The following is a 57,671-nucleotide window of genomic DNA, read 5'->3' as shown; positions in this document are numbered from 1 at the left end:
AGCTCGCCGCGTGGCGCGCCGTCGCGGAGTCGACGGACTTTCCGAAGTGAAGCGAGGTTGATGCCCCCGGAGGCGCGATCGCGCAGGGAGCGACGGGGGCACGCGCCCGCCGCCTCCGGGTCGGTCGTTCGCCATGGGCGCCACCCCGGGCGCCGGGCGCTTCGCTGTACCGGTCGCGCGACTGACACAGTGCCTTCGCGCGGCGCGGCCCCTGTGCCTTCACCGGCGAACACCGCCTCCTTACGCTCCGGTCCATCCCCGACCGGAGCGATCTGCGATGACCGAGCTGCTGCCCCTGCTGACCTATTGCTTCGTGATGTCGAGCACCCCTGGGCCGAACAACGTGATGCTCACCGCCTCGGGCGCCAACTTCGGCTACCGCGGATCGCTGCCGCATCTCCTGGGCATCGGCGTGGGCGGCGCGGTCCAGACCTTCGTCGCCTGCCTGGGCCTGGGCGCGCTCTTCGCCGCCTACCCGGCGCTGCACGCCGTGCTGCGCGTGACCGGCGCGCTGTACCTGCTGGTGCTGGCGTGGAAGCTGACCGGCGGCGCCGCGGTCAAGGGCGCCGAGGTGCCGCGGCCGCTGTCGTTCGCGCAGGGGGCGCTGTTCCAGGCCGTCAACCCGAAGAGCTGGGTCAAGGCGATCACGGTGGCCTCGGTGTTCATGCCGGCGGGCATGGGCGTGGCGAGCGGCGCCCTGCTCGTGTCCGTCGTCGGCCTCGCCATCACCTTTCCGTGCACCTCGGCGTGGGCGCTGTTCGGCGTGGCGATCCGGCGATTTCTGACCGATCCGCGACGGCACCGGCTGTTCAATGGCATCATGGCCGGCGCGCTGGCGGTGCTGGCCCTCCTGCTCCTGCGTTGATCCATGTTCTCGCTCGACCGCGACTCCGCCGTTCCCCTGGCCGACCAGATCGAGGCGCGGCTGCGCGCGCTGATCGAGGGCGCGCGGCTGCCGCCCGGGGCGCGGCTGACGTCGATCCGCCAGCTCTCGGGCCAGCTGGGGGTGAGCCCCAACACCGTGGTTGTGGCCTACGATCGGCTGGCGGCGGCCGGGCTGGTCGAGTCGCGCGGCACGGCCGGGTTCTTCGTGTGCGAGGCGGCCTCGGCCATACCGAGCGAGGCGTGGCTCGAGGCCGGCGAGGAGCAGGAGCCTGTGTGGCTGGCGCAGCAGTCGAACGACCAGCGCGCCGGCGTGCTGCTGGCGAGCAGCGGCGCGCTGCCGGCGAGCTGGCTGAGCGACGCCATCCCGGCGACCGTGCTCCAGCGGGCGCTCGCCAGGAGCGACGCCGGCATGGCGGCGCGCTGCCCGCCGCAGGGGCTGCCCGAGCTGCGCGAGCGCATCGCGATGCTGATGCGCTCCCAGGGCATCGCGGCCGACGCGGGCCGCGTGCTCACGACCTGGGGCGGCACGCATGCGATCGACCTGATCTGCCGGAGCACCCTCCAGCCGGGCGACGCCGTGCTGGTGGAAAACCCGGGCTATTTCCTGCTGTTCGGCCGCCTGCGGCAGGCGGGCTACCGCCTCGTCCCGGTGGCGCGAAGGCCGGACGGCGTGGATCTGGGGGCGCTGGAGGCTGCGTGCCGCGAGCACCGGCCCAAGCTGATGTTCCTGCAGAGCGTGCTGCACAACCCGACCGGCTGGGGATCGAGCGCGGCCAACCTGCACCGCGTGCTGCTGATCGCGCACCAGCACGGCGTCCTCATCGCCGAGGACGACGTGCACGGTCACTTCCACCCCGGGCACCCGACGCGGCTGGCGCAGCTCTCGGGGCTGGACGGGGTCATCTATTATTCGAGCTTCTGCAAGGCGCTGAGCCCGGCGCTGCGCCTCGGCTACATCGCGGCCGAGCCGGGGCGGCTGAAGCCGCTCCTGCGCGAGAAGATCTACTCGGTGCTGACGAGCGGCGCGCTGAACGAGCTCGTGCTCCTGGAGGTGCTGTCGGCCGGCCGGTGGCGCAAGCACATCGACCGGCTGCAGCAGAAGCTCGGCGCGGCGCGGAACGCGGCGGCGCGCCGGCTGCGCGACGCCGGCGTCCAGCTCGACCATCCGGGCGAGGGCGGGCTGTTCCTCTGGGGCGCGGCGCCGCGCGGCGTGGACGTCGACGAGCTGGTGAAGGACGCGTACCTCAACAAGATCCTGCTGGCGCGCGGGGCGACGTTCATGGCCGATGGGGCGGGCGATCCGCATATCCGGTTCAATGTGGTGTTCAGCCAGCATGTGCGGGTGGCGGAGTACCTGGCGCAGCGGTTTGCGGCCGTGGCGAGCGCGCGGGGGGCGATGGAGAGGGCGGGCGCGGTGGCGTAGCGGGTCGGGAGGCGACGCCGTCGACGTCACGCCTGAGGGGTGTCACGCGCCGTCGGCGGTGTTGGCGCTGGCTTGTTCGCCACCGGGTCCTCGCCCGACGGACCCCGCAGCTCAGCGCACGAGCGCCGCCTCGCCTGCGTGCCTGAGCTCGCCGTCAGCAGCAAGCCGGCGCCCGAACCGCCGCGCGAGCAGCGCATCCAGCGAGAACCGTCCCGGTCCCGCGCCGAGGAGGAGGACCGCGAAGGCGATGAACAGCGACGCGAGCTCGGAGGACCCTGATCCCATGGCGCTCCGGCCGCCCGCGCGCACGAGCCACGTGGGCAGACCGCCGAAGGGGAGGCCGGGCCCCGCGTCGACCCCCTGCACGGTCAGACGGATGAACGGCTCGCCGGCGGGGACGTGAGCTATCGCGATCCCCACGATCATGGTCACCCCGATCCCGGCGGACGCGAGCGGCGTGGCCAGGCCCAGGATCCAGGCGATGCCGCCGCCGAGCTCGGCGAAGGCAGCGAGCGCCTGGAGCCATCCCGGCACGGGGCCCGGACCCATCCAGCTCGTCGCGGCCATCATTTTCGGCGCCCCGTGCAGGGCCATGGCGGTGCCGGCCACCAGGCGAGCGAAGAGCAGGCCCGTCGACGTGGAGCGATCGAGCGCGCGAGGGAGAAGAACTCTCAGCATCCGGTCCATGGTCATGATTCCTCCGCCGCCGGCGCTTGCCGGGATCGGCACGTCACCGCGGCTCAGGCGACATGGATGCACCCGATCCGGGCGCGTGATAACGCACCCGGGACTTGAAGGACCTTTGCGCGATCCTGAAAGATGGTGGAGCTGGATGGACCGCTTGACCAGCATGGCCGTGTTCACGAAGGTGGTCGCGACCGGGAGCTTTTCGAAGGCCGGGCGCGAGCTCGGGCTGTCCCCCGCCGGGGTGAGCAACCACATCCGCGCGCTCGAGGACTGGCTGGGCGCGCGCCTCATCCACCGGACGACGCGGCGGCTCAGCCTGACGGAGGCGGGCGAGGCCCTTCACGAGCGCTGCGCGCGCATCCTCGCGGAGGTGGAGGAAGCCCAGGCCGCCGCCGGCGCGCTCCACGAGGCGCCGCGGGGCCGGCTCAGGATCTCGGTGCCCATCACCTTCGGGGTGCGCCACCTCGCGCCGGTGATCACCGATTACCTCCTCGCGTATCCGGAGGTGGCCGTCGACGTCTCGCTGAACGACCGCAAGGTCGATCTGCTCGAGGAGGGCTTCGATCTCGCCATCCGCATTGGCGCGCTCCCGGACTCGAGCCTGGCCGCGCGCCGCATCGCGCCGAGCCGCTCCGTGCTCTGCGCCTCACCGGCCTACGTCGAGCGCCGTGGCGCGCCGGCGGAGCCGGCCGACCTCGAGCGCCACGAGTGCCTCGAATACATGTACCGTGCGACGCCGGGCCAGTGGCGGTTCCGCGGGCCCGGCGGCGAGGAGGTGTCCGTGCGCGTCCGGGGCCGGCTCACGGCGACCAACGGCGAGATGCTGCGCGTCGCCATGCTGAGCGGGCTGGGCATCGGCGTCGCGCCGACGTTCATCGCGGGCGAGGACCTCGCCGCAGGCCGCCTGGTCCCGCTGATGCCCCGCTACGCGCTCGAGGAGGTCGGCATCCACGCCGTCTACCCGCAGGGGCGGCACCTCTCGGCGAAGGTCCGGACCTTCATCGACTTCGTCGTGAGCCGCTTCGGGCAGGAGCCCGCGTGGGACGCCTGGGCCCAGCGCGGCGCGGCCGCCCCGGCGCAGCCGGAGCGCAGGAGGGAGCGGCGGCGATGACGTCGCTGGTCACCGAGCTCTCGCGAGGAGGGACGCAACCGCGCCGCGGCCAAAACGAGCGGGGTGACCAGGACTCCGCTCAGCTCGGCGTCGCGGAGATCGGGTATGATCCTCTGTTGCGCTCGTGGCGGGTCCCCGCAGGGGACGGCCGCCCCCTCCCCTAACTCCCGACGAGGTCCTACCATGTCCACCATCGGTCGTTGCCATCGCGGTCTGCGCGCGCTCCTGTCCTTCGCTGCGCTGACGGCCGCCGGCTGCGCTTCTGCGCCGGAGCCCGCGCCGCCCGCGGACGATCCGCTCGAAGAGGCGGCGCTCGAGGCGCACGCGGTGCCGTCGTCGGCCGACCATCACGCGAAGAAGAAGAAGAAGTGCCGCCGCCACGTCGGCGTCCACGCGGAGTGGTCGTCTGCGGCGCCTCTGCCAGAGGCGCGAGAGCGGCACATCGCCCTGCGCATGCCGGACGGCCAGGTGATGGTCGCCGGCGGCAGCGGCGATTACCCCTACCCCACGACGGTCGATTTCTACAATCCTGACACCGACACGTGGACGACCGGTGACGCGCTGCCCTACCCCATGTCCCCCGTGGGCGCGGCGCTCCTTCAGGACGGCAGGGTGCTCTTCAGCCCAGGCGGGCTTGTCTACGATCCGATCACGGGCACGACGGCGAGCGTCCCGCTCACGCCCGGCGAGGCGGCCCGTGGGTGGGAGTTCGCGTATACCGCGCTCACCCTCCTGCCGGACGGGCGGGTATTACGCACGGGCGGCAGCGACGACGACAGCACGCTCAAGGAGGCCGTGTTCTACGATCCTGCCACGAACACGTGGTCCAGCGCAGGATCGATGTCGGTGACCCGCTACCTGCATACGGCGACGCTGCTCCAGGACGGGCGCGTGCTCGTCGTCGGCGGCTACACGTTGAACGGCAACGAGATGCCCCAGGGCCGCACCAGCGTGGAGATCTACGATCCGGCCACGGGCGCCTGGACGCCGGCGGCGCCGACGAACCTGCCCCGCATGCAGCACACGGCCACGCTCCTGCCGAGCGGGCGCGTGCTGGTGCTCGGCGGCGGCGGCAGGATCTACGGCGGCACCGAGGAGGAGATCGAGGTCCTCGTCGATGCAGGCGAGACCGCCGAGATCTACGATCCCGCGAGCGACACGTGGACGTCGACCGCGCCGCCGAACTTCCTCCACACGTGGGCGTCCGCCGTCACGCCCATGTCCCACGGCCGCGTGATGGCCGTCGGCAGCGACGGCGCCGAGATCTACAAGGAGGCGAACGGCACCTGGACCCCGATCGACGAGCCGATCCAGAGGGGCTTCCCCACCGCGACGACCCTGCAAGACGGCTCGGTCCTCATCACGGGCGGGTATGACGCGACGTACTTCAGCAATCCGCCGACCCTCGCCAGCGTGGAACGCTACGGGGGCTGCAGGAAGAAGCATTGATGCGCACGCACCGCCGCGCGCTGCTGGCCCTCGCGCGAGGAACGAGGCGGCCTATCTCACGCCTCGCGCTCACGCCCGTCGCGGCCGTGCCAGCAGGAGACCTCCAGCCTGTCCCCTAGCGGGATCTCCACCGACCCGTAGCCGCTCTCCGCACCGCGCACGTACTCCAGGTACGGCCGCAGGTCATCCGGCGCGATGTCGAGATCGTCCGCGACGATGAGCGCGCCCCTCCGCAACCGGGGCTCGAGCATCCGGAGCACGGGCCAATAAAGGTTCTTCCATCCGTCCAGCAGAACGAGATCGATCGGCCCCTCCACGTCCCGCAGCGTCACCAGCGCGTCTCCCTCGCGGATCTCGACGAGATCGCCGAGCCCGCTCTCATCGAGGTTCTGCCGCGCCCGCCGCACCTTCTCCGGATGCAGCTCGCTGCCGATCACCCGCCCGCCGCCGCCATCGCGGAGGGCCGCGGCCAGGAATACCGTCGAGATCCCGAACGACGTGCCGAACTCCACCACGTTGCGCGCCCGCGCCGCGAAGGCGAGCAGATGGAGCAGCCGCCCGACCTCGCGGGAGACCGGCAGGTACGCGTCGGCGAGCAATTGGGCGAGCGTCGCGGGGTCGGGGCTCGGCCCGCGGCGCTCCCAGTCGCCGCGCACGCGGGCGATGATGCGCGGATCGCCGCTGTCGGCGTCCTGGAAGAGGCGGTCGAGGGTCCTTTGAACGCGCGGCGAATCGAGCGTCGTGCTCATGATGGCATGTCTCCTCCGGGCAGGCGCGGCGACGGCTCCCCTGCCCTCGCGGCTGCCCTTGTCGACACCGAACTTGCGCTCGAGGAGACATGACTTCCAGTGCATGTGCGGTACGTTATTGCTGCGTCCCATGCACTCCATGGATCTGAACCTGCTCGTCGCGCTCGACGCGCTCCTCGAGGAGGAGAGCGTCCTCTTGGCCGCGAAGCGGATGCACCTCAGCCCCTCGGCGATGAGCCGCACGCTCGCGCGCGTCCGCGAGGCCGTGGGCGACCCGATCCTCGTGCGCGCCGGCCGGCGGCTCGTGCCCACGCCGCGCGCCGCGGAGCTGCGCCCGCGCGTGCGCGCGGTGGTCGCCTCGGCCAGCGCGGTCCTCCGCGAGCGGGGCGCGCTCGACGTCGCCGCGCTCACCCGCAGCTTCGCCGTCCGGACCAGCGACGGCATGCTCGGGCTCGTCGGCGCCCCGCTCCTCGACGCGCTGAGGGCCGAGGCCCCGGGCGTCACCGTCCGCTTCCTGCCCGAGGGCGACGAGGACGTCGCCGCGCTCCGGGAGGGCCGGATCGATCTCGACCTCGGCATCATCGGCGACATGGGCCCGGAGATCCGCGTGCAGGCGCTCGTCAAGGACCGCTTCGTCGGCGTGGTGCGCCGCGGCAGCCCGCTCGCGTCCGGCAAGGTGACGCTGGAGCGGTACGTCGAGCACGCCCACCTCGGCGTCTCCAGGCTGGGCAAGACGTGGGGGCCCATCGACGAGGCCCTCAAGAAGAAAGGGCTCGCCAGGACCACAGCGGCCGTGGCGTCAGGCCATTACGCGGCGCTGTGCCTCCTCGCCAGCTCCGACCTCGTCGGCGCGTTCCCGTCGAAGTGGCTCGCGCACGCCGCCCCGCGCTTCGATCTGGTCACGTTCCCGCTGCCCGTGACGACGCCGGCCATCACCATCTCCCAGGCGTGGCACCCCCGCTTCGACGCCGACCCGGCGCACCGGTGGCTGCGCGATCGGCTCCGCCGCGTCTGCCGGTCGCTCGCGGAGCCCAGGGCGTAGCCGCGCCCGGTCGAGCGGCGCCGATTCAGGGCGTGTGAACGTCAACCACGTCGACCGCGTCGCCCGTGAGCGAGCAGCGCTGTGGCGTGAAGACGGTGCCCTTCGACGCATGAAAAGATGCTGAGATCACGCGACTTTTCCAGAAGGGCCGGATCGCGTTGTCACGGTGTCCTCTCCCCCCGAGGCAGGCCCGGCAGTTGGGACTTGACGCCTCCGAGCGGTTGGATTTCCTTCTCGCCCAGCAGCGTCATCACGTGGACGTCGCCAGCGATGTTCACGCCGAGCGCGTCCTCAGAGGATGCGAGCTCGAACACGAGGATAGCGATGAACTTGCGAATGCTAACGTCTCCCGTCGCATCGGCATGGTTTGCGGTCACGGTGATCGCCTGCGCGCCCACCAACCAAGGCACCCAGGTCGGCGCGCCCGATCCGGCGAGCTCCACGAACCCGGCCGGCAGCGCCGCTCCGGCCAGCACCGCGACCCCGAGCGGCGCGGCCCAGACGCCCGCCCCGGCGGAGCCCGCGCCCCTCGGTCCGCCGCTCAAGCCCGCTGCCAAGGGAGCGTTCGCCACGGGGGAGTACCGCAACCTGTTCGCCGAGCTCGGGCACAAGCCCGCCGAGATCGACGCGAAGATCGCGAAGGCCTACGAGCAGCTGTTCCACGGCGATCCCAAGGAGCAGGCCGTCCTGTTCCCCGCGGGAAAGAACGCGAACGGCCCCAAGGCGTACATCAAGGACATCGGCAACGACGACGTCCGCTCCGAGGGGATGTCGTACGGCATGATGATCGCCGTGCAGGTCGATCGCAAAGACGACTTCGACGCCCTGTGGAACTGGGCCAAGTCCCACATGTACCGCGCGGATCCGAAGCACCCCGGCTTCGGCTACTTCTCGTGGCAGATGCGCCCGGACGGCACGGCCATGGATGAGAATCCGGCCCCGGACGCGGAGGAGTATTTCGCCACGGCGCTGCTGTTCGCGTCCAACCGCTGGGGGAACGGCAAGGGGATCTACGATTACAAGAAGGAAGCCTTCGCCATCCTCGACGCGATGAAGAACCGGAAGCCGATCACCGGGCCGGTCAACAAGGACAAGCGCAAGACGACGCTGCACTCGCTCTTCAACGCCGAGCACAAGATGGTGCGGTTCACGCCCGACGCGGACAACTTCGCGAAGAACGGCGATCACACCGATCCGTCGTATCACCTGCCGGCGTTCTACGACCTCTGGGCGGCCTGGGGCCCCGAGGCGGATCGCGCGTTCTGGGCCGAGGCGGCCAAGGTGAGCCGCGATTACTTCGTCAAGGTGACCCATCCGAAGACCGGGCTCGCTCCGGATTACGCCAACTTCGACGGCACCCCCAAGGCTGCCTCCTGGGACGCGGGGACCGCCAACTTCCGCCAGGACGCGTTCCGCACGGCGATGAACTGGTCGATGGACGCGGCGTGGTGGGCGAAGGATCCGCGGCAGACCGAGCTGAGCGATCGCCTCCTCGCGTTCTTCGAGGCGCAGGGCCCCAAGTACAAGGGCAACTTCACCCTCGAGGGCAAGCCCATCGTCGACTACGACTCGCTCGGGCTCGTGGCGGCGAACGCCGTCGCGGCGCTGGCCGCCACCCATCCGCGGGCCTGGCGCTTCGTCGAAGAGCTGTACCAGCGCGAGGCGCCCACCGGCAAGTGGCGGTATTACGACGGCATGCTGTACACGATGTCGCTGCTGCACCTGAGCGGGAAGTTCCGCGTCATCACGCCGCAGGCGCAGGCCGCGGCGCCGGCTACTGCAGCGAAGGCGCCGGCCGCGGCGCCGGCTGCCGCTGCCGCGAAGAAGTAGCTCGGCAGGCGTGGGGGCGCTCGGGATCACGCCGGTGATCGCGGGCGCCCGACACCGACTCCGCTCACAAGGCCTGTCCCGCCGGGAGGTAGCGTTCCAGGACCTGCACCGCGTCGCTGCGGGGCTGGAATAGCGATCACGTTGAAACGCGGAGAATTTTCACAGGGAGGCGGGGAGGCGGGGAGGAAGAAAAGAAAAAATGATTTTCTCCCTCTTTCCGTCTCTCGCTCCCCGCCTCCCCGCCTCCCTGTGAAATTCCTGCTTTTTCCCGCGCTTTCAGCCCGTTTGTCGCTCTAGCCTGCGTCCCCCGGATCACCGGGCGATACCGCGGAGCTCCAGCTCGCCTCCCGGCGAGCGCGCCGCGAGCACGGTGATCGTCGCGGAAGCCGACGGCCCGAACAGCTCGAACGCCGAGAGCCCGGGGACCTCGGCCGCCGGCGCCGAGAGATCGGCCGGCCTCCGCCGCAGGGACGCATTGCCGTCCGCGGGCCGCTCCACCCACTCGATGAGCTCGCCACGGACCTCGGGGAGCACGTACGGCTGGACCGACTGCTCGATGCGCGCGGCCAGGGCGTCGCCGTCCGCAGGAGCGGTGATGTCCCCGATCCGCAGATCGAACTGCTCGTATTTGGGCTCCGGATGAGACGGCGCCCATTCGAGGTAAGCCACCACCCTCTCTCCGGCGCCGAGCATCGGGAAGGACTGCTTGCCTTCCCGGGAGCGCGGGACAGCGCGCCTCGTGCGCCGGTCATAGACCACGATGTCCGCGAGATCGCGCGCGTCCTCGTCGAAGCGGCCGTCGGGATCCTCGGAGAAATCAGCGAAGGCGACGTGCGTCGCCGAGATGTCCGGGAAACGCTGCTGGCCCGGGCCGGACGCGATCGGGACCGCCTCCGCCTGGCCGATCTCGTACAGGAAGACGTCCGTGTCGCCGCGCTCGTCCGCGGTCAGCCAGCCCGTCAGCACCACGGCGTCTCCCGCCACGCGCGGCTCGCCCGCATGATCGAACGGGCCGCGGATCGTCTGCGTCTGGCCACCCCGGCGCACGCGCACAACGCGTGCTCCGTTGTCCGTCGCCTCCCAGACCACGACGTCGCCGGCGAGCGCAGGCCGGCGCGGCGCCTCGGCGGCCGGCGCGAGGAGGAGCTCCTCGCCCGTACCGAGGTCACGCAGCCTCAGGGCGCCGCTCGCGTCGCCAGCCTCGCGCGGCGCGACGTAGGCCAGCAGGCAGCCGTCGATCGCGTAGGGGGGAGCTCCGGGCGCCTGCCGGGCGCCTGTGTCGACGCTCGACGCGAAGACGGCGACGCCGTCGGCCGCGGAGGCGTCGCACGCGGCGGGGGCGCCGCCTCCGCCGTCCGGCAGGTGCGCCGGCGATCCGTCGACGACCGCAGGCGGTTCTTCGACCACCGCCCGCGATTCGTCGACGGCCGCGGGCGAGCAGCCCGCGACGAGCAGCGCGAGCGCGAACCGCCCGCTCCATCCACGGCGAGAGCTCGGTCCTCGATGGTGGCAGGGGCGCGGGGAGATCGGAAAGACTGCTTCTCCCGCCGCGCGGCCTCGTCGGTGCTCGTCCTCGAGCCTCGATGCGCTCAGTGCTCCGGAACCGCTGCCCTTCATAAAGAGTCCTCCGATACTGCGTTTGCTTGCCTCAAGCACCGATCACGTTGAAACCCGGAGAATTTTCACAGGGAGGCGGGGAGGCGGGGAGGAAGAAGAAAATGAATTTCTCCCTCTTGCCTTCTCTCGCTCCCCTCCTCCCCGTCTCCCTGTGAAATTCCTGCTCTTTCTTGTGGTTACAACCCGTTTGTCGCTCTGACCGTCAGCGGCTCCCTCACGAGGGGATTCACTCCGCTTTCCTCTGCGATCCGGAGGGGGCGCGCATGCCGAGGCGCGCCATGCGCTTCTTCAGGCCGTGGCGCGTGATGCCGAGGCGCTCGGCCGCGCGGCTGATGTTCCCGCCGGTCTCTGCGAGCGCCCGCCGGATCGGCTCGCGCTCGTCGTCCTCGGCCAGCACGTGGCGCGCCTCGCCCGGGTTTGCCCGCCCCGCGGCCGGCGGCGGGGCGGGTCCGGCCATCGGCGGCCGGGCCGGCGACGCGGGGCGCTCGGCGGCGTCGGGCGTCCGGCGCCCCCTCGCCGGCAGCGCGCTCGCCCGCAGCGCGCTCGCCCGCGGCGCGCTCGCCCGCATCCCCCGCGGGAGGTGCTCCAGCTCGACGCGGCGCACGCCCAGCGCGGCCAGGCGCTGGGCCAGGTGCGCGAGCTCCCGCACGTTGCCGGGCCACGGGTAGGCATCGAGCGCCGCGAGCGCGCGCGGCGCGATCTCGATGGAGGCGCCCGTCCGACCCAGATACCCGGCGAGCAGCAGCGGCACGTCGCCCTCCCGGTCGCGGAGCGGCGGCAGGTGGATCTCGATGGCGTTCACCCGGAAGAGCAGGTCCTGCCGGAACACCCGCTCGGCGACCGCCTGCGCGAGATCCCGGTTCGTGGCCGCGACGATCCGCACGTCGAACGGCCGCTCGTCGTCGCTGCCCACCGGGCGGTAGCGCCGTGACTCCAGCGCCCGCAGCAGCGCCGCCTGCCGCGCGAGCGGCAGCTCCCCCAGCTCGTCGAGGAAGAGCGTGCCGCCCTCGGCCCGGGCGAGCAGGCCGGGGCGCGCGCGCTCGGCCCCCGTGAACGAGGCCCGCGCGTGGCCGAAGAGCTCCGCCTCGAAGAGCGCGTCGGGTACGGCGCCGCAGTTGACGGCGACGAGCTCGCGCGAGCGGCGCGGGCCGAGATCGTGGAGCGCGCGGGCGAAGAGCTCCTTGCCCGTGCCGGTCTCGCCCATGAGGAGCACGGGCAGATCGCTGTCGATGGCCGCGTCGAGGCGCGCGAGCGCCCGGCCCAGCGCGGCGCTCTGGCCGAGGATGTCGGGGAAGCTCCTCCGCGGCTGGGCCGTGGGCACGACGGTCGTGTCGGCGCGCCGGAGATCGGGCGCGGGCTCCGCGAGCGAGGCGAGGCAGGGAGGCGCCGGGCCTTCGCGGCGGGGCTCTTCCGGCGCGCCGGGGCGGGTGAAGAGCCGCAGGAAGAGCCCCGCGAGCGACGCCCAGCGAGCGGCCCGCGCCTCCGTGACGGCGTCGAAGCACGCCGGGCGGAACCGGTGCTCGACGACGATGAGCGCGCGCGGAGGCCCGGGGAGCGCCGGACCTGGCGAGGCCGCGCTCGGCGCCAGGGCGCGCGCGCCCATCGAGGCGTGGTCCGCGCCGGCGCGCAGCACGAGCCGCGAGCCGCGACCGCCCGGCGTCTCCACGTCGCGCTGGTAGTGGACGGGCGCCGCCTGGCTCAGCGCGAGCTGCGCCAGGTCCGGCGCGATGCGCCGCGCCGCCTCGGCGATCTCCAGCCCGTCGAGGTCGGCGCCCCAGGCCGCGACCACCCGCCCCTGCTCGTCGACCACGGCGAGCAACGCGCGCTCGGCCCCCGACTGCTGCACGAGGGCGCGCGCGAGCCCGACCGCGACCTCCGCGGCGCCGTCCGCTGTCGCCACCGACGCGAGCCACGCCCAGAGCGCGCCGTCCTCTCCGCTCGCCGCCGCCGTCATGCCTGGGCCAGCATACGCGCCGCCCGCCGCAGGTGCGCCCCGCGCCGAGCGCAGCACGTCGAGCGCCTGCGCCTCCACCTCCGCGAGCATCGCCGCGCGCGCCCGCCGCGCGGCCCGGATCGCCCCCCGCGCCGCCCGCCGGGGCTCCGCCGGCAGCCTGGTGAGGTACGCCTGCGCCTCCGCCACCTGGGCCCGCGCGTCCACCAGCGGGTCGTTCGCCCGCACGCCCGGGTCCAGCGCCGCGAGCGCCGCGAGCGCCCGCCGCCCGTCGCCGTCGAGCAACGCCACGTTCGCCCGCGCGATCACCAGATCGGCCTGGATCGCCGCAGGGAGCGACGCCGCGAGCGCCCACGCCTCCTCGATGCAGCGCTCCGCCGCGCGCGCGTCGCCGCGGCGCACCTCGATGTCCGCGCGCGCCGACAGGCACCAGCCGCGCCCCGCCACCTGCCCCAGCGAGCGCGCGAGGCGCATCGCCTCGTCGAGCGCGCCGAACGCCTCCTCGTAGCGCGACGCCTTCCCGAGCGCGATCCCGAGGTTCATCAGGCACGAGCGCATGCCGGCGCGGTCCCCGAGGGTCCGCTTGACCGCGAGCGACGCCTCGAACGTCCGCACCGCGCCGTCCACCTGGCCGCGGTACAGGGCGACGATGCCCGCGTTGTGGTGGAGCCGCGCCACCTCTTCCACGTCGTCCACGCGCTCGCCTTCCACGTCGTCCACGCGCTCGGCCGCCGAGGGCAGCTTCGCCTGCGCCCCCGCGAGCCACGCCTCCGCCTCGCCCCAGTCGGCGCGCATCAGCGCCACGAGCCCCAGCGTCGACAGCGCGAACGCCTCGGCCGCCCCGCCGCCGAGCCGCCGCGCCGCCGCGAGCGCCGCCAGCGCGTGCTCCTTCGCCGCCGTCGCGTCGCCATCCCGCGCGCGCTTCTCCGCGCGCCGCCGCAGCGCGAGCACGAGCACCCGCTCGTCGCGCTGCGCCGCCTCGTCGAGCCACGCCACGACCTGCGGGTGCGCCGCGCCCACGCCCGCGTCGCGCGTCAGCCGCTCGAGCCTGCAGAGGAGCGCCGGGGTCCTCCGGTCCGCGTCCTCGCCGAGCGCGAGCAGCGCCTCGATCTCCTCCGACCGCAGCCCGGCCTCGCGCGCCTGCGCCGCGGCCCGCTCGTGGAGCTGCGCGCGCCGGGCTCTCGTGCACGGCGCCGCCGCCGCCGAGAGGAGCGCCGACGCAGGCGCGCCGGGATCCGCGAGCAGCGCCGCGGCGACCTCCTCGGCGATCTCCGGCGTGGCGAGCGCCGCGGCGAGATCCCTCGCGAGGGCCGGAGCGGACAGCGTGGTGAGCGCGCCGGCCGCCGCCTCCCGCCGCGCGATCAGCGCGCCCGCGAGCAGCTCGCCGAGGGCTCGCTCGCCGGAGGCGCGCGGCGGCCCGCCGGCCCGCGCGTCCGCCCGGCCGCCGCGCCCGAACCCGAGAGCGCAGCGCGCCTCGGGCAGGGCGCCGCCCGCGATCGCGATCGCGGCGAGCGTCGCGCAGGCGCCGGCCGACAGCCCGCGCACGCGCTCGATCGCCGTGTCCTTCGTGAGCGGCACGCGGCCGAGCGACGCGAAGAGCCACCCCGGGTTCTTCCCCGACGCCACGGCGGCCTCGCGCACGCTCGCCTCGTCGTCCACGCCGTGCGCGCGGCACAGCGCGCCGAAGCTCGCGTCGCCGAGCGGCCCGAGCGCCACGCACGCCGCGCCCTCGGGCGCGCTCCGGGCCGTCGCGACCACCTCGATCGCCGCGCCGCCGGGCGCCGCCGGCCGGCACCGGTACGCGTCGAGCGCGGCGCGGAGCTCGGCCGGGGCCTGGTCCAGGTCGTCCAGCAAGAGCAGGAGCGGGGGCCCGTCGCCGGGCGGCGTCACGAACGGCGGCGATCGCTCGGCGCCCCGGAAGAACGCGATGAGCCGCAGCAGGAGCGGGTCGGCCTCGCGCGGGAACGCCACGTAACGGGCGCTCCGCCCGGCGAGCAGCGCCCGCGTCACGAGCTCGCGGCCGAGGTGGCTCTTGCCGGCGCCGCTCGGCCCCGTGACGTAGCGCACGCGGCCCGACAGTGACGGCGCCTGCTGCAGCGCCTCGAGCTCGCGCTCCCGCCCGATGGGCGCGGGCGGCGCCCCCACGGCGATGCCCGCCTCCGCGGCCGCGACGCCGAGCTGCCGGAGCACCTCGCGGGCCTCGGCAGGGCGGTCTCGCGGGTGCAGCGCGAGCAGCGCCTCGACCACCTCGGCCACGCTCGGCTGAACCCACGGTGCGGCGTCGCGCAGCGGGCGCCGCGCGCGAAAGGGCCCGGGCGGGCGGCCCGCGGCCGAGCACCACGCGAGCGCCCCCAGGCTGTAGAGGTCGGACGCGGCCGACGGCGCGCCCCCGGCGAGCAGCTCGGGCGCGGCGAACGCCGAGGTGAACGCGACGGCGCCGCCCGGCGCGCGCGCCCTCGACACCGCCGCTCCGAGGTCGAGGAGCACGGCCGCGGCGCCGCCCCCGCCGAGGGGCCGCATCCGGACGTGCGCCGGCTTGAGATCGCTGTGCACGAACCCCGCGTCGTGCAGGGCGGCGAGCGTCCTCGCGACGCCGGCGAGCACGCCCGCGAGCCGCGCCGGGCGTTCGCCGGCCGGGGCCCCCTGCACCCACGCCGCGGCGTCGTCGCCGGCCACGTACTCCTCGACGAGGAAGGGCGCTCCCGTCCGCTCATCCCGCCCGAGATCGTGCGCCCGCACCACGCCGGGGACGCGCAGGCGCGCGAGCAGCGCGAACTCGCCGAGCAGGGTGTCCTCGCGGAAGGCGCCCTGACGGAACACCTTCGCGACGAGCTCGCGCCCCCGCGCCTCGCGGTCGATCACGCGCCCCACGACGCCCTGCGCCCCCTGCCCGAGGATCTCGCCGGGCTCGTACCGAGCATGGGCCACGAAGGGCTCGCGCCGCGGGGCGTGCATGGCCGAGAGGTTACTCGCGCGCGGCGCTCGCCGTCGCTCCGGCGGCGATGCGGGCGAGCAGGGGCTCGCCGTACGCGGGCGCGCCGAGGAGCGCGAGCGCGCGGCGGAGGCGCGGCTCGGCGAAGCGCCCGAGATCGTCGAAGTGGCGCTCGGCGTCGCCGGCGAGGGACGGGTCCGCGAGCCGCCGCGCCGCCCCGACGTCCGCTGCCTCCATCTCGGGCGAGAGCACCTCGACGCGGAGCATCATGACGCGCACGACATCGGCGGGCGTGGGATCGATGGTGATCGGGATCGAGGCGTCGGTCCACGCCTCCGGAGCGAGGTAGAGCACCCGGACGCCGGGCGTCCGGAACCACTGGCGCTTCCAGGTGTTCACCATGGCGACGGCCTCGTCGTGGTACAGGCCTGTCGCGTCGAGGGCGTCGATCATGCTCGCGCCGAGCGTCTCGACGAACTCGTCGAGCGGCGGCGCTCCCTCGAGCGAGGGGGCGCGCTCGACGAGCGTGTCGCCCGTGGTGATGCCCTGGGGGTGCGCGACGAACGCCCCCGCCGAGGCGCCGACGTTGAGGACGAAGACGGCGCCGATCGCCTCGTCGAGGGTATTCTCGGCGGAGATCGCCCCGCCGGTGCCGGCCGTCACGCGGACGGGCAGGTCGAAGTTGCCGAGCCCTCGATAGAACAGGAAGCGCTCGTGCTGGGGCGTCTCTATCGAGCCGGGCACGCCGGTGACGCGGAGCGGGTTGGCGCCGACCTGGCGCGCGTGAGCCCACGTGAACCGATCGAGCGGCGCCTCGGGCAGAGGGACGGCGCTGTCGCGCCCGAGGATCTCGAACGTACTCCACTGGAGGAGGCCGTTCGCGTTCGGGCCGTACATCTCCGAGCACATCGACGAGCGGAAGGGGAACTCGGGGTCGAACGCCGGGTCCGCGTACGTCGTCACGCCAGCAACGGTGTTGGGCGCGATGATGGGCGGGTAGAACTCGCGGACGGCGGGGTACCACTGCGTGAAGATCCCTTTGCGGAACGCTATCTGGACGTGCGCGGTGAGCGGCTCCTCCGCGTAGAAGTAAGTGACCGGCGTCTCCATCTTCACGTTGGCGCTCGTCGAGATCGAGCCAGCGAGCGTGCCGGCTCCGAGCCGGTCATAAACGAAGGCGGGGAGGTCCTCCTCTTCGTGGTGCAGCCCCTGTTGAAGCGAGCCGTCGGAGCCGACGACCACGGTGTCGGTGCCCCATTCGTGGACGATGAAGCCCTTGCCGGGGTACGCGAGATCCGGCGCCGAAGGCACAGCGGGCGCGGCCTGCTGGCCGGGGGGAGCGCCCTCGTGAGGCGCTGGACCGGGCGGATCGGCCGGCGCGTCGCCGGTCGAGCTGCCGCCGTCCGACGTCGTCACGGAGCATGCGGCGATCAGGGTGGCGAGGAGGACGGGAAGCGCGAGGCGGTGGGATGTCGGTTCGGTTACCATGGTAAGGTCTCCTTCCAGCCCCTGAAGCAGCTCTCGGGCCATCGCGCCAAGCCGTTGAATTTCAATGGATTGCGCGCATCGCAGCGAGGCGGTTACCAGGGGATGTGGTAACCGGAACGGCGGGGTCACCAGGAGCTGGTAACCGTGGATGACCGGCCGAGCGAGGAGCGCTCCAGCGAGGTCCCGGAGTGATAAGTGAAACGCATGGCCACTTTGCCGATCGCCGACCGCTGGTTCGAGATCACGCGCGTCAGCGATGACATCACGCGGCTGATCGAGCCGCACGTGGTGCCGCTGATGCGCTGCAACATCTGGCATGTGCGCGGTCGCGATCGCGACCTGATGATCGACACGGGGTTGGGCATCGTCAGCCTGCGGGAGGCCATGAAGCACCTGATCGACAAGCCGGTGACGGCGGTCGCGACCCACACCCACACCGATCATGTGGGCAGCCACCATGAGTTCGAGCACACCTTGGTGCACGCTCTCGAGGCGGAGAACCTGCGCTCACCGACCGACCGCGGCACCTTGCTGGCCTCGGCGATGGGCGCCGCGACAATCCGCGCGCTGGGCGACGCTGGCTATCCGATCGAGAGCGATTTGATCACCGCCCTGCCCTACGCGGAGTACGACATGGCAAGCTACGCCCTGCGTGACGCGCCGGTCACGGAGGTCGTCGCCGAAGGCGACGTCGTGGATCTCGGCGACCGTCACTTCGAGGTGCTGCACCTGCCCGGTCACTCGCCGGGCAGCATCGGTCTGTGGGAGGCGGCGACCGGAACCTTGTTCCCGGGCGATGCGATCTATGACGGGCCGCTGCTGGATGAGCTCGAGGGCGCGGACATTCCCGCCTACGTCCGCACCATGAAGCGGTTGCGGGAGCTCCCAGTGCAGATCGTGCATGCAGGCCACGACCCCAGCTTCGGCCGGGCACGGCTGATCGAGCTGGTCGATGCCTACCTGGCGAAGCGCGCCTAGCGTGCGCCGGCAGCGCAGGCGATCGTCGAGGAGACCGGCTCGCCGTCCGCCGTCGCTTGACAAGCTTGACAAAATCGAACGGTCGTTCTATCCAGTCGAGGTGGCGAAAGGTGAAGATACCCGGCAGGCCATCCTGGCCGAGGCGCTGGCGCTGGCGAGCGAGGTCGGGCTCTCGGGCGTGACCGTCGGCGCCCTGGCCGAGCGCGTGAAGATGTCGAAGAGCGGCCTCTTCGCGCACTTCAGCTCCAAGGAGAACCTGGACGTCGCCATCCTCGAAGAGGCCAGGCGCCGCTTCGTCGACCTCGTGGTCGCGCCCGCGCTGCGCGAGCCGCGCGGTGAGCCGCGCGTGCGCGCGCTCATCGATCGGTGGTTCGATTGGACAGAGCAGGACTTCATGCCAGGCGGCTGCGTCTTCCATGCCGCCGCGGCCGAGCTGGACGACAAGCCCGGTCCGGCGCGCGACGCGCTCGTCGCGTCGCAGAAAGACTGGCTGGCCACGCTCGCCACCGCCGCGCGCATCGCCGTCGAAGAGGGCCACTTCCGCTCGGACCTCGACCTTTCGCAGTTCGCCTTCGAGGTCTATGCCATCGCGTCCGGCTCTCACGCGCTCAGCCGCTTGATGCCCGACAAGGCGTCGGCGCGCCGGGCCCGCGCCGCCTTCGAGAGGCTCGTGACCGACGCCCGGCGTTCGCCCCGCCGCGCTGCCTGATCCGTCTCGCAATCCCCCGAGGAGGTCCCCCATGCAGGAAGCCCATCAGGTCCATTCGTCGCCCAATAATAGAACGATCGTTCGTACTGATCCGCGGCAGGTCCTCCTGCGCGGTGGGATCCGGTTCGGGTTCAAGCTCCTCAACAAGGCCGCGCCGGATCTGGCCTCCCTGGCGGCCGAACGGCTGTTCCGCTCTCCGCGCCGGCACGCGCGCCCGGCCTGGGAGGAGGAGATCCTCGCCGGCGCGGCGCGCTTCTCGCTGCCGTGGGGCGCGGAGGCGCTTCCCGCGTGGTCGTGGGGGCACGGGCCGACCGTGCTGCTCGTGCACGGCTGGGAGGGGCGCGGGAGCCAGCTCGGCGCGTTCGTGAGGCCGCTCGTGGAGCTGGGCTTTCGCGTGGTGACGTTCGACGCGCCGGGGCACGGCGATGCGCCGAGCCGGTCGGCCACGCTCGTGGAGCTGGCCCGCGCGGTCACCGTCGCGATGGACGAGGTCGGGCCCGTCCACGCCATCGTCGCGCACTCGATCGGGTGCGCCGCGACGACGTATGCGCTGTCCCGCGCGGCGTCCGTCCGGCCCGCGGGCGCTCCGGCGCCGAGGCTCGTGTTCATCGCGCCGCCGATCAGCGCGGTCCGCTACACCCAGCATTTCGCGAAGCTCCTCGGCATCGACGAGGCCGTCCGGCGCCGCATGGTCGCCCGCCTCGAGGCGCGCTACGGCGTGCCGCTCGCGGACCTCGACGCGCTCTCTGCGGCCCCGCGGATGAACGCGCCGCTGTTCGTCGTGCACGACCGCGACGATCGCGAGGTGTCGTTCGAGGCGGGCGCGGCGCTCGCCGATCGCTGGCCGGGCGCGCGGCTCATGTCGACCCGCGGCCTCGGCCACAGGCGCGTCCTGCGCGCGCCGGAGGTGATCGCCGAGGTGGTCGAGGTCGTGACCGGCACCCCGTGGCCGGTCCGGACAGGGCTCGAGGCGTTCGAGCTGGAGCGCGAGCTGTTCGAGCGCGACCGCCGGCGCGTGGTGTGACGCGGTCGCTGACAACGAGCGACTGCCATCCGCATGAGCCGTCCGGAATCTTTCGACCGCTCGTCACGCCATCGCTCGCGCCTTGATCGCGTCTCGCCCAGCAAGATCCCGGCGATACGTCCTCTGTTCCGGCCTGGTGCGTCATCGCGTACACTCGATCCCACGATGAAATCTCCTGGCTTGTTCCGGTTGATCGGGTTGCTCTTGGGCGCCGCGGCCGCTTGCGGCACGTCCTCGAATCAGCAGCCAATGGCGTCCGGGACCGGCGGGGCGGGCGGCAGCCAGCCCGACGGGTCCGGTGGAGCGAGCAGCACGGGCGGCGCGGGCGGCCAGGCCGAGGCCACCTGGCCGACCGGCTGCGCAGAGCAGCCGGCGTCCATCAGGACCGAGGGCACACTCGTCGAGCTCGCGTTCGAGCTCGTCCTCGGCGGCGAGCCGTTCGTGTTCGGCGAGCCGAACGTCGCGCCGGACGGCAGCACGGTCACGCCGCTCAACGTTCGCTTCTACGTCTCGCACGCGGCGCTGATCGGAGAGGACGGCGACCTCGTGCCCGTCGATATCGTCGGCCCGGACGGCGCCGCCACCCCTTACGGGGTCCACTTCTTCAACGCCGAGGACCCGGGCTCGGCCACGTTCCGGCTGCGCGCTCCGGCCGGCAGCTATGAAGGCGTCAGCTTCGTCTGGGGCTTGCACAAGGCCTGCAGCACCTCTCGGCCCGAAGCGAACGTCGCGCCTCTGTCGGAAGCCTCGCAGATGACGTGGCCGCACAGCGGTTACCTCTTCCTGCGCTACGAGGGCAGCGTGGCTCCGCCGGCCGAGGGCGAGGGTGGTTCCGACGATCCGGACGGAGAGACGGCCACGGTTCCGCCGGCGGTCCACATGGGAGGCAACCTGGTCGAGGATCTCGCGCCCAGGGTCGAGGTACGAGGCGCGCTGTCCGTGCCCGCGAGCGGCTCGACGGGCAAGGTCGTCCGGGTCGTCATGGACGAGGTCTTCGCGGGCGCCACGGCGGACGTCGACTTGACCGGGTTCGTCGCGCCGCCCGGGCCCGTGGGAGACGAGCTCCTTGCGGGTGAGCGCCTGCGGCGCGGCCTCCCCGACCTGACGGTGTTCGCGTTCGGTCCGTGACGCCGGGCTTCAACCGTGGCGGGGCCATCGGCCTGGCGGCGTTGCTCCTTGCGGGCGGATGCAGCGATGACGGGCCGGCGGCCCCTGGGGCCCCTGGACCTTTGCCGCCGCTCGTCACGGACGCCATCCCCGCCGGTTTTCCGGCGCGCACCGCGGCGGCCAGAGCGCCGGCCGACAACGCGCTCACCGAGCCGAGGGCCCAGCTCGGCAAGCGGCTCTTCTTCGACAAGCGCCTCTCTCGTACCGGCGAGGTAGCGTGCGCGAGCTGCCATCGCCAGGAGCATGCCTTCGCCGATCCGGACCCCGTCACCCGGGGGGTCGACGGCCGCCTGGGACAGCGGAACGCGCCCGCGCTGGTGAACCTGGCCTGGGGCGAGAGCTTCTTCTGGGATGGCCGCGCGGCCACCCTGGAAGAGCAGGTGGGGAAGCCCATCGAGAACCCCGACGAGATGGATCTACCGCTCGCCGAGGCCGTCGCTCGTGTCGCCGGTGATGACGTCTACGTGAAGGCGTTCGCGGATGCCTATGGCGGGCCTCCCGGCGAGGAGTCCTTGCGCAAGGCCATCGCCAGCTTCCTCCGTTCGATCGTCAGCGCGGACAGCCCTTACGACCAGCACCGGCGCGGGGACGACACACGCTTCGGAGACGCCGAGCGCCGCGGCGAGGCGCTGTTCCTGACCGAGCGGGCTGACTGCTTCCATTGCCACCCGTCCGGAATGCTCACCAACGAAGGCTTCTTCAACAACGGCACGTACCTCGACGGCGGCGACGTCGGGCGGCAAGTGATCACCGGACGCACCGGAGACCTTGGCAAATTCAAGGTGCCCGCTTTGCGGAACATCGCGGCGAGCGCCCCCTATATGCACGACGGATCGCTGGCGACGCTGGAGGAGGTGGTCGACCATTACGATCGCGGCGGGCGAGGGCATTTCTCGACCGATCCGCAGATCGAGGAGCTGGGGCTCTCTCCGGACGAGAAGGCCGATCTGGTGGCGTTCCTGCGGTCGCTGACCGATGCCGCCTTCCTCGACGATCCGCGGTACCGCCCCTGAGCGGGCGTGATGTCGGCGCGCGTCGAGATGTCCCTGAGCTCCGCCATCTGCTTGGGCGTGAGGGGACGATCGAGCGCGACATGAAAAAAATCAGGGCAGCCACCGGCAAACGTCGACGATCTCCCGGGCCACCGCGACGACGCCCTGCGGTCCAGCGACGCGGGCGAACAACGGCGCCAGGTGCCCGAGGTCGTCCTTCGTCCAGTCGTCGAGGAGATCGGGCCGCGGCTTCCAGCCGAGCTCGTTCAGGAGCCTCTGGCAGACGCGGCGCGCGTGCGGCTCGGTCATCGAGGCGGCCAGCGGGATCAGCGCGAAGAGCGCCTCGTCCTCGTCGCTCGGCCGCGCCAGAGCGCGCTCGACCACATCGCGCGCGATCGCCGGCGCGTCGTCCGGCGAGGCCACGGCGATCGCGACCAGGTCTGACCAGTTGGCGCCGATCTCGCGGGACAGGTGGAGGACCGCATCGGCCCCGAGAGCCCGGGTCCACGCAGCGGCGTTCCGCGCGAAGAGCAGGCGCGCGCCGTCGCTCGCCCGCAGATCGCCCGACAGCTGGGCCCAGGCGGCCTCGCGGACCGCGGCGGGCAGGTGCGCGAGCAGCGCGGATCGCGCCTCGATCCGGTCCGACGGCTGGGGCAGCGTGTCCACCAGCGCGAGCGCATCCTCCACGCGCCCCAGATCGCAGAGGCGCGCGGCGACGGCCGTCACCACCGGGAGCTGGAAGCCGGCCGCAGCCGCGCACGCCTGGACCAGCGCGGACGCGGTGCCGGCAGGTGCGTGCGGCGCGAGCGCGCAGATGCTCAAGCTCGCGTCCGGCGGAAGCCAGTCGTCCGAGAGCAGCGACAGCGCGAGCCCCAGCGCTTCCGACGCGCCCGCTTCCCGCTCCTCCGCGGGCAGGCCCGAAGCGAGGCGGGCGAGGACCGTGTGCCGCTCCGAGGGGGGCAGCGCCTCGGACCATGCCCAGAGCCCGCGCACCGCTGCGGGAGGCCATCGCGCGGCGGCCTCCGAGAGCCGCGGCAGCTCGTTGCTCCTCTCGTCGGCCGGGACCTCGGCGAACGCCTCGCGACCGAGGTCGCGCGCCTCGTCCTCGGGCAGCAGCGCCGCCAGGGACACGCGCGCGAGCCGGCTCTCCCTGGTCCGCTCGCGACCGAGCCGCGCCGCTGCCTCACGCGCGGCCGTCACGCGCGCCTGCCCGTCGAGCGCGTGCGCCACGGCGGCGAGCGCGCCCCCCTCGGCGTGCTCCTCGCCGGCGGCCTCGAGCGCCCAGCCGAGCACGACGGCGCGCTCGGCGTCGGGCAGCTCGTGCGCCAGCCGGATCAGGGCACCGGCACGCTCGACGGCGTCGGCGATCGGCCGCCCGGCCTCGAGGACGTCCTCGCCGACGCGCGGCATCTCGATGTGGGGTCCTGCGGAGCCCTCGCCTCCCTCGGCCCCTTCCTCTTCCTCCTCGTCGTCGTCCTGCGCCGCCAGCGCGGCCCGCGCGCGCCGCGTCTCCTCGAAGCCAAGGATCGTTCGCACCGAGCTCGTCACGAGCAGGCAGCGGACCCGCGCTGCCAGCACCGCCACGACATCACCTCCGGCCGCGGCATCGACCAGGAGGCGCGCCGCGCACGCCGCCGTCGCGTCCACGTCGGCGATGAACCCGGACGAGCCATCCGGGCGTGTCCTCCACACGTCGAGCCACGCCCTCGAGACCAGGTCGAGCCGCTCTGCGAGGCGCGCGCCGACCCGCTCCAGGTGAGCGCGCCAGTTCCGGCATACGTAGTCAGAGACCGTGCCCGAGGCGAACGCGCGCTTCCCGTGCTCGGCGAACCGGCGATCGACCGCCGCGCGCTCGTGCGGCGCGAGCCGCCCTTCGATGACCTCCGCCCAGGCCGGGTGACGGAGCGCAAGGCCTGTTTCTCCGGCAGCCACCAGCGGTCCGCTCAGCTCGTTGCAGGCGCCGACGCTCACCGTCGAGATCGCGAGGAGCTCTTCCCTCTCGATCGGCGCGAGCGCGCCTGCAAGCCATGGCAGCGCGGCGCTCATCGAGCCACCGTCGCAGAGATCGAGGACCCCTGAAGCCCCGGCGGGAGCGCTCGGGAGCGCCGTTCCCACAGCCACGAGATCCCGCGTGAGCACCTCGATCAGCGCCTCCACGAGGAGCGGCTCTCCGCCGCTCACCCGTGCGACATCGTCCTTCACGCCGGCCGGCAGATCCCCGACCCTCCGCCCGATGGCCTCCGCGATCTCGTCGGCCTCCATCGGTGACAACGCGACCACCTCCGTCTCCTCTCCGCTCCCTCCGAGCGCATCAATCGAGCGCGCCGACAGCACGGCGCGCACGCCGGGGCCGAGGTCTTGCAGGAATCGCTGCGCTGCATCGAGGGTCCGGGAGGCGCCCTCGTCGAACCCGTCGAGAATCACGACGAACGGCCTGCTTCCGGGCGGGCGGCCCTCCGCGAGCATGATCGCAAGGTCGCGCCGCATCTGCTCGACCCCGTGCGGCCGCTCGCCGGTGCGCCGCGGCGTCCTGAGGAACAGAGCCACGCGAGCATAGAGGAGGTTCAGCGCCGTGGACTCCAGCGCCGTACCGAACCGGCGGCTCACGGGGACGAACGCTACCTCGTGCCGGCCCGCGCGGGCCAGCTCCAGCGCCCACGCGCCCAGCAGCATCGACTTGCCGCGCCCGCTCGGTCCGAGCAGCGCCACGCGCGCGCCGCCGTGCTCCAGCCACGCTTCGAGGCCCGCCACGGCGCCAGCGCGCGCTCTCCCGCCGAGGGGGGCGCTGCGGCAGCGCTCGACCTCGCGCCAGAAGGCGAGGACGCCGCGCTCCGCCGCCGCCGGGCCAGCGGCCGGCGCATCCGGTGCTCGCGAAGGAGTGCTCACGTCCCTTCGAAGGGCGGTGTGCTCGAGGGAGCAGTCCTGAACGGCACGGAGCGTCCCGCTAGCCATACATTGCCGTTCCACGCCTTGCCATCCGAGCCGATGACACCGTTCTTCTTGCCAGTACCGCCGTTGTTCGCCGGGTGAAGGCCGAGCTCACGCAGGACCTGCGCGCAGAATTTGCATGGATCCATGAGCTTACCGCGCCTGTCCGTCGTCGTCATCTTGCCCTCCTTCACCTGTTTCTGCAGCTCCTTCCTGATCTCGGTGTCTTCGGCCGCGGAGTCCTTCAGCGTCTTACCGTTTTTCTTGCGGTCCTGCCGGATGTCTTTCGCCAGGTTGTTCAATGCATCGATCTCGGCGCAGTGCCCGGCGCTCGATGGCGCCGGCCCCGCCACCTTGCCCTCGTCGAACTTCTTGTGGGCATTGGCGACAGCGGGCTGGAGCGCAGGGTCGAGCGCGCCCCCGAACGTGCTCGATCCGTGGTGCGTCTTGCCGCCGGCGGTCTCGATCTCGGTCCCGGCCTTGGCCATGAGCCCGTCCGGATCGACGAGCCGCGTCGGCTGGTTCTCCGCGTAGGCGAATCCATTGAGACCGCCGAGGATCCCGATCGGATCCGCGCTGATATAGCGACCCGCCTCGGGATCGTAATAGCGGTTGCGGTTGTAGCAGAGGCCGATCTCGTCGTCCCAGTACTGCCCGCGAAAGCGGATCGGCGTCGACACCGGCGCCGGCGCGTCGCGCGCGGGCTCGACCTTTCCCCAGGCGCTCCGCCGCAGCTCGCACGCGACGGCGCCGTCGGCGCCGACGAGCCGCTCCGGGGTGCCGATCTCGTCGTTCAGGTAATGATACCACTCGCCCTCCCCGGCGCGCTGCGCCCACGGCGCGCCGGCCTCGAAGACGTACGTGCGCGCATCCACGGTCGGCACGGCGGGGGCAGCCGTGTCGCCGGTGACCTGCCGGATCTCGTGCACGAGCTCGGCGCCATCCCAGACGAACCTCGTCGCGCTCTCCGGCCGCAGCTCGCCGGTCGAGAGCCGCCGGGAGACCCGCTTGGCGACGCGCCGGGCGTCCGGATCGTACGAGAACTCCACGACGGTGCCGTCGGCGCGCTCGACCGACTGCAAGAGCCCACGCGCGTCCCAGGCGTACCGGGTGACCTCGAGCGCTCCGGCGGGGGTCCTGGCCCGCGTCTCCTTGAGGCGCGCGTCGTCGTCCCAGAGGAGCTCGGTGTCTCCCTTCCTGAGCAGACGATTTCCAGGACCGTACGAGCGATCCTGCTTGCCAGCGCCGACGTCGAACACGTTCCCGCAGGCGTCGTAGCGAAAGAGCTCGGCGCGCTCGTGCTCCGGGACGTTCGCCAGGATCTGGCTCGCAGGGTCGTACTCGAAGCGGCGCGTGCCGTACGCCTGGTCCCACGCCTCGACGAGCTCCGACGCAGGCGAATACCGGTACGCCTGGTGCACCGTCATCGACGCCGGGGCGTGGCCCACCCATTCCGGTTCGTTCGGCCCGACGTGCACGCGGCTCGACGGCGAACAGACGCGCCGTTCGACGAGGCGATCCATCAGGTCCCACGCGCTCTCGATCCGGCCGCCTCGCGGGAGCGTGCGGCAGACCTCACGCCCCGCGGCGTCGTAAGCGATCCGGACCTCGTCTCTTCCGTCGAGGATCACCCTCTCCGCGAGCCCGCCGACGTTGCGAATCCACCTGGCGGAGGCCCGCCGGATCGATCGCCCGGCGGATGTGCCCGTCGGGATCGCGCTCGATCTTCGTCATTCGACCGAGCGGATCGGTGATCGAGAGCTCGCGGCCGAGGCGATCCCGCTGCCAGACGGTCATGGCGCCGGCCGGATCGACGAACGTCCGGAGGTGCCCGTGCTCGTCGTACGTCCGGCTGAACACGGCCCCGGCGCTCACGGCCTTGTCGAGCTTGCCGAAGCGGTTCCCGAAGTAGCGATGAACCGTGATGGAGTCCGCGACTTCGACGTATCCGTCCTCTCCGAACTCCAGCTTGCAATGGTAGATGCCTCTGGCGACGGTCTTCCCGTCGGCCAGGCGCGCCGGCACGTCCTCCGCCAGGCTGCGGTCGGGCCCATCGGCGTAAGCGCCCCACGTCTCGACGCAGCGGCGCCGATCGTCGTAGCGGAATGAGAACGTGAGCCCGGTGGGGCTCGTATGGGAGGTGAGGAGGTGTTCCTGGTACGTGTAGCGCGTCGTGTAGCCGTCCGCGTCGGTCGCGGACGTGAGATCCCCGGCCGCGTCGTAGCTGTACTGCGCGAGAGGCACCCAGACACCGCGCTCCCGTGCGTTCTTGATCTCGAAGGCGCCGATGCGCCCGTCGGGCGCCCGCCGGACCCGGACGATCCGGCCGACGCTGTCGGTGATCTCGGCGAGCACGCCCTCGCGGTACGAGAGCCTGATCTCGTTGTTGTATCGGTCCTTGATCGCGGTGAGCCGGTACCGCTTCCCCGCCGCTTCGGCGAACACGTACCAGCTGCCGTCGCCTGTATCGAGGACGAAGCCGCGCTCCTCCCGCGCGAGGACCCAGCCGTGGGGGCCCGCCGCGCCGGCGCCCACGGGGATCGCGTCGAGATCGACCGGCCCATCGTCGGTCCAGACGCGGAGGATGCGCTGCCGCACCTCGATCTCCCACGCCAGCGAGTGGCTCCATCCGAACCCCAGGCCGACGTCGCGATCGAACGCCGCGGTGGTGTAGGACCGCACGATCGAGAGCGGCAGCGGTCCCGGAAGCTCGACGTCAACGGCGGGAATCGTGAACACCCGGCCCGTCACCACGTCGACCGGATCACCCTTCGCGGCCATTCCCGATTTCTTGCCGCCATGGTGGTTCGGGCAGCCGGCGCCGTCGCCGCCTGCGCTGCCACACCCGGACTTCCCGCCGCCGCTGGCGTCCTTGCCGCCGTTGGAGCCATTGCCGCCCTGTTTACCGCCAGAGCCGTTTCCTCCAGCGCCGCCGCCACCGCGACCGGCCCCTCCCCCTCCCATGATGAAGACGCCCGGGTTCATTCCAGGGATGGCGGGGATGTTCGGTACAGGCGCAGTGCGGGCCATGGTCTTCTCCCGGGGTCTCGTGCGGTCTTGCCGCCGTGCGATCCAGACGAACGTACACCTGCTGGCCCCCGTATGCACCCACACGCTCGCAGCCCGGGGCAATGCGCATCGACGAGGAGGATGCCCATGAAGAGCGACCCAGGCATCCAGCCCGCTCCACGCTGCGTCGAGCCGTCTCGCGAGCGCGTCGAGCGGCTTCGTCCTGGCGTACCGTGGGGCACGCCGGGCTCAGAAGACCACAGGCAGCGCCCTCACCCCGCGCAGCAGATGGCTCTGGTTCCACTCGAGCTCACGGGAAGATGCGGTCAGGGCGAGGCGGGGAAAGCGACGAAAGAGCGCGCCCAGGGCGATCGCGCCCTCCATCCGCGCGAGCGGCGCGCCAAGGCAGGCATGAACGCCGTACCCGAACGCGACATGCCGGTTCGGCTGGCGGGTGATGTCGAAGGTGTCCGGATCGACGAACTGCTCGGGATCGCGGTTGGCCGCCAGGATCCCCGCGACGATGGGCTCTCCTGCGCGGATGCGCGCGCCGCGCAGCTCCACGTCGGTGAGCGCCCAGCGCATCGATGTCGTCTCGACCGGGCTCTCGTAACGCAGAACCTCCTCGACGACCAAGCCGATGATCTCCGGCCGCTCCCGGAGCTTCGCGAGCTCGCTCGGATGCTCGAGGAGCGTGAGAGTGCCGTTCCCGATGAGGTTGGCCGAGGTCTCGTGCCCTGCGACGAGAAGGAGAAACGTCATGCTCAGGAGCTCTTTCGTGGTGAGCCTGTCGTCGCCCTGATCCTCGGCGGCGACGAGCGCGCTCAGAAGATCGTCGCCCGGCGCCGCGCGCCGCTCCTCGAAGACCGAGTGAAAGTACGTGGCGAACTCGGACACCGCCGCCGCGCGCCGCTCGAGATCCTCGGGCGTGGCGGCCGGGGCGGCAAGGATCTTCGTCCACGCGCGGAACCGCTCCCGCTCCGCGTAGGGGACCCCGAGCAGCTCGGCGATCACCGCGATGGGCAGGAGAAACGCGAAGTCGGCGATCAGATCCATGCCGCCCTGGCCCTCGATCTCGTCGAGCAGCGCATCGCTGATCGCCTCGATATGCGATCGCATGCCCTCGACGATGCGCGGCGAGAAGGCCCGTTGCACGAAGGCCCGCAGCCGGGTGTGATCGGGCGGATCCGACGTCAGCATGTGGCGGCTGATCTGCAAGGCCGGATCGCCGAGCAGCGGCGACGTCTGCCGCCCGTGCGAGGCGAGCTTCTCGACGTCGTTGGTGAAGCGGGGGTCCCTCAACAGGGCGAGGCAGTCATCGTGGCGCGTCGCCATCCATAGAGGCACGCCGAAATGCGGCGCGATGATCTGGCACACCGGGGTCGCCTGGCGCAGCCGCGCGTAGATCCCGTGCGGGCTGGCGCGGCCCGCCGCTGAAAAGAGCTCACGACTCACTTCCTCGGGATTCATGACATGGCTCCTTGGATCACGGGAGAACAGGCGAGCGAGGCGGCGATGAGGGACGCGAGGGCAGCGCGAATGGCACCAGCGACGCGCTCGATCGTCGCGGCGCGGTACGTGTTCTCGCTGTAAACGAAGAGGATCTGCAGCCGCCCCTCGCTCACGTGGCAAAAGAGGATGAGCCGGAGCCCCACGTGGTTGTTGGGCGAGTATTCCAGGCCTGCAAACTCGCTCGCGAAGCGGAACCTCGGCGCGCCGAGCAGGATCTTCTCGCGGTGGCCCGAGTTGACGTAGGCGATCTCGGGCTCGATGGCGGCCAGCTCCTCGCGGATCGACGCGTCGTCGCTCAGGAACCGGAGCGGCCCGTAGGAGAAGCTCCTGGCCACGGCGGCGCGGAGCTGCCCCTGGATCGCCCGGAGAGCGTCCAACGGCGACGCGGACTCCGATGCATCCAGCCATACGACGTACGGCTGCACGAAGTAACCCACCGTGCGGGAGACATCCACGTCCGGGATGGGCGCGTCGCGCCCGTGGCGCACGGCGCTGACGAGCAGGGAACGCCGCCCCGTCAGCGACTCCATCCCGAGCGCGATGCCGGTGAGCAGGACGTCGTCGACCGTGGCTCGCTGCTGGCGCGGCAGATCGCGGAGCACCGCCCGGGTCTCGTCGACCGACAGGTCCATCGACGCGACCGCCAGCCCGGCGAACAGCGGCGGACCGGTGAGCTCATCTGTCGGCAACGGCGCGCGCGCCCTGCGGGCGATGCCCTGCCAGTAGGGGAAATCCGCCAGCACCGACGCGCTCTGCGCATGCTCGCTGAGCCGCTGCGCCCAGCGCTGGTACGACATCGTCTTGACGGGCAGCCGGATCGGCGCGCCGCGCGCGAGCTGCTCGTACGCCGCCTGGATGTCCTCCAGGAGAATGGATTGCGAGATCTCGTCCATCACCAGGTGATGGCACGCGAGCAGGAACCGGAACGGCCCTCGGGGCCCGAGCCGGAGCAGCGCCGCGCGCAGCAGCGGGCCATGCGCCAGGTCGATGCTCGCGTTGACGCGATTGGCCTCCATCGCGATCGCCATCGGCACCTCTTCCTCGGGGTGCGACGACAGATCGATGGTCTGCCAGAACGCCTCCTCGCTCACCGACGGCTTGTGCGCCTGCGTCCAGCCGCCGACCGGCCGCTGCGTAAAGCGCAGGCGCAGCGCGTCGTGGTGCTCTATCACCGCGCGGCACGCCGCCTCGAGCAACGCGGGCTCGGTGTCGTCGGCGATCTCGAGCAGGAGGGACATGGTGAAGTGGTGAGGCTCCTGTATGCGCTCGGAGAGGAACACGAGCTGGATCGGCGTCAGCGGCGCTTCCCCGGCTGGTCGCTCCTGCGAGTCGGCCTGTCCCGCCGCGATCTCGGCGGCCTCGGCCAGCCGCTCGACGGTCGGGCGCTGCACGAGCTGACCGGGCGAGATGCGAATTCCTTGCTGGCCCGCGCGGGACGCGACGCGCACGGCCAGCAGCGAGTCCCCGCCGAGCTCGAAGAAGTCGTCGTGGATGCCCACCCGCGGGAGCCCCAGGACCTCGGCCCAGATCCGCGCGAGGGCGCCCTCGACGGGCGTGCGCGGCGCGGCGACCTCTTCCGCGAGCGCTCGTCGCCCTGGATCCGGCGCCGGGAGGCCGCGGCGGTCGATCTTCCCGGCTGGCGTGAGCGGCAGAGCGTCCAGCACCACGTAGGCCGCGGGCACCATGAAGTCGGGGAGCCGCTCGAGCAGGTGCTCGCGCAGGGCGCCCTGGGTCGGCGGGGGGCCTGGGTGGCGGGGCACGACGTAGGCCACGAGCCGCTTGACGGCGTGCGCGTCGTCCCGCGCTACGACCACCGCCTGCAGCACCGCCGGGTGACCCGCCAGCGCCGCCTCCACCTCGCCCAGCTCGATCCTGAACCCCCGCACCTTCACCTGGAAGTCGCTGCGGCCGAGGAACTCAAGCGCGCCGTCAGGCGAGAACCTGGCCTCATCGCCCGTGCGGAACATCCTGGCCCCCGCCACGCCGCGGAAAGGATCGGGCACGAACTTGCTGGCCGTCAGATCCGGCCGGCGGAGGTAGCCCCGCGCGACCCCCTCACCGCCGAGGTAAAGCATGCCCCGGGTGCCCGGCGGCACCGGCTCCAGGTCCGCGTCGAGGACATAGGCCGTGGTGTTCGCGATGGGGCGGCCGATCGGGACGGCGCCGCGCTGCGGGGCGTCCACGTGATGCAGCGTCGACCAGATCGTCGTCTCGGTCGGCCCGTAGAGGTTCCACACGTCCGCGCCCGTTGCGCGCAGGCGCTCCGCCAGGTCGGCGGCGAGCGCCTCGCCCCCGCACAGGATCTTGAGGCCCGCGCCCTCGGTCCATCCGGCCTCCAGCAGCATCCGCCAGGTCGCGGGCGTCGCCTGCATCACGGTGGGGGCGACCTCTTCCACGAGCGCCCTGAGCGCGGCGCCGTCGGCCGCCACGCTCCGGGGCGCGAGCACGACGCGCGCGCCGACCGTGAGCGGAAGGTAGAGCTCGAGCCCCGCGATGTCGAACGACACGGTCGTGACGGCCAGCAGAACATCGCCTGCCGTGACGCCTGGGCGCTCGGCCATCGCGCGGAGGAAATTGACCACCGCCCGGCGCGTCACCTGCACGCCGACAGGCTTGCCCGTGGATCCCGAGGTGTAGATCACGTAGGCGAGGCCCGTGCCCGACGGCCGCTCGCCGCCCCACGCTCCCCCTGGAGAGGCGCCCGGATCGTCGATGTCGATGATGTGGGCGCCGCGCGGCGCGGGTAGATCCGCGGGCGCACGCCGAACGAGCAGCGCCGCGGGCCGCGCATCATCGAGCATGTACGCGAGCCGCTCGCGCGGGTAGGTCGGATCGAGCGGCACGTAGGCGCCGCCCGCCCGCAGGACGGCGAGCAGCGCGATCACCAGGTCGATCCCGCGCTCGATCAGGATCGCCACGAGCACCTCCGGCCCCACCCCCGCGGCCCGCAGGCGACTCGCCAGCGCGTCGACCCGGGCCTCTAGCGCCCGGTAGGTCAGCGTCTCCTCGCCGCAGGTCAGGGCGGCGGCGTCGGGCGACCGCGCCGCTTGCGCCGCGATGAGGTCGTGCACGCACGCGACCGGCGGCGGCTCCGCCGCTGTGCGGTTCCAGTCGAAGAGCACCGTTCGCCGTTGCTCCTGCGTCATGAGCGGCAGCGCCGCCGCACGCCGATCGGGGTCGACCGCCGCGCCCGCGAGCAGCGTCGTGAGGTGCTCGGCGATCCGCGCGATCGTCGCGGCCTCGAACAGGCTCGAGTCATAGGTGAGCGCGCCTTGGAGGACGCCCTCCCGTCGGCTCAGCGCGAGCCCGAGGTCGAACGGGGCCGCGTCGAGCGGCACGTGCTCTGCCGACACCTCCAGGCCGGGGAACGCGACGCCGGGATCGGCGTCGGCGATCTCGAATGTCACCTGGAAGAGCGGCGTCCGGCTGGTGTCGCGCGCTGGGTTCAGCGCATCCAGGAGCGCCCCGAACGGGACCGCTGCGCTCACCCGCGCGTCGCGCAGCGCGGCCTCGCTCTCCCGAATCAGCGCGCGGAAAGTGGCGTCGCGGCCAACGGACACGCGCACCGGGAGCCAGTCCGAGAGCGGCCCGACCACGCGCGCGAGCTCGGGGCTGGAGCGCCCATCGACCGGAACCCCCACCGAGAGGTCGCCTTGCCCCGACCAGCGGTGGAGCATCACCGCGAACCCGGCCAGCAGGACGGCGGACAGGCTGCACCCCTCGCGGCGGGCGATCTGCGAGAGAGAGTCCACGAGGGGCGCGGGCATCTCGACCGGGTACGCGGCGCCGCGCCGGGAGTTGCGCACGATGGGCCGAGGCCGGTCGGGCGGCAGGTCGAGCGGCGGCACGCCAGCCAGCCGGCGCCGCCAGAAATCGATCCGCGCCGCGGCCTCGTCCGTCTGCACCCAGGCGCGCTCCCCGTCGGCGAGCGCGACGAAGCCGCGGCGCCCCTCCCCTGCGGCGGGGGCGCGCGACGCGAGCTCATCGAACAACGTGGCGAGCGAGCCACGGTCGGCCACGATCTGGTGCGCGATGAGCGCGAGCACATGCGCCTCGTCGCCGAGCTCCACGAGGAGCCCGCGCAGGAGGGGTCCGCCCTGGAGATCGAACGGGCGCCGGGCCTCCTGCTGCAGGAGGCGCCGGAGCGCCGGCTCGCCCTCGCCGGGGGGAAGCGCCCGCATATCCACGCGGACGAGCGGCGACCGCACCTCGATCCCGATCCTGCCGACTGGCCCGCTTTCATCAAGCCCGAACGTCGCGCGCAGGATCTCGTGCCGCTTCAGGCTCTCCGTGAGGGCCGCCTCCAGCGCGCCCACCCGGAGAGGGCCCACGAGGCGCCACGCAAGGGCGACGTGGTGGCTCGGACTCCCGGGATCGAGCTCGTTCAGGATCCAGTGGCGGCGCTGCCTGAGAGAGAGACCAAACGTCTCGAGCGGGCTGTCCATTGTCACACCATCCTATCGGCTCTGCATTGCAATGCGCGTCGAGAAGAAGAAGGTGGCGCGGCCCGAGCGGGGGCGATCAAGACAGGGCATCGAGGCCCGCGCCGCCCAGGGCGTAGAGCGTGGCTTGGCGGCGATTCCGGCGCTGACGTGCCGCCCCGTGCGAGCCTGCGCCCGCGCAGCACAGGAGGCGCGACGGGCCCGAGCCGGCGCCGTCAAACCAGCGAAGACCCGCCGTCGACGACGAGCGTCTGGCCGTGGATCCAGCCAGCGTCCGGCGAGGCGAGGAAGCCGACGACCCGGGCCAGGTCCTCGGGCGTGCCCAGCCGCCCGGCGGGCGTCCGCCGGACCATCTCGTCCTTGATACGCCCGAGCGACGGGGACATCCTCAGGACATCCGACTCCACGAGCCCGCCGGAGACGCCGTTCACCCGGATGCCCTTCGGCGCCAGCTCCGCGGCCAGATAGCGCACCTGGGCCTCCAGCGCTGCCTTGGAAATGCCGATCGCGCCGTAGGCGGGCACGACACGCTGCGCGCCGAGGCTGGAGATCGCGACGATCGTCCCGCCGCCCCGGCGCTCCATCGCCGGGGCGAGCCCTTGCGCGAGCAGCATGAAGGCGCGGGCATTGACGTTGAGGCTGAGCTCCCAGTCGTCCAGCCGCAGGCGATGGAGGGGGATGAAGACACCCGCCGCGGCATTATGGACGAGCACGTCGATGCAGCCGAACGCCGCCAGACTGGCGTCGACGAGCCGCCGGACCGCGGCCGGGTCACCGACGTCGGCCTGCACGACCGTGCACGCGACCCCGAGCCGCGCGAGGTCATCCGCCGTGCGCTGGGCCGCGTCGACGTCGCGCAAGTAATTGACGACCACGCGCGCCCCCATCGCCGCGAGGCGCAGCGCGATCGCCCGACCGATGCCGCGCGACGCGCCTGTCACGAGCGCCGCCTTGCCGTCCAATGCACGTTCCATGGGCCTCTCTCGTCAAAAGACTTTCATCCGGAACCAGCGGTAAAGGAGCGTCAGACAGATCGCGTCGAGCGCCGCGGCCACCGCCCAGCTCGCGAGGACGCTCGCGCTGAAGACCGGCTCGGCCTCCGCCTGATACACCCAATACACCGGGATGACGCCGAGCAGGAGCCGCGCGGGCGAGCTCGTGAAGAAGCTGATGAGGGGGAGCATGAGCAGCAAGTTGAGCCCCTTGAGCACGGTGACTCCCTCGATCTTGTTCTTGGCGATCGTGACCACGAGCAGCGCGATGAGCGGGGAGCTCAGCCCGAAGAGGACCGCGGAGACGAGCGCGCGCCCCACGTCCGGCGCGATGATGCCCGAGAAGAGCATCGCCCCGCCGGCGCTCAGGCTGCCGAGGGCGACGACGAACGACATCCTGTACAGGATGAACGCCATCGGCGAGATGGGCATCACGCGCAGGACCGTGAACAGGCCGTCGTCCTTCTCGTCGAGCATGATGAAGGCGGCGATGAACGCCGGGAACGCCGAGAACATCCCGCAGACGAACGCGAGCAGGATCCGGTTGTAACCGGCGACGATCGGGAAGCGCGAAACGATGTGGGGGAAGCCGAAGCGCAGCGCCAGCACGAGGAAGACGGGCATGACGAACAGCGCTGTCAGCGCCTTGTCCCGGAAGATGTGCTTGAAGTCGTTGCGCATGAGCGCGAAGAAACGGCTCATGCTCCCTTGCCTCCGCGGATGATGTGGACCTCGAACGAGCGGGCCGCCGCGGCGTAGGCGATGCCGATCCACAGGGCGAGGTAGAGCGCCGCATACGCGAGCTTCGCCGGGGAGACCGCGCGAAACGCGGCCTCGAACAGGATGAGGGATGCCTGGGAAGGAATGATGTAGAACCAGAAGGCGTCCATGACCCCGAACAGGCCCAGGAGGGGCAGGCAGAGCGGCGCGAGGAAGAGGGGGACCACGATGATGTATTGATTGAACGTCGTGACTCGGGCGACCCCGGTGAAGCCCAGCATGACGAAGAGGAGCGACGAGAGGACGATCGCCAGGATGAGGAAGCCCCAGTTCGCGACGGCGCCACCAGCGGCGAGCGCCATGACGACGCTGGCGGGGACGGCGATCAGGGTCAGCGAGATGGCCTTGGACCAGAGATATTGCCACCTCCGGAGCGGCGTCACCGTGATCGCGCGAAGGATGTTCGCGTCCTTCTCGAAGAGCACCAGCGCCCCGATGAACATGAACCCGAGCATCGACGGGTCGGTGTACAAGAGGAGGACGAGGATCTCCTCCGTGCCCGCCGCGGGGAGCGCCCGGAAGAGCAGGATATAAAGCGCCGTGACGACGCAGGCGACAGCGACGATGTTGTACCGCGCCTGCAGCTTGAGGTCCCAGAGAATCGTGGATAGCAGCCTGTTCATTACGCGTGTCACCTTCCTGGCTCTCTCGCCCGCGAGCGCGTCACGCGAGGTGCGCCCCGGTCGCGTCGACGAACACCTTCTCCAGCGTCGCCTCCTGCGAATGGATGGCCTGGACCCGCTCATCCTGGAGGATGCGCAGGAACTCCGCGTTGGCGCCGAGCCCGTCCAGCGGGAACTCGCGCGTCGTCAGCCCGTCGCGCTCGAACTCGACCCGCACCGTCCGCTGCCCCGCCTGGAGCTTGAGGGTCTTCGGGGTCTCGATGAGCTTGATCTCCCCGCCCACGATGAAGGCGACGCGATCACAGAGCTCCTCCGCGTCGTGCATGTTGTGCGTCGTGATGACGATCGTCTTGCCGCGCCGCTTGAGGTCCATGATGATGTTCTTCATCGCCCGCGCGTTCACCGGGTCGAGGCCCGATGTGGGTTCGTCGAGGAAGACGATCTCCGGATCGTGCAGCAGCGCCCTCACGAAGTTGAGGCGCATCTTCATCCCCTTGGAGAAGTCCTCGACCTTCTTCCCGGCGTGCTCGCGCAGGCCGACCAGCTCGAGCAGGTGCACCGGATCCTGCGTCTTCTTCCTGTAGAACGACGCGAAAAACTGGAGGTTCTCGACGGCCGTGAGCTTCCGGTAGTGATTGGGGAGCTCGAAGCCGACGCCGACGTGCTCGTAGTAGTCGTCTTGCCAGTCTCGCAGCTTCCTGTCGAGCACGACGACCTCGCCCTCGAAGCCCTTGAGCAGGCGGATGAGCACGTTCAGCGTCGTGCTCTTCCCCGCGCCGCTCGGGCCGAGAAAGCCGAAGATTTCACCCGCCTGGACGCGGAAGCTGATGCCCTTCACCGTCGGGGACGTGCCCTTCGGGTAGGTGTAAACGAGATTCTCGACCTGGATCATGACTCCACCTCGATGACTACTCCTCCAAGAAGCGCCGGATCGCGCCCGCGGAGAGCGGAAGCGCGGGCTCCTCGATCAGGTTGAAATGGTCGCACGGGATCTCCACGACCTCGAGCTGCCCGGTGACGAGCTTCCGCCAATCGCCGACATAGTCGTAGTTACCGTAGACGTCATAGTGCCCCACGCCCGTCCAGCTGCTCTCCTCCAGGAAGATGTTCGCCTTGAGGTAGAGGACGTCAGAACCGCCATAGGGCGGCGGACGGTAGCTGTTGTACGTCACCTCGGTATAGTCGCCGAGCTTGATGCACCCGCGGATGTAGTTGTAGATGTCGTCGGCCGACATCGCGTTCTTGCCGCGCGCCTTGGCCAGCTTGGCGACGTGGGCCACGTGCAGCTTGACCGGCACGTCCTCGAGATCCTTACTCGTGACGAACGCCTTGCCGTCCTTCTTCGCTCCGGCGAACTCGTTCGCCATCATGATGGTGAGGAAGTTGTCGTCGTGTCCGAAGGTCTTGAAGAAGATGTCGACGGCGGCGTCCACGGGGGGAATGGTGTCGAACAGGGTGAGGTGCGCGACGCCGTGGCCCGTGGCGTGGAGGCGGTGGGCGATCTCCAGGGCCACGAGCCCCCCGTACGAGTAGCCGGCGATGTTGTAGGGGCCCTCCGGCTGCACGAGGCGCATGCAGCGGATGTAGTGCTCCACGATCTCGTCGAAGGAGTGCGGGATGAGCTTGTTGTCGACGCCGCGTGCCTGGAAGGCATAGAAGGGGTAATCCGGGCCGAGCGCCCGCTGGAGGCTGTTGTAGATCGCAGCGTACCCGGGGCCGCCGTGCACCCAGAAGGAGGGGCGCCGGCTGCCCTTCGTGTTGAGCGGCACGATCTCGGGCGGCAGCTTCGCCCGGGCCGGCGCGAGCGCGCGGGGGCGGGCCGGCGCCGGCGCCGCGGCGGCGGGCTCCTCGTAGCCGATCTCCTGCTTGACGAAGGCGGCGAACTCCCGGAGCGTCGGATGGTCGAAGATGCCCGTCATCGGGATGAGGTCGCCGAAGCGCTGCTGGACTCGCTGGATGATCACCGAGGCGAGGATGGAATCGATCCCGTAATCCACGAAGTTCGTGTCGGGGTCGAGCCCTTCCATATCGGCCCGGAGCTCTTCCGCGAAGAGCGCGCGCAGCTCCGTGAGCACGGGATCGGCGTCGCGGAGGGCCACAGGCGGCGTGGCCGGGGCGGCGGCCACCGGCCGCGATGAAGGCTTCGCCGCGATGACGCTCTGCCGCAGGGCCCAGTGCCGCTTGCGCTCGAAGGGGTAGGTCGGCGCCGGGACGCGGCGGACCGCCGCGCCCCGGCGCAGGTCGGTCCACCGCACCTTGGCTCCGGCGACCCAGCGCTGCGCAAGCGCGCCGAGGTCCCGCTTCTCGAGCAGCGACGCCGCCTCTCGGTCGCGCTCCTCCTCTCCCGGGTCGCCCGCCTTGCTGGCCGCGGCGCTCCCTCGATGAAGCTCCGGGACGGCCCCCGCGCCGTCGCGGTGACGCGCCAGCTTGTCCTGGACCTCTTGCAGGCTCCGGGCCGTGAAGGCGAGCCGCTCGGGCAACTCTTCGCGCCCGATCTGCAGGGTGTAGGCGAGATCGGGCAGAGAGGGCGCATCACCGGCGCTGAGCGCGCGGTCGATGTGGCTGGCCAGCGCCTCGGCGTAGGCGTCGAGCCGCCCGGGCGTCTTCGCCGAGAGCACGATGAGCTCGGGAGCGTCCGGCCGGTGCGCGGCGCCCGGCGGGGCCACGTACTCCTCGAGGACGACGTGCGCGTTGACGCCGCCGAAGCCGAACGAGCTGACCCCGGCCCGGCGCGGTATCTGCCGCCCTTCCTCGTCACGCAGCGGCTCCCAGGGCCTCGTCCGGTCGACGAGATGGAAGGGCGTCCCGTCCAGCTTCACGTACGGGTTGAGCTCCTTCAGATGGAGCATGCCCGGCAAGACCTTGTGCTGCATCGAAAGCACGACCTTGATGAGGCCGGCGATGCCAGCCGCGGGCTCGAGGTGCCCGATGTTGGTCTTCACCGAGCCCAGCCCGCAGTACCCCACGCGCTGGATGGGCCGCTGTCGCGCCGCGGCGAGCTGCCGGAACGCCAGCTTGATCCCGTCGATCTCGACCGGGTCGCCCAGCTTGGTCCCGGTGCCGTGCAGCTCCAAGTATGCGATGGTCTCCGGGTCGACGCCGGCGCCGCGGTACGCGTCGCAGAGCAGCGCCGCTTGCGCCTCGGAGTTCGGGGCCGTCAACGACGCAGCCTTGCCGCCGTGATTGGTCGCGGCCCCGCGGAGCACGGCGTAGATGTGGTCGCGGTCCTCGATCGCGCGGCGGAGCGGCTTGAGCACCACCGCCCCGCCGCCCTCGCCGCGCACGTAGCCGTTCGCGCTGGCGTCGAGCGTCTTGCAGCGGCCGTCCGGCGAGAGGATGCCCAGGGCCTCGGCGGCCATGGTCGTGTACGGGTTGATCATCAGGGAGATGCCCCCGGCGATGGCGAGCTCGCTCTCGCCGCTCTGCAGCGAGCACATCGCCCGGTGCACGGCCACCAGCGCGCTCGAGCAGGCGGTGTTGTACGGCTCGCTCGGGCCCCTGAGGTTGAGCTGATAGGAGATGCGGTTGACGAGGATCGAGTGCTCGTTGCCGAGGCCCATCTGGGCGTTGATCTCGCCCTGCTGGCCGAGGAGCTGCTTGTAATCGTTGAACTGCACGCCGGCGAAGACGCCGACCCGACGACCGGAGAACGCCGACGCGCGGTAGCCGGCATCCTCGATGGCCTTCCAGACGATCTCCAGGAAGATCCGCTGCTGCGGATCCATCATGTCGGCCTCGATCGGCGAGATATTGAAGAAGCGCGCGTCGAACTTGTCGATGTCGTCGATGAAGCTGCCCCAGCGGGCGCGCGGCGTGATCCTCTCCGGTGCGATGGCGTCGTACTGCTCCCGGGTCCATCGATCGGCGGGGACCTCCGTGACGAGATCGCGGCCTTCCTGCAGGTTGCGCCAGAACTCGCCAAGATCCCGCGAGCCTGCAAAGACGCCGGCCATCCCGATGATGGCGATTGGCTCGGCCCCCCTGGTCGCCGGGGCGTCGCCGACGGAGGTCACTCGAGGGGCGCCTTCCGGCGCCGGCGCCGCCGCGCTCGGCGCCGCCGCGGAGGAGGGAGTGGGACGCTCGTAGTAGGCGCGGATCGCGCTGCCGGAGGCGTCGAGCAAGTGCTGGCCCAGGCCCCGGACGCTGCTGCGCTCGAAGAACACCGTCGGCGAGACCTCGACGTCGTAAACGCTGCTCACCCGGTCCGCCAGCGCGACGAAGGTCGTGGACTCGAACCCGTAGTCGCCGAGCCCGGCATCGATCTCCAGCCGCTCGGGGCTGAGGCGGATGAGATCCGCCGCGATCCTCTGGAGATCCCGCTCCAGCCTGCGCGAAATCGGGGCATCTCGGCCCTGCGCGCCGGCTGCATCGGGCTCCGATGCAGCCGCCGCCCGGGCGTCCTGGCGGGCGGGTGTGTTCGCCCCCGTGTGCGCCGCGCCGACGCCGTTGTGCTGCGCGCCGACGCCGTTCAGCGGAACCACTGCGTCGTGCAGCGGCCGCCGCGCGCCCTCGCCGCGCGGACCGGCGCCGTCGAGCCGCGCGTCGGTGCCGTTCAGCGGCGCGCCCGCGCCGTTGGGGTTGAGCAGCGTGAACGCGCCGTTCAGCGGCGCGCCCGCGCCGTTGGGGTTGGGCAGCATGAATGCGCCGTCCTCGTGCGGGCTCGCGCGATGGCCGAGGCTGGGCAGGCAGCTGTCCTGCACCCAGCAGCGCTCCCTGGCGAAGGGATAGGTGGGCGCCGACACCCGCCGTGGCGCAGGCATTCCGGCGCCTTCGTAGAGATCGTCCCACGGGATCTCGACGCCCCACGCCCAGAGCTGAGCGAGCTTGTCGAGCTCGCGGTCGCCCGCGAGCCGCCGTAGGAACTCCTTGCCGGCAGGCCCATCCATGAGCCGCTCCGGGATGGCCTCGCCGGGGCGGGCGCTGCCGCGCGAGACACCGGGGATGTCACGCCGGCCCTGGATGTACTCGTCGAGCTTCGCGACGAGATCGCCGAGATCCGACACGACGAGGGCGAGGCGCTCGCGCATGGCCTCGCGGCCCACCTGGAGGGTATAGGCGAGCTCGGCGAGATCCACGTTCGCGGGGACGGTCGCGTCGCCGGACGCTGCGGGGGCGCTGCGAGCCGCGCCCTCGCTCAAGAACGCCGCAACCGCCGCGAGGCTGGGGTGCTCCTCGAAGAGATCCGGCTCGATGCTCACGCCGTACAGCGCGCCGATCCGGTCGGCGAGCTCGGCGAGGGCTATCCCGTCGTCGCAGCAGTCGTGAAGGCGATCGTTGGGATCGAGCGCGGCGGGGTCCACGCCGATGGCGTCGGCGGCGAGGCGCAGCAGCGCCTGCTGCATCGGCTCGCCCGCGCTGTCGGCCGCCGGAGCGCGCGGAGCGCGGATGGGCCGCACGAAGCGCAGGAGCCGAGCGGCGTAGGCGTTGAGCCGCTCCTCACACCTGGCCGAGAGCACGACCAGGTACGGGCCTCTGCACCCCGCGTCCAGGCGCGCCGGTTCGTCGATGTGCTCCGCGAGGACCAGGTGAGCGTTCGCGCCGCCCGCACCGAAGCTGCTGACGCCGACGTGCCGAGGTCGCCCGGAGCCGGCGCCGTCATCGCTCGTCGCGAGCCGTGGCCACGGGGCGAGCTCTCGCTGGACGTAGAAGGGAGTCTGCTCGAAGGGGATGTTGGGGTTCAGCCTCTCGGCGTGCAGGGACGGGGCGAGCTCGCCGTGCTTGAGCTGCAGCAAGACCTTGGTCACCGCGGCGATGCCCGCCGCCGACTCGAGGTGGCCGATGTTCGACTTGACCGAGCCGATGGGACAGCGCTGGAGCGCGCGCGCTCCTTCGCCCTGACGCTGGAAGGCCCTCGCCAGGGCCGAGATCTCGATGGGATCCCCGAGCGCGGTCCCCGTGCCGTGCGCCTCGACATAGGAGATGTCCGCGGGGCCGACCTGCGCACACCGCAACGCCTGGGCGACGAGCTCGGCCTGCGCCTTGGGGTTCGGCACGGTGTAGCCGTTCGTCTTGCCCCCGTGGTTGAGGGCGCTGCCCCGGATGATCGCGTAGATGTGATCGCGATCGCGGACGGCCCGGGACAGCGGCTTGAGCAGGACAGCCCCGACGCCCTCGCCCGGCACGTACCCGTCCCCGCCCTCACCGAAGCTGTGGCAGCGCCCGTCGCTCGCAGCGAAGCGCCCCTGGCTCAGCAGCCAGTATTTGTAGGGGTGCACGGTGACGTTGACCCCGCCGGCGATCGCGACGTCGCACTCCCCGAGCTGGATGCTCCGCCATGCGAGGTGGATCGCCGCGAGCGACGACGAGCACATGGTGTCGATCGCGAGGCTCGGGCCGGAGAGGTTGAAGAAATACGAGACGCGATTGGCGATCGAGGCGAAGGAAGAGCCGTAGATGAGCCCGCGCTGCGCGGCCGCGACGTCGGCGCCGAAGAGCTGGTAGTGGCCGTACATGACGCCGACGAAGACGCCCACCTTCGAGCGCGCGAGCCGCTCGCGTGTATATCCGGCGTCCTCGACGGCGTGCCAGGTCGTCTCGAGGAAGAGGCGCTCCTGGGGATCGATGAGCTCGGCCTCCTTGGGCGAGATGTTGAAGAAGAGCGGGTCGAACTTGTCCACATCGCGGAGGAACCCCCCCCATTTGCTGTAGCTGCGGCCGAGCTTGCCCCTCTCGGGGTCGTAGAAGCCGTCCAGGCTCCAGCGGTCGGGCGGGATCTCGGAGATGCAATCGCGCCCCTGACGGAGGTTGCTCCAGAACTCATCCAGGTCGTCGGCCATCGGGTAGCGGCCGGCGACGCCGACGATAGCGATCTCCTCGAGGCCCGGCACGGTGGTCGCAGCGGCGTGCCCGGAGGGCTGGATCGGCTGCGCCGTGATCGGCGCGGCAGCCTTCTCCGCCTGCGCGGCGGCGCGCGGCGCCGGCCCGGGCGAGATCGGCGCGGCCCGGCGCGGGAGCGCCGCGCCAGCGCCGGCCTGCTGCCGGATCGCGGCGGCATGGTGCTCCGCGAAGTACCCGGCAAGCTCCTCGAGCGTCTGGTGCTCGAAGAAGAGCGTCTTCGGGAGCTCACCGAAGTGGCGCTCGAGCTCGCGGATCAGGGTCACGATCATGAGCGAGTCGATCCCGAATCGCTCGAACGGATCACGGGACCGGATCGCGGAGGCGGGCAGCTTGATGTGCCTGGAGAGGAGCTCGCGGAGGTGCGCCTCCGCCATGCTCCGCAGGGCGGGAAGATCGTCGTCGACAGCGGCCTCCGCCGCGGCCGGCGCTGCCGCGCTCGCCGGGCTCGGGGCGGTGCTCTCGGCGGCGGACGCCCAGGCCATGAGCCGTCGCGCGGCCTCCGGCTCCCCGTGCAGCACGACGACATGCGGCTCGCCGGACGCGTGGGCCGCGCCGAGCGCCTGAAAGCCCCGCGGCGCGCCGAGCAGCTCGAGTCCCGCGCCACGGAGCCAGGCGCCGAAGGCGGGATCGACCCCCATGCCGCCGTCCGCGAAGAGCGGCCAGCCGATAGAGAGCGTACTCCCCGCGCGCTCGCCGCGCGCGCGCAGGGCTTCCCGCCACGCCGCGAAGCCATCGAGGAAGCTGTTCGCGTACGCGTAGTCGCACTGCCCCACGCTGCCGAGCGCGCCCGCGATGGATGAGAAGAGGACGAAGAAATCGAGCGGCTCCCCCGCGGTGAGCTCGTCGAGAAACAGGCTGCCGCGGACCTTCGGATCGAGCACGGCGCGCACGGCGTCCAGCGTCTTGTTCACGAGGAGCGAATCCCGCACGACGCCGGCGCTGTGAAGGATACCGCGAATGCCGCCGTGTCGGCGGCGCGCCTCGGCGACCAGGCGTTCGACGTCGGAGCGCTGAGTGAGGTCTGCCTGGAGATACACCGCGTCGGCGCCGAGGGCCGAGAGCCTCCGCACGAGCGCCACCCTCGCGGCGTCGGGCGCGGAGCGGCCCGAGAGGACCAGGCGGGTTGCCCCGTGCGTCGCCAGGAGCTCGGCGAACCTCGCGCCCAGGCCGCCGGCGCCGCCGGTGACGAGGTAGGCGCCGTCCGGACGAAGCGGCAGCGTCGCGGGACCGCTGCCCGCCGCAGCGAGAGGCTCGAAACGACGGACGAGCCTCGCGCCGCCCCTGAAGAGCACGTCGGACGCGCCGTCGGAAGCATCGAGCTCGCTCAGCACGGCCTGAACGCAGGCGGCGTCGGACGCGCCGCTCGCGCCCACCGCGGCGCAGCGCAACCGCGGGTCCTCCCGGCGGAGGCTCCGGGCAAAACCAGCGACGCCAGCGTGCTCGGGGCGCCGCGCCCCGTCCCCCGCCGGGTACAGGTAGAGCAGGTCGACCCGCGCGCCACCTCCGGCCGCGAGCAGCGCTTTCGCAAGGAGGAAGAGCGCGAGCGCTCCCCTGCCGAGCGGGGCATCGGGCGCGGGCGCCGCGCGCGACCACAGGTTCACGATCGCGTCAGGGGCACGGTCCGAGGCGCGCAAGGAACGGAGGAGCCGCTCGTAGTCCTCGAAGCGCTCGGGATCGATCTCGTAGGCGTCGCGGCCGGCCTCGCGGTAACGCTCGCCTGGCCGGACGAGCGAGACGCGCGCCCGCTCGCCCGCATGCGCCTGCAGCTGGCGCAGGATCTCCTCTCCGTCGTCGAGGACGACGATGCTCCTGCCCGCGACGCCGCGCCCGTCGCCCGCGGCGGCAGGCGCCCACACGCCCCGGTAGTAGTTGAGAAGCTGAGTCGAAGATGCCGCTGCCGGCTCGGAGCCGGCGGCCACGGTCTGCTTCAGGAGACGGAGCCCCTCCTCGGCGTCGATCAGCCCCGCCTCGATCCGCCTGAGCACCTCTCTCCGCGTAAGCCGCTCTTCCGTAGTCTTCATGATCACCTTGCTGGATTGCTCGTCGAGATCGCGCCCGCGCCGCCGCTCGACGCATCAAGGCCAAGTGGATGTGCCGTTCAGAGGGTGCGCGCCTGCGAGGATGCGCTCGGCCTCGTCCGCGGTGAGCCCCCCGCGCTCGAGCTGCCGGAGGATGTTCAGCTGCATCCGCTCGAAGGTCTCCCCGTCGACCGCCGCTCGATCTGCGCCGGAAGGCCGCGGCGGCCGCGCGCCAGGGCTGTCCACACGCGGGATCTCCTTCAGCGCGAAGTCCTTGATTTCGATACAGATTCGCCCCACATCGTCGGCGATGCGGACGTCAAAGCGCCGCAGCGCCGCCGGGGCGCGGCTTCGTCGGGGGGTCGCGTGGACATGCACCCAGCAGCGCGCGGGCAGGGTCCCCACGAGGACGAGCTCGCCGAGGGCGACGGGCAAGTAGGCTGCGCCCTCCTCGACGTCGGCCTCGATCGCCGCCACGACCTGGAGAGCGCCGTCCAGCAGCGAGGGGTGGAGCCCATAGGCGGCCGCATCGCCGGCCAGCGCCGCCGGCAACGCGAGGCGGGCGACCGCCTCGCCGTCGCCGCAGCGGAGCGCCGTGATGACGCGGTAGCTCGGCCCGTACGCCATGCCCAGCGAGGAAAGCGCGCGGTAACAGTCGTCAGGATCCAGCGTGCGGGGACAGCGCCGCTCGATCTCCTCGAGGCCCAGCGTGGCCGACGCGCGCGGGGTCGGCGCAGCGCCCCGGTACACGACGCGGCCTTGCGCGTGGGGCGGCCCGGCGTTGCCCGTCACGATCTCGAAGTCGGCGCCGTCCGCGGCCGGGCGCAGGTTGGTGACGACCTCGACCTGTCCGGACGCGGTGTCGAGATGGATGGGGCTCGACCAGACGACGTTCCTGAGCGCCGCGACCTCGCCCTCGCCCGCGATGGCCGCGCCGGCGCGCGCCATTTCCAGGCACGCCGCGCCCGGCAGCGTCGGCTTCCCGAGCGCCACGTGCTCGGCGATCACCGCGTCGCCTCGGGTCAGGTGCGTCGCAAACCGGACGGCTTTCAAGGTCGAGGCGTTCCGCTCGATCAGCGGGTGCACGCGCTCGGCGCGATCTGCCGCTGGCGCGCCGCGCGCCGGCGCGACCGGCGGGCGATACCGCTCGCGCGAGAACGCGTAGGTCGGGAGCGAGAGCCGCCGGTGGTCCTCCCTCGCGTAAAGCGGCGCCCAGTCGAGGTCGCAGCCCTCGAGATAGAGGCGCGCGAGCTCCTCCAGATGGCTACGGCGCTCGTCCGGCGCGAGCCGACCGTCCCGGAGCGCATCGAGCCACGCCTGTCCTTGCCGGCGCCGGGTCGGGGCGCCGCCGCCGGCACGCGCAGGCGCCTGGAGCTCCCGGAGCGCCATGCGCGGCGCTCCCAGCACCCGCCGGAGCTCGCGCGCGAGCGCGTCGACGCCGTCGACGACGAACGCGAGGCGCAGCGGGAAGTGGCTCCTGCCGAGGTGCAGGCTGAAGGCGATGTCCCGCAGCGGCGGCACGGGCGCAGCGCGCTCCAGCCAGGCGGCGAGATCCTCCACGCGCCGGCAGAGCGCGTCCTCGGTCTTTGCGGACAGCGCGACGAGATAGCAAGGCATGCGATCCGAGGCCCGCTCGTGCGGGGGCTCGGGGGCCTCGCGGACGACGACGTGCGCGTTGGTGCCGCTGAACCCGAAGGAGCTCACGGCGGCGAGGCGCGCGCCCTGCTCCGGCGCCGGCCAGTCGCGCAGCGCCGTGTTCACCAGGAACGGGCTCGCGCGGAAGTCGATGAGCTCGTTGAGGCGTTCGACGTGGAGCGAGGGCACGAGCTGGCGGTGCTCGAGGCAGAGCAGGACCTTGAGCAGCCCAGCGACGCCGGCCGCCGTGAGGGTATGGCCGATGTTCGTCTTGACCGATCCGATGGCGCAGGTCTGCGTCGCTTGGGTGTGACCGCGGAACGCGGCCGTCAGCGCCTCGATCTCGATCGGGTCGCCAAGGTGGGTCCCGGTGCCGTGGGCCTCGACATACGAGATCGACGCCGGGTTGATGCCGAAACGGGCGTACACGTCGCGCTCCAGCGCCGTCTGCGAGGGGGAGCTGGGTGACGTGATGCCGTTCGTCTTGCCGTCCTGATTGCTCCCGCTGCCACAGATGACACCATGGATGTGATCACCGTCTCGCAGGGCGTCGCTGAGGCGCTTGAGGACGAGCACGCCCACCCCCTCTCCGGGCACGAAGCCGTTGGCGCGGCTGTCGAAGGTCTTGCACCGTCCGTCGGGCGACAGCATGCCGCTCCGGCTCGCGCACACGTAGAACTCGGGGGTGCTCATGACAGCGACGCCGCCGGCGATCGCCATATCGCACGTACCCTCCCGGAGGGACTCGCAGGCAAGGTGGACCGCGACGAGCGATGAGGAGCAGGCCGTATCGACCGGCACGCTGGCGCCCTTCAGGTTCAGCAGGTACGAGATGCGCGCGGCGAGGATCGAGCTCGAGTTGCCCGTGAACGTGTACGCCTCGATGGGAACGCCGAGCCGCTTGAGCAGGGAGCCGTAATCGCCGGAGCCGACGCCGACGAAGACGCTGCAGCGCTTGTTGTCGAGGCTGGCGTCAGCATAGCAAGCGTCCTCTATCGCCTTCCAGGCCTCCTCGAGGAAGACCCGCTGCTGGGGATCCATGAGCTCCGCTTCGCGCCCTGAGATGTTGAAGAAGAGCGGGTCGAAGCGCTCGGTGTCGTCGAGGAGACCGCCCCACTTGCTGTAGCTCTTGCCCGGCGCGCCTGGATCAGGGTCGAAGAAGTCACGGTGATCCCAGCGCGTGATCTCTCGGACCGAATCCCTCCCGCTCGCCAGGTTCCGCCAGAACGCGTCCAGGCCGTCGGCCTCGGCGAAGCGCCCCGACATGCCGATGACGGCGATGTCGGCCGGCGGCGCTTCCAGGGCGCCCACGAGCGCAGGCGCTACCGCAGGAGCAGGCGCTACCGCAGGAGCAGGCGCTACCGCAGGAGCAGGCGCCGCGTGGACAGACGCCGCATCAACAGGCGAGCTCGCCTCGACCGGCGGCACAGGCGCAGCGGACTCGGGCGCTGCCGCCGCTGCGAAGGAGCCCAGCTGAGCGGCCCCTGACTCGGTGAGGACGTGGTCCGTCAGCTTGCGAATGCTCGCGTAATTGAACAGGTCCTGCGTCCGGAGATGGAAGCCGGGGACCCCGTTCAGCTTCGCGACGATGTCCGCCGCGAGCAGCGAGTCGACGCCGAAGTCGGTGAACGGCGCGTTGCGGTCGAGCGCCTGGGCGTCGAGCTGCAGCGTCGCGGCGACGCGCTCGGCGATGGTGGTCTCGACGTGCAGGCGCATAGCGTCCTCGTCCGCAGGAGACGCCGCGGCGGGCGTTGCGGTGACGAGCGCCGGCGCGGTGAGCCCGTTGACGAGGCGCTCCACCGGCGCCCGGGGGGCCGCGCGCTCGGGCGCGGACCGCGGGGCCGGTGCCGGCGTACTGGCCGGCTGCGCCGGCGCTCCGGCGGGCGTCCCCGGAGCGCGCGTCGACAGGACGATGCCGTCGCTCTCGGCCAGGAAGACGTGCTGGCCTACCCGCCGGCCGTCGGGCGCCTCCAGGCCCAGCGCGGAGATGGAGCGGAAGCCCGCCTCCTTGAGGCAGCTCTCCCAGCGAGGCACGTCGAGCAGGGGTGCTCCGCGCAGGCGCCGATCCTCGTCCGCGAACAGCCACCAGCCGTCGAGCAAGCCGAACGTCAACGTCGTGAACGACTGCACCGCGGTGACCTCGTTCAGGACGAGCCAGCCGCCCGACCTGAGGAGCTCTTTGACATTCCGGAGCGTGCGCTCGATCCGCCGCGTCGCGTGCAGGACATTCGCGGCGAGGATGAGGTCGTACTCGCCTGGCGAGAACCCCTGGGCAGCGACCTGCTGCTCGATGTCCATGGCCTGGAACTCGGCGAACGGGTAGGCCTCCCCGAACCGCCGCCGGCCGTGATGGATGAAGCCGGAGGAGACGTCCGTGTAGACATAGCGGACGTGATCGGCGTACGCCCGGAGCCCTTCGAGCACGACGCGGCTCGTCCCGCCGGTGCCGGCGCCGATCTCGAGGATGTGGATCTTCTCGCCCGGCCGGAGGGCGGGGAGGCGCGCCTTTAGGTAGGCATGCACCGCCCAGAGCACCACCTTGTTGTAGTGCGCAACGAGGACGCCGTCCGCGTAGACGGCCTCGACCAGCTCGTTCGAGGAGCGCGGAAAGAGCACGTCGGTCGCGAGCGCTTCGCCTCGCAGGACCTCGGGGTAGCGGGACGCGCACGCCCAGAGCAGGCGGGCGTGGGCCGCGAGCTCGGGCCACCGCGCGACGAACCGCTCAATCTCGTCCTCGGACGCCGCAATTCCATCCCGGAGCGCCGGATCATCGATCTTCTGCGCTGCCTCGACCTCGGCGCCACGCCGAACGATGAAGCCCGCGCGGGCAAGGATGCCGAGCAGCGCATCGTAGAGCTTGACGAAGGCAGGCGAGATCCCGAGCTGTCGGCGGAGAGCATCCATGTCGCTGCGCTCGCCGGCCCGGCGGAGGCCGCCCATGCGCTGGAACGCGCCGAGCAGCAGCATCGCCCCCAGACGCTCGAGCGCCTCGAACTCGTCGATGGCGCGGGCCACGCGGGGGCCGCCGAGGGCAGGCCCCGCGGCGGCGTCGACGGTCCGGTGGAGCCGCGGCGCGCCGGCGTCGGGGCGGATCTCGGCGCGCTGATCGAGGTCGACGCCGATGGCGGCGAGCAGCGCATCGCTCGCCTTGATGGGCATCACCACCTCGACCCGGCGCGCCAGAACCCGGGTGACGGCCTCCATGCCCTCTGCCGGCTGGATCGAGTAGAGGCCATGCGCCGCCAGGCGTTGCTGGTGCTCCTCCGTCGCCACGACGCCGACCTCGCCCCAGTAGCCCCACTGCAGAACGTGGACGGAGTACGGGACGCGAGCGGCCCACCAGCGCGCGAAGGCGTCCTTCGAGGTGCACGCAGCGGCGTAGTTGCTCTGCCCAGCGTTGCCGATGAACGACTGGGACGACGAGAAGAAGAGCACGAAATCCAGCGGTTCGCCCCGGAGGGCCTGGTAGAGAGCGACGCTGCCCGCGGCCTTCGGGGCGAGCGCAGCCCGGAAGGTGGCCTCGTCCATGGCGTCGATCGTCCGGTCGCGCAGGACGATGGCCGAGTGCACGACGCCGTGGAGCGCGCCGAAGCGCCGCTTCGCGGCCTCCACCGCGCTCCGGAGGGCGGCCGGATCGGTGACGTCGGCGGTCACATACATCGCCTCGCCGCCGCGCGCCTCGATCCGGGCGAGCTTGCTGCGCAGCGCCTCGCTCGACGCGCTCCGGCCGACGAGGACCACCTTCGCCCGCGCGTGTTCCGCGAGATAGAGCGCGAGCTCCGTCCCGAGGCCGCCCGCCCCGCCGACGATCAGGTAGACGCCGCCCTGCCGGAACGGAGGCCCATCGACGGGCGGCACGTCGAGCGGCATCAGCGTGCGCGCATACCAGCGACCTTGCCGCAGGGCCGACTCCTGCCCGCCGAGGCGGCCCGGCCCCGCGGCGATGGCCTCGGCGATCGCGCCGAGCTCCGCGTCGGGACCGAGCTGGAGGTCGACGCAGCCGACCGCCCACGCGCTCCGCTCTTTGGCGAGGGAGCGGCAGAACCCGAAGAAGGCTGCCGCGTGCGGGTTGCGGATCGTGCCGGCCCACACCTCGGCAGCGTCGTTGGTCACGACGTTGAGCGCGAGCGGCCGCGCGGCATACCCCGCGCGGCCGAGCGCCGTGACGAGCCGGAGCAGGGACAGCACGCCGAGCTCCTCGGCGCGGGCGAGAGCGCCGAGATCCGCGGGGTCGAACGGCTCCGGCTGGACGCCGAGGAAATACACCGCCCCGAGCGGCGGCAGGCCTCGAAGCACCTCGTCGAGCGCCCGCACGTCGCCCACAGGCACGCGGTACGAGCGCTCGCCGCGGCGCTCTGCGACCGCGGCCAGCTCGATCGCGATCACCTCCTCCCCTCGCCGCTCGTGGACACCCGCGATCGCCGCGTCGAGACCGGCGCAGCGTGGCGAATGGACGACGAGCACCGCCCCGCGGCCGTACGTCGAGGCGCCGGCCGGACCGGCGAGCAGCGGATCGCGAACGGGACGCCAGGCGGGCAGGTAAAAGACGCGCTCGAGCGGGTCGGTGCGCGCACGGAGCGCGAGCTCCCGGATCCGCACGCAGATCTGCCCCGCCTCGTCGGTGACGGCGATATTGACGCTGAGCGGGTCCCGGCCCGGCGTCACGTGGACGTAACCGCTCCGATCGAGCGGGCGAAGGAGCTCCAGCCGCTCGAGCGCGAACGGCAGGTGCGGGCGGCCGCTCCGCTGAAGCGTGGGGAAGGCGGCGAGCGCCTGCAGCGCGCCATCGAGGAGCGCGGGGTGGAGGAGATGGACGCCTGAGTCCGCCTCGTGCTCGGCCGTGAGGGCGACGCGCGCGAGGACCTCGCGCTCGCCCACCCGGAGCTCGCCGAGGGTTTGGAGGAAGCGGCCGTGGCGGATGCCCATCGCCCGCAGCCGGGCGTACGGTCCGCGCAGGGGATCCACGATGGTGGTGCATTGAGCCCGTATGGCCTCGAGCGGCAGGGTCGCACCGGGCTCGGCTCCGGCGGTGCTCCGCGGGCGGAGCACGCCTCGGGCATGGGTAACGCGCCGGCCTGCGGCCTCGGTATGGAGCTCGAAGGCCAGATGCGCGCCGTCTTCCCTCAGGGCGACGCGTGCGACGACGCCCTCGCCGGTCACGATGAGCGGCTGCAGCCACACGAAGTCCGCGATGTCGTACGCGGCGCCCGCGCGCGCGCGGGACGCAGCCACGAGCGCCGCGTCGAGCTGTGCCACGCCCGGCACGACGGGCTGGCCCTGCACCTCGTGGTCGCCGACGAGCGGCAGGTCGCGGCGCAGCACGCTGCGGAAGGCGAGCTCCTGCGGACCGGCGCTGCTGTCCGGGTCGCCGACGAGCGGATGTGCGGGTCGGGCCGCGACGTCGTGCGAGGGCCGGGCCGCGACGTCGTGCGAGGGCCGGGCCGCGACGTCGTGCGAGGGCCGGGCCGGCTCCTGGAACCAGCAACGCTTGCGCGCGAAGGGATAGGTGGGTAGAGCGACGCGCCGGCGCCCCGCGCTCGCATAGAGGCCGGTCCAGCCGAGATCGTACCCCTCGAGGTAGAGATCGCGCAGGGTGATGAGCGCCTCGCGGTAATGATCGCCGGCCAGCGTGCCCGCATCGAGCGCGACGATGAGCGCCTCGCCAGCCTCCCGGCGTCCAGGATCCTGCGCCTCCGGGGACGCGCTCAGATTGCGCCACCGCACCGGGCCGGTCGCCTCCTCGCGCTCGGCGTCGCGCAAGGCCTGGGCGAGCTCCTCGCGCGAGCCCGCAACGACGGCGAGCCGCACGGGGAAATGACTCCGGGCGACGAGCAACGTGAACGCGATATCGCCGAGCGCGTACTCGGCCCCCAGGGTGTCGAGCCAGCGCGCCAGGTCCGCAGCCCGTTGGCGGAGCGCGGGCTCGGTCTTGGCCGACAGCGGGAAGAGGTACGCCGGGCGCGGCGCAGAGGGAGCAGGCGGCGAGGGCGGCTCCTCCATGACGAGGTGCGCGTTGGTCCCGCTGAAGCCGAAGGAGCTGACGGCCGCGCGTCGGGGCGCGCCGTTCGCGTCCCACGCGCGCGCCGTGGTGGGCACATAAAAGGGGCTGCCCTCGAAATCGATGAACTCGTTGGGCCGCGTGAAGTTGAGCGACGGCGGGATCCGCGCGTTCTTGAGCGCCAGCGCCGCCTTGATCACGCTCGCGACGCCGGCCGCGGCCACGGCGTGGCCGATGTTCGTCTTGACCGAGCCGAGCGCGCAGTACTGCTTTCTGTCCGTGTAACGCCGGAAGGCGTTCGTCAGCGCCTCGACCTCGATGGGATCCCCGAGCCTCGTCCCCGTCCCGTGCGCCTCGACCAGCGTGATCGTCCCCGGATCGATGCCTGACGACTGGTAAACGGAGAGCTCGAGCTCGGTCTGCGAGCGCGCGCTCGGCGCCGTAATCCCGTTGGTCCGGCCGTCTTGATTGAACCCGGACCCCTTGATGACGGCGTGGATGTTGTCGCCGTCCCGGAGCGCGTCGTCGAGCGGCTTCAGCACCACCGCGCCGACCCCTTCGCCGGGCACATAGCCGTTGGCCCCGTTGTCGAAGGTCTTGCACAGGCCGTCGGGCGACAGCATGCCGGCATTGCTGTTGATGACGTGGAAGTGCGGCGTCGTGCGGATGAACACGCCGCCGGCCACGGCCAGCTCGCTCTCGCCCGCGAGCAGGCTCTGACAGGCGAGGTGGAGCGCGACGAGCGACGAGGAGCAAGCCGTGTTCACCGCCACGCTCGATCCTCTCAGATCCAGGAAGTACGACAGCCTGGCGGGCACGACGGAGGGCTCGTTGCCCCAGAACGACTGGGCTTCGAGCCCCACCCCCGCCCGAACCATCCTGTCGACGTAATCGCTCTGCCCGACGCCCACGAAGACGCTGCAACGGCTGTTCGCGAGCGCCGCCGTTGCGTATCCGGCGTCCTCCAGCGCGGCCCAACCGATCTCGAGGAACAGGCGCTGCTGCGGATCGGCGAGCTGCGCCTCCTTGCCCGAGATGTTGAAGAAGAGCGGATCGAACTCGTCGATGTCGCCGAGGAAGCCGCCGCGCCGACAGTACGTCTTGTCGAGCCGCTGCGGGTCCGGGTCGTAGTAGGCGTCCACGTCCCAGCGCTCCTTCGGCACCTCCGTGATGGCGCTGTGGCCCTCGATGAGGTTGCGCCAGAACGCGTCGAGGTCCCGGGCTCCAGGGAACCGGCCCGCCATCCCGATGATCGCGATGTCGCGCGAGGTGGGCGCGGAAGCGGGCCGAACCGGTCGCCCGCCGGCTCGCGGGGCCGCCGCGGGCGGGTGGATCTCGACGGCGACATCAGCCGTTGTGACAACGACCTTCCCGACGTTCCTGCGCTCCTCTAGGTAGCTGTAGGCCTCGCGCACCGCGGCGAAGGGGAACACCTTCCCCACCGTGGGCCGGATGAGGCGGTTCCCGAGCGCCTCGACCATTCGATCGAGGTAGCGCGCGGCGAGCTCGGGGCTCTGCCGGAGCAGCTTTCTCAGGTCCAGGCTGTAGAAGGTCTGGTTGTCGACCAGGTGAGCGAGGTTGATGTTGCGAGCGCCCTTGAGCCCCGTCACCGCGATCTCGACATAACGACCGCCCGGGGCGAGCACATCGAAGTTCTTCTGGATGGCGTCCCCCGGCAGGGTATTGAAGATGACATCGACCCCGCGGCCACCGGTGAGCTCCAGGACAGCGCGCGCGAAGTCGTCCTCGCGGTGATTGATCCGGTGAGGGACGCCGAGCCCGGCGAGATAGTCGAGCTTCTCGCGCGAGCCCGCGGTCGCGAAGATCTCGGCGCCGATCTGCTGCGCGAGCTGGACCGCGATGAGCCCCGTCCCCCCCGTGGCCGTGTGGATGAGCACCCGCTCGCCCGGCTCGAGCCGCGCCAGCTCGAAGCCCCGGTCCATGGTCATGTACACGATCGGGAACGCGCAGGCCTCTTCGTGGGTGATGCCCGCCGGCTTGCGGGCCACGGCGCTCTCCTCGAGGTTGACGAGCGTGCTGTGCCCCCCCATCGCAGCGCCGACCAAGCCGATCACCTCGTCACCGACGCGCACGCGGCGCACGCCGGGCCCCACCGCGAGCACCACACCCGAGACCTCGAACCCCGGCGTGAACGGGTATTCCGGCATCGTCGGATACAGGCCCTTGACGCAGAGCAGATCACCGAAGTTGAGGGCGAACGCCTTGACGTGAATCTGGACCTCCAGCTCGCCCGGCGCGCGCGGGCGCACGGCCTCGACGCGCATGTCATGGATCTTGCCCGGCCGGGTCAGCACCACGGCGCGGTGCCCCGCGACCCCCGCGCCCTCCGGCGCGGGCGCGTGCGGGGCTGACATGGCAGGCGGAAGGACACCGTCCAAGAGGCTCGTCTCCTCCGCGGGCGCGGCGTGATCGCTGGCGCGGACGCCCGGCAGGAGCGCAGCGTACGCTGGCGCCGCCGGCGCGTCCCAGGCGCTGATCGGCTCGAACGACGTTGCCCGGGCGGTGGTCTGCTCACGCGGGGGCTCGGGCGCCGCGGACGCCTCCGGCGCCGGGTCGACGGTGGCCGCACCCAGCGCCGCAGCGGCGCGCTCTCCGTGCTCTTTGGCGATGAAACGCGCGAGCTCTCTCACGCTGCTGTGATCGAACAGGGCCGTCGTCCGCAGCGTGACGCCGTACGCCGTGTTGATGACGTTGATGAGCTCGATGCCAATGACGGAGTCCACACCATACTCGCTGAACTGCCGCTCCCGATCGATGCCTTCGGGGACCATGGTCAGCGCGCGCGCGACGTGCACCGCGATGTCGCTCTCCAGACGCTGCAGCAGCGCACGTGCGTCGACCGGCGCCGGGCCGCCGGCGGAGGCACGCGCCCGCGACGGACCGGCGGCCGCGCGGGACGCCGTCGTGGCCGCCGGCAGCGCTGCCGGGCCGCGCGCCGGCGCCCCATCGGCGCCTGCTCGCGCGCCGGCGCCCATGGCGGCGAGCACCCGCTCCTCCGCCTTGATCGAGACCACCTGGGTCTCGGAGTGCGACAGCACGCGCTCGACGGCCTCCAGCCCCTCGTCGATGCGGATCGAGGCGACGCCCTGCGCGGCGAAGCGCTTCGCGTGCGCCTCGCCAGCGACAACGCCCACCTCGCCCCAGTACCCCCAGTTGATGACCCGGACGCGGTACGGCGCGGTCCGGGCGAGGTGATGGGCGAACGCGTCCTTGAACGTGCATCCGGCCGCGTAGCTGCTCTGACCGGCGCTGCCGGTGAAGGACTGAGCCGACGAGAAGAACAGGAAGAAGTCGAGCGGCTCGCCGGCGAGCGCGTCGAGGAGCGCGACGCTCCCGTTGACCTTCGGCGCCAGCGCGGCCTTGAAGCTGGCTTCATCCATGTTCTGGAGGGTCCCGTCTCGCACGACGATCGCCGAGTGGACCGCCCCATGGATGCTGCCGAAGCGCGCCTTCGCCTGGCGCACGGCCTCCCGCACGGCCGCAGGCTCGGCGGCGTCCGCGCGCACGTAGAGCACGCTGCCGCCGAGCGCGTCGATGCCCGCGATCTTCGCTCGCTGCGCCTCGCTGAGCTCGCTGCGGCCCACGAGGACGAGCCGCGCCTGAACCTTGGCAGCCAGGTGGCGCGCAAGCTCCAGCCCGATGCCGCCCGCGCCACCGAGGATGAGGTAGACGCCCCGCTGGCGGAGCGGCAACTGCTCCGCTCGAGGCAGCCGCACAGGCAAAAGGACGCGCTCATAACGCTGGCCCTCGCGGAAGGCCACCTCGCCGCCCCGCGGGCTCGCCGGCTCGGCCACGATCGCGCGACCGAGCGCCCGCAGCACGCCCGCCGCGTTCGCGTCGTCGGACGTCAGGCGGACGTCGAGGCAGCTGACGGCCCAGCGCGGACATTCCTTCGAGAGCGATCTGCAGAAGCCGAACAGGCTGGCCGCGTACGGCCGGCCCGATTCGCCGGGGAGGATCGGATGCACCTCGTTGGTGACCACCTTGAGCTGCAGCGCGCGCTGCTCGAAGCCGCAGCGGAGCAAGCTCTTCACCAGGCGGAGAAGCGACAGCACGCCCCTCTCCTGGCTCGACGCCAGCGCGGCCATGTCGCCCGCCGTGCAGGGCCCTGCCTCCAGCGCCGCCAGATACACCACCGCGCGCAGATCCTCGATGGCGCCGAGCCAGGCGTCGAGCGCGGCAGCATCGCCGAGCGCGAGCTCCCAGCGATCTGCCGCGCGCTGCCTCGTTGCCGCGCCGAGGGTGACGCGGATGACGCGCGCTCCCTGGTGCGCGTCTTCCAGCACGTCCTCCAGGCCGCAGGGCGCGGGCGGCTCGATGAGGAGGACCGTCCCCGCCAAGCCGCGCGGCGCCTCGGCCGGCGTCGGCAGGGGCGCCGGCCGCCAGAGCGGCGCGAACAGGTCGGGGCCCGATACCGCGTCCTTGAGCGGCCTGAGGACGAGGTCGACGAGCCGAACGCAAGGATGCCCCTGCTCGTCGAGGACCTCGATCCCATAACGCCCCTCGCCGGTGCGCCTGACGTGGGCGTAGACGCGGCGCGTGAGAGGCTTGACGAGCTCCACCCGCTCGGCCGCGAAGGGCAGCTGCGCGTGAGCGTTCTCTCCGCGGTGGATCGCGAGCGCGCCGATGACGTGGAGCGCGGCGTCCATCATCATGGGGTGGATGACGAGCTCGTCGAGCTCCCGCTCGCGCTCGGGCGGCAGCGTGAGCAGGCCGAGCGCCTCGTCGTCGCCCACCCAGGCCTGCTCGACCCGCTGGTACGACGGACCGTAGTCCATGCCGACAGCCCTGAACTGCGCGTAGAGCGCGCCCTGGGTCACGGGCGCCGAGCACCTCTCCTGA

Annotated in this window: 29 protein-coding genes (2 of these 29 running past the window's edge); 12 read left to right on the top strand and 17 right to left on the bottom strand. The window is 71.9% G+C overall.

Features of this window, described 5'->3' with window-relative positions; genetic code table 11:
- The 3 genes from WMF44_RS17285 to WMF44_RS17275 form a co-directional block, all read left to right on the top strand.
- Nucleotides 1–50, top strand: the end of a protein-coding gene (locus WMF44_RS17285) for an oxidoreductase (protein ID WP_437300209.1). 799 nt of this gene lie to the left of the window's left edge; 50 of the gene's 849 nt are visible here — the last part of the coding sequence; its start codon lies beyond the left edge, outside the window; the stop codon is at nt 48–50.
- Between the two features lie 227 nt (nt 51–277).
- Nucleotides 278–865: a LysE family translocator gene (locus WMF44_RS17280; RefSeq protein ID WP_437300208.1), complete on the top strand. Its 588-nt coding sequence runs from the start codon at nt 278–280 to the stop codon at nt 863–865.
- 3 nt (nt 866–868) lie between these two features.
- The gene (locus WMF44_RS17275) at nt 869–2,308 is read left to right on the top strand and encodes a PLP-dependent aminotransferase family protein (protein ID WP_437300207.1); all 1,440 of its coding nucleotides are present in this window, start codon (nt 869–871) and stop codon (nt 2,306–2,308) included.
- Between the two features lie 111 nt (nt 2,309–2,419).
- On the opposite strand, the gene WMF44_RS17270 is transcribed toward WMF44_RS17275, so the two are convergent.
- Nucleotides 2,420–2,995 carry a DoxX family protein gene (locus WMF44_RS17270; RefSeq protein WP_437300206.1) on the bottom strand — a complete coding sequence of 192 codons (576 nt, stop codon included), beginning with the start codon at nt 2,993–2,995 and terminating at the stop codon, nt 2,420–2,422.
- A 145-nt stretch (nt 2,996–3,140) separates the two neighbouring features.
- On the opposite strand from WMF44_RS17270, the gene WMF44_RS17265 reads away from it, so the two are divergent.
- Entirely contained in the window at nt 3,141–4,106 is a 966-nt protein-coding gene (locus WMF44_RS17265) for a LysR family transcriptional regulator (protein ID WP_437300205.1), read from the top strand.
- 183 nt (nt 4,107–4,289) lie between these two features.
- On the top strand, nt 4,290–5,555 hold the full coding sequence (locus WMF44_RS17260) for a kelch repeat-containing protein (RefSeq protein ID WP_437300204.1): 1,266 nt from the start codon (nt 4,290–4,292) through the stop codon (nt 5,553–5,555).
- 56 nt (nt 5,556–5,611) lie between these two features.
- Here the strand turns inward: WMF44_RS17260 and WMF44_RS17255 are convergent, their stop codons facing one another.
- A complete protein-coding gene (locus tag WMF44_RS17255) occupies nt 5,612–6,304 on the bottom strand; it encodes an O-methyltransferase (protein ID WP_437300203.1) in 693 nt (230 codons plus the stop codon).
- Between the two features lie 130 nt (nt 6,305–6,434).
- On the opposite strand from WMF44_RS17255, the gene WMF44_RS17250 reads away from it, so the two are divergent.
- Nucleotides 6,435–7,346: a LysR family transcriptional regulator gene (locus tag WMF44_RS17250; protein ID WP_437300202.1), complete on the top strand. Its 912-nt coding sequence runs from the start codon at nt 6,435–6,437 to the stop codon at nt 7,344–7,346.
- A gap of 161 nt (nt 7,347–7,507) precedes the next feature.
- Here the strand turns inward: WMF44_RS17250 and WMF44_RS17245 are convergent, their stop codons facing one another.
- Nucleotides 7,508–7,744 (bottom strand): hypothetical protein, encoded by a 237-nt coding sequence (locus WMF44_RS17245; protein WP_437300201.1) that lies wholly within the window; start codon nt 7,742–7,744, stop codon nt 7,508–7,510.
- Between WMF44_RS17245 and WMF44_RS17240 the strand changes: the two genes are divergently transcribed.
- Nucleotides 7,725–9,176, top strand: coding sequence for a glycosyl hydrolase family 8 (locus WMF44_RS17240; RefSeq protein ID WP_437300200.1), 1,452 nt, complete (start codon nt 7,725–7,727; stop codon nt 9,174–9,176). The genes WMF44_RS17245 and WMF44_RS17240 overlap by 20 nt on opposite strands.
- 312 nt (nt 9,177–9,488) lie before the next feature.
- On the opposite strand, the gene WMF44_RS17235 is transcribed toward WMF44_RS17240, so the two are convergent.
- The 3 genes from WMF44_RS17235 to WMF44_RS17225 all read right to left on the bottom strand — a co-directional run bounded on the left by WMF44_RS17235 (nt 9,489) and on the right by WMF44_RS17225 (nt 17,164).
- The gene (locus tag WMF44_RS17235) at nt 9,489–10,583 is read right to left on the bottom strand and encodes a hypothetical protein (protein ID WP_437300199.1); all 1,095 of its coding nucleotides are present in this window, start codon (nt 10,581–10,583) and stop codon (nt 9,489–9,491) included.
- A 436-nt stretch (nt 10,584–11,019) separates the two neighbouring features.
- On the bottom strand, nt 11,020–15,699 hold the full coding sequence (locus WMF44_RS17230) for a sigma 54-interacting transcriptional regulator (protein ID WP_437300198.1): 4,680 nt from the start codon (nt 15,697–15,699) through the stop codon (nt 11,020–11,022).
- Between the two features lie 10 nt (nt 15,700–15,709).
- Nucleotides 15,710–17,164, bottom strand: coding sequence for a hypothetical protein (locus WMF44_RS17225; RefSeq protein WP_437300197.1), 1,455 nt, complete (start codon nt 17,162–17,164; stop codon nt 15,710–15,712).
- Between the two features lie 204 nt (nt 17,165–17,368).
- Here WMF44_RS17225 and WMF44_RS17220 point away from each other — a divergent pair, with 204 nt between their 5' ends.
- The 5 genes from WMF44_RS17220 to WMF44_RS17200 all read left to right on the top strand — a co-directional run bounded on the left by WMF44_RS17220 (nt 17,369) and on the right by WMF44_RS17200 (nt 22,055).
- Nucleotides 17,369–18,142, top strand: coding sequence for an MBL fold metallo-hydrolase (locus WMF44_RS17220; protein WP_437300196.1), 774 nt, complete (start codon nt 17,369–17,371; stop codon nt 18,140–18,142).
- A 100-nt stretch (nt 18,143–18,242) separates the two neighbouring features.
- Entirely contained in the window at nt 18,243–18,851 is a 609-nt protein-coding gene (locus WMF44_RS17215) for a TetR/AcrR family transcriptional regulator (RefSeq protein WP_437300195.1), read from the top strand.
- Between the two features lie 31 nt (nt 18,852–18,882).
- Complete coding sequence (locus WMF44_RS17210; protein WP_437300194.1) at nt 18,883–19,875, top strand: alpha/beta fold hydrolase; 993 nt, start codon at nt 18,883–18,885, stop codon at nt 19,873–19,875.
- A 249-nt stretch (nt 19,876–20,124) separates the two neighbouring features.
- On the top strand, nt 20,125–21,003 hold the full coding sequence (locus tag WMF44_RS17205; protein ID WP_437300193.1) for an MbnP family protein: 879 nt from the start codon (nt 20,125–20,127) through the stop codon (nt 21,001–21,003).
- The gene (locus WMF44_RS17200; RefSeq protein ID WP_437300192.1) at nt 21,000–22,055 is read left to right on the top strand and encodes a cytochrome-c peroxidase; all 1,056 of its coding nucleotides are present in this window, start codon (nt 21,000–21,002) and stop codon (nt 22,053–22,055) included. The genes WMF44_RS17205 and WMF44_RS17200 overlap by 4 nt, the downstream gene beginning before the upstream one ends.
- 90 nt (nt 22,056–22,145) lie before the next feature.
- Here the strand turns inward: WMF44_RS17200 and WMF44_RS17195 are convergent, their stop codons facing one another.
- From WMF44_RS17195 to WMF44_RS17145, 11 genes are all read right to left on the bottom strand, one after another.
- Nucleotides 22,146–24,920, bottom strand: coding sequence for a hypothetical protein (locus WMF44_RS17195; RefSeq protein WP_437300191.1), 2,775 nt, complete (start codon nt 24,918–24,920; stop codon nt 22,146–22,148).
- The gene (locus tag WMF44_RS17190; RefSeq protein ID WP_437300190.1) at nt 24,917–26,593 is read right to left on the bottom strand and encodes an RHS repeat domain-containing protein; all 1,677 of its coding nucleotides are present in this window, start codon (nt 26,591–26,593) and stop codon (nt 24,917–24,919) included. The genes WMF44_RS17195 and WMF44_RS17190 overlap by 4 nt, the downstream gene beginning before the upstream one ends.
- Nucleotides 26,538–27,992 (bottom strand): DUF6531 domain-containing protein, encoded by a 1,455-nt coding sequence (locus WMF44_RS17185; RefSeq protein ID WP_437300189.1) that lies wholly within the window; start codon nt 27,990–27,992, stop codon nt 26,538–26,540. The genes WMF44_RS17190 and WMF44_RS17185 overlap by 56 nt, the downstream gene beginning before the upstream one ends.
- Before the next feature lie 228 nt (nt 27,993–28,220).
- Nucleotides 28,221–29,441: a cytochrome P450 family protein gene (locus tag WMF44_RS17180; protein ID WP_437300188.1), complete on the bottom strand. Its 1,221-nt coding sequence runs from the start codon at nt 29,439–29,441 to the stop codon at nt 28,221–28,223.
- Nucleotides 29,438–33,928, bottom strand: a complete 4,491-nt coding sequence (locus WMF44_RS17175; protein WP_437300187.1) for an amino acid adenylation domain-containing protein — start codon at nt 33,926–33,928, stop codon at nt 29,438–29,440. Before WMF44_RS17175 ends, WMF44_RS17180 begins: the two co-directional genes overlap by 4 nt.
- A gap of 212 nt (nt 33,929–34,140) precedes the next feature.
- On the bottom strand, nt 34,141–34,899 hold the full coding sequence (locus tag WMF44_RS17170; RefSeq protein WP_437300186.1) for an SDR family oxidoreductase: 759 nt from the start codon (nt 34,897–34,899) through the stop codon (nt 34,141–34,143).
- A 12-nt stretch (nt 34,900–34,911) separates the two neighbouring features.
- Nucleotides 34,912–35,619, bottom strand: coding sequence for a hypothetical protein (locus WMF44_RS17165; RefSeq protein WP_437300185.1), 708 nt, complete (start codon nt 35,617–35,619; stop codon nt 34,912–34,914).
- Nucleotides 35,616–36,320, bottom strand: coding sequence for an ABC transporter permease (locus WMF44_RS17160; protein ID WP_437300184.1), 705 nt, complete (start codon nt 36,318–36,320; stop codon nt 35,616–35,618). The genes WMF44_RS17165 and WMF44_RS17160 overlap by 4 nt, the downstream gene beginning before the upstream one ends.
- Nucleotides 36,321–36,360: 40 nt before the next feature.
- Nucleotides 36,361–37,212, bottom strand: coding sequence for an ABC transporter ATP-binding protein (locus WMF44_RS17155; RefSeq protein WP_437300183.1), 852 nt, complete (start codon nt 37,210–37,212; stop codon nt 36,361–36,363).
- Nucleotides 37,213–37,228: 16 nt separating this feature from the next.
- Nucleotides 37,229–45,178, bottom strand: coding sequence for an SDR family NAD(P)-dependent oxidoreductase (locus WMF44_RS17150; protein WP_437300182.1), 7,950 nt, complete (start codon nt 45,176–45,178; stop codon nt 37,229–37,231).
- Nucleotides 45,179–45,232: 54 nt separating this feature from the next.
- Nucleotides 45,233–57,671, bottom strand: partial view of an SDR family NAD(P)-dependent oxidoreductase gene (locus WMF44_RS17145; protein WP_437300181.1) — the 3' portion only. The gene runs 9,233 nt beyond the window's last position; the window shows 12,439 of its 21,672 coding nt (coding positions 9,234–21,672); the start codon falls outside the window, past its right edge; the stop codon is at nt 45,233–45,235.

The organism is Sorangium sp. So ce426, from assembly GCF_051475585.1.
In the GTDB taxonomy this organism is placed as follows: domain Bacteria; phylum Myxococcota_A; class Polyangia; order Polyangiales; family Polyangiaceae; genus Sorangium; species Sorangium cellulosum_B.
Note: the sequence above shows the minus strand (reverse complement) of the source record. Positions and strands in the feature narration are given on the sequence as shown.

Bases quoted from the DNA above. Each gene is read 5' to 3' on its own strand.
- WMF44_RS17280 (WP_437300208.1), top strand. From the start codon at position 278: ATGACCGAGCTGCTGCCCCTGCTGACCTATTGCTTCGTGATGTCGAGC.
- WMF44_RS17275 (WP_437300207.1), top strand. From the start codon at position 869: ATGTTCTCGCTCGACCGCGACTCCGCCGTTCCCCTGGCCGACCAGATC.
- WMF44_RS17270 (WP_437300206.1), bottom strand. From the start codon at position 2,995: ATGGACCGGATGCTGAGAGTTCTTCTCCCTCGCGCGCTCGATCGCTCC.
- WMF44_RS17265 (WP_437300205.1), top strand. From the start codon at position 3,141: ATGGACCGCTTGACCAGCATGGCCGTGTTCACGAAGGTGGTCGCGACC.
- WMF44_RS17260 (WP_437300204.1), top strand. From the start codon at position 4,290: ATGTCCACCATCGGTCGTTGCCATCGCGGTCTGCGCGCGCTCCTGTCC.
- WMF44_RS17255 (WP_437300203.1), bottom strand. From the start codon at position 6,304: ATGAGCACGACGCTCGATTCGCCGCGCGTTCAAAGGACCCTCGACCGC.
- WMF44_RS17250 (WP_437300202.1), top strand. From the start codon at position 6,435: ATGCACTCCATGGATCTGAACCTGCTCGTCGCGCTCGACGCGCTCCTC.
- WMF44_RS17230 (WP_437300198.1), bottom strand. From the start codon at position 15,699: ATGCACGCCCCGCGGCGCGAGCCCTTCGTGGCCCATGCTCGGTACGAG.
- WMF44_RS17225 (WP_437300197.1), bottom strand. From the start codon at position 17,164: ATGGTAACCGAACCGACATCCCACCGCCTCGCGCTTCCCGTCCTCCTC.
- WMF44_RS17220 (WP_437300196.1), top strand. From the start codon at position 17,369: ATGGCCACTTTGCCGATCGCCGACCGCTGGTTCGAGATCACGCGCGTC.
- WMF44_RS17210 (WP_437300194.1), top strand. From the start codon at position 18,883: ATGCAGGAAGCCCATCAGGTCCATTCGTCGCCCAATAATAGAACGATC.
- WMF44_RS17205 (WP_437300193.1), top strand. From the start codon at position 20,125: ATGGCGTCCGGGACCGGCGGGGCGGGCGGCAGCCAGCCCGACGGGTCC.
- WMF44_RS17185 (WP_437300189.1), bottom strand. From the start codon at position 27,992: ATGGCCCGCACTGCGCCTGTACCGAACATCCCCGCCATCCCTGGAATG.
- WMF44_RS17180 (WP_437300188.1), bottom strand. From the start codon at position 29,441: ATGAATCCCGAGGAAGTGAGTCGTGAGCTCTTTTCAGCGGCGGGCCGC.
- WMF44_RS17175 (WP_437300187.1), bottom strand. From the start codon at position 33,928: ATGGACAGCCCGCTCGAGACGTTTGGTCTCTCTCTCAGGCAGCGCCGC.
- WMF44_RS17170 (WP_437300186.1), bottom strand. From the start codon at position 34,899: ATGGAACGTGCATTGGACGGCAAGGCGGCGCTCGTGACAGGCGCGTCG.
- WMF44_RS17165 (WP_437300185.1), bottom strand. From the start codon at position 35,619: ATGAGCCGTTTCTTCGCGCTCATGCGCAACGACTTCAAGCACATCTTC.
- WMF44_RS17160 (WP_437300184.1), bottom strand. From the start codon at position 36,320: ATGAACAGGCTGCTATCCACGATTCTCTGGGACCTCAAGCTGCAGGCG.
- WMF44_RS17155 (WP_437300183.1), bottom strand. From the start codon at position 37,212: ATGATCCAGGTCGAGAATCTCGTTTACACCTACCCGAAGGGCACGTCC.
- WMF44_RS17150 (WP_437300182.1), bottom strand. From the start codon at position 45,178: ATGAAGACTACGGAAGAGCGGCTTACGCGGAGAGAGGTGCTCAGGCGG.